The sequence below is a fragment of the Actinoplanes cyaneus genome (assembly GCF_016862095.1).
GTDB lineage: Bacteria > Actinomycetota > Actinomycetes > Mycobacteriales > Micromonosporaceae > Actinoplanes > Actinoplanes cyaneus.
In genome coordinates this window covers 55,264-108,857 of record NZ_BOMH01000038.1, presented here as the reverse complement: position 1 = coordinate 108,857, position 53,594 = coordinate 55,264, and the positions used below count along the sequence as shown (strand labels likewise).

At 70.2% G+C, this 53,594-nt stretch carries 59 protein-coding genes and 2 pseudogenes (2 of these 61 only partly in view); 32 read left to right on the top strand and 29 right to left on the bottom strand.

The genetic code is table 11. The features are described from left to right. From Acy02nite_RS25670 to Acy02nite_RS25655, 4 genes are all read left to right on the top strand, one after another. Positions 1 to 793: the 3' portion of a carbamate kinase gene (locus Acy02nite_RS25670; RefSeq protein WP_203744936.1), read on the top strand. 146 nt of this gene lie to the left of the window's left edge; only the last 793 of its 939 coding nucleotides appear in the window; the start codon falls outside the window, past its left edge; the stop codon is at positions 791 to 793. Between the two features lie 51 nt (positions 794 to 844). Next, positions 845 to 2,635 carry a GGDEF domain-containing protein gene (locus Acy02nite_RS25665; RefSeq protein WP_203744879.1) on the top strand — a complete coding sequence of 597 codons (1,791 nt, stop codon included), beginning with the start codon at positions 845 to 847 and terminating at the stop codon, positions 2,633 to 2,635. A 615-nt stretch (positions 2,636 to 3,250) separates the two neighbouring features. Next, positions 3,251 to 3,937, top strand: a complete 687-nt coding sequence (locus tag Acy02nite_RS25660) for a hypothetical protein (protein WP_203744877.1) — start codon at positions 3,251 to 3,253, stop codon at positions 3,935 to 3,937. Between the two features lie 272 nt (positions 3,938 to 4,209). Next, positions 4,210 to 4,428, top strand: a complete 219-nt coding sequence (locus Acy02nite_RS25655; protein WP_203744875.1) for a hypothetical protein — start codon at positions 4,210 to 4,212, stop codon at positions 4,426 to 4,428. Positions 4,429 to 4,490: 62 nt separating this feature from the next. Here Acy02nite_RS25655 and Acy02nite_RS25650 read toward each other — a convergent pair whose 3' ends face one another. From Acy02nite_RS25650 to Acy02nite_RS25640, 3 genes are all read right to left on the bottom strand, one after another. Next, entirely contained in the window at positions 4,491 to 4,985 is a 495-nt protein-coding gene (locus tag Acy02nite_RS25650) for a P-loop nucleotide/nucleoside kinase family protein (protein WP_203744873.1), read from the bottom strand. Between the two features lie 5 nt (positions 4,986 to 4,990). Then, positions 4,991 to 5,314 carry a cold-shock protein gene (locus Acy02nite_RS47265; protein WP_203744871.1) on the bottom strand — a complete coding sequence of 108 codons (324 nt, stop codon included), beginning with the start codon at positions 5,312 to 5,314 and terminating at the stop codon, positions 4,991 to 4,993. An 86-nt stretch (positions 5,315 to 5,400) separates the two neighbouring features. Then, positions 5,401 to 5,892 (bottom strand): hypothetical protein, encoded by a 492-nt coding sequence (locus Acy02nite_RS25640; RefSeq protein ID WP_203744869.1) that lies wholly within the window; start codon positions 5,890 to 5,892, stop codon positions 5,401 to 5,403. Between the two features lie 88 nt (positions 5,893 to 5,980). On the opposite strand from Acy02nite_RS25640, the gene Acy02nite_RS25635 reads away from it, so the two are divergent. Together Acy02nite_RS25635 and Acy02nite_RS25630 are read left to right on the top strand one after the other, a co-directional pair. Then, entirely contained in the window at positions 5,981 to 6,517 is a 537-nt protein-coding gene (locus Acy02nite_RS25635; protein ID WP_203744867.1) for an Rv1733c family protein, read from the top strand. Then, on the top strand, positions 6,504 to 7,895 hold the full coding sequence (locus tag Acy02nite_RS25630) for an MFS transporter (RefSeq protein WP_203744865.1): 1,392 nt from the start codon (positions 6,504 to 6,506) through the stop codon (positions 7,893 to 7,895). Before Acy02nite_RS25635 ends, Acy02nite_RS25630 begins: the two co-directional genes overlap by 14 nt. Here Acy02nite_RS25630 and Acy02nite_RS25625 read toward each other — a convergent pair. The 3 genes from Acy02nite_RS25625 to Acy02nite_RS25615 are packed head-to-tail and all read right to left on the bottom strand — an operon-like array spanning position 7,837 to position 9,532. Next, positions 7,837 to 8,679 (bottom strand): YihY/virulence factor BrkB family protein, encoded by an 843-nt coding sequence (locus Acy02nite_RS25625; protein ID WP_203744863.1) that lies wholly within the window; start codon positions 8,677 to 8,679, stop codon positions 7,837 to 7,839. The two genes, Acy02nite_RS25630 and Acy02nite_RS25625, sit on opposite strands and share 59 nt — an antisense overlap. Positions 8,680 to 8,714: 35 nt before the next feature. After that, positions 8,715 to 9,128 carry a DUF7144 family membrane protein gene (locus tag Acy02nite_RS25620; RefSeq protein WP_203744861.1) on the bottom strand — a complete coding sequence of 138 codons (414 nt, stop codon included), beginning with the start codon at positions 9,126 to 9,128 and terminating at the stop codon, positions 8,715 to 8,717. A gap of 14 nt (positions 9,129 to 9,142) precedes the next feature. Continuing rightward, entirely contained in the window at positions 9,143 to 9,532 is a 390-nt protein-coding gene (locus tag Acy02nite_RS25615) for a hypothetical protein (protein WP_203744860.1), read from the bottom strand. A 103-nt stretch (positions 9,533 to 9,635) separates the two neighbouring features. Between Acy02nite_RS25615 and Acy02nite_RS25610 the strand changes: the two genes are divergently transcribed. Next, complete coding sequence (locus tag Acy02nite_RS25610; RefSeq protein WP_203744858.1) at positions 9,636 to 10,178, top strand: hypothetical protein; 543 nt, start codon at positions 9,636 to 9,638, stop codon at positions 10,176 to 10,178. Between the two features lie 176 nt (positions 10,179 to 10,354). Here the strand turns inward: Acy02nite_RS25610 and Acy02nite_RS25605 are convergent, their stop codons facing one another. After that, complete coding sequence (locus Acy02nite_RS25605; protein WP_239175205.1) at positions 10,355 to 11,635, bottom strand: diacylglycerol/lipid kinase family protein; 1,281 nt, start codon at positions 11,633 to 11,635, stop codon at positions 10,355 to 10,357. Between the two features lie 173 nt (positions 11,636 to 11,808). Between Acy02nite_RS25605 and Acy02nite_RS25600 the strand changes: the two genes are divergently transcribed. Genes Acy02nite_RS25600 through Acy02nite_RS25575 form a run of 6 tightly spaced genes read left to right on the top strand, consistent with a single transcriptional unit; the run spans position 11,809 to position 14,942 of the window. Next, the gene (locus tag Acy02nite_RS25600) at positions 11,809 to 12,618 is read left to right on the top strand and encodes a M48 family metallopeptidase (RefSeq protein WP_239175204.1); all 810 of its coding nucleotides are present in this window, start codon (positions 11,809 to 11,811) and stop codon (positions 12,616 to 12,618) included. 12 nt (positions 12,619 to 12,630) lie between these two features. Continuing rightward, positions 12,631 to 12,855 carry a DUF8691 family protein gene (locus Acy02nite_RS25595; RefSeq protein WP_203744856.1) on the top strand — a complete coding sequence of 75 codons (225 nt, stop codon included), beginning with the start codon at positions 12,631 to 12,633 and terminating at the stop codon, positions 12,853 to 12,855. Then, a complete protein-coding gene (locus Acy02nite_RS25590) occupies positions 12,852 to 13,529 on the top strand; it encodes a potassium channel family protein (protein WP_203744854.1) in 678 nt (225 codons plus the stop codon). The genes Acy02nite_RS25595 and Acy02nite_RS25590 overlap by 4 nt, the downstream gene beginning before the upstream one ends. Beyond that, positions 13,526 to 13,942 carry a hypothetical protein gene (locus Acy02nite_RS25585; protein ID WP_239175203.1) on the top strand — a complete coding sequence of 139 codons (417 nt, stop codon included), beginning with the start codon at positions 13,526 to 13,528 and terminating at the stop codon, positions 13,940 to 13,942. Before Acy02nite_RS25590 ends, Acy02nite_RS25585 begins: the two co-directional genes overlap by 4 nt. Positions 13,943 to 13,955: 13 nt before the next feature. After that, complete coding sequence (locus tag Acy02nite_RS25580; RefSeq protein WP_203744852.1) at positions 13,956 to 14,411, top strand: DUF7144 family membrane protein; 456 nt, start codon at positions 13,956 to 13,958, stop codon at positions 14,409 to 14,411. A 9-nt stretch (positions 14,412 to 14,420) separates the two neighbouring features. Continuing rightward, complete coding sequence (locus tag Acy02nite_RS25575; protein WP_203744844.1) at positions 14,421 to 14,942, top strand: HdeD family acid-resistance protein; 522 nt, start codon at positions 14,421 to 14,423, stop codon at positions 14,940 to 14,942. Between the two features lie 196 nt (positions 14,943 to 15,138). Here the strand turns inward: Acy02nite_RS25575 and Acy02nite_RS25570 are convergent, their stop codons facing one another. Next, positions 15,139 to 15,714 carry a TetR/AcrR family transcriptional regulator gene (locus Acy02nite_RS25570; RefSeq protein WP_203744842.1) on the bottom strand — a complete coding sequence of 192 codons (576 nt, stop codon included), beginning with the start codon at positions 15,712 to 15,714 and terminating at the stop codon, positions 15,139 to 15,141. A 79-nt stretch (positions 15,715 to 15,793) separates the two neighbouring features. Between Acy02nite_RS25570 and Acy02nite_RS25565 the strand changes: the two genes are divergently transcribed. The 5 genes and pseudogenes from Acy02nite_RS25565 (at position 15,794) to Acy02nite_RS25545 (ending at position 20,356) form a co-directional block, all read left to right on the top strand. Beyond that, a complete protein-coding gene (locus Acy02nite_RS25565; protein WP_203744840.1) occupies positions 15,794 to 16,957 on the top strand; it encodes an FAD-dependent oxidoreductase in 1,164 nt (387 codons plus the stop codon). Further along, positions 16,954 to 17,709 carry an alpha/beta hydrolase gene (locus tag Acy02nite_RS25560; protein WP_203744838.1) on the top strand — a complete coding sequence of 252 codons (756 nt, stop codon included), beginning with the start codon at positions 16,954 to 16,956 and terminating at the stop codon, positions 17,707 to 17,709. Before Acy02nite_RS25565 ends, Acy02nite_RS25560 begins: the two co-directional genes overlap by 4 nt. 168 nt (positions 17,710 to 17,877) lie before the next feature. Beyond that, positions 17,878 to 18,115 (top strand): annotated as a pseudogene (locus tag Acy02nite_RS25555) (helix-turn-helix domain-containing protein); the annotation flags it as partial. Between the two features lie 142 nt (positions 18,116 to 18,257). Further along, on the top strand, positions 18,258 to 18,503 hold the full coding sequence (locus tag Acy02nite_RS25550) for a bacteriocin immunity protein (protein ID WP_203744940.1): 246 nt from the start codon (positions 18,258 to 18,260) through the stop codon (positions 18,501 to 18,503). Between the two features lie 581 nt (positions 18,504 to 19,084). Then, positions 19,085 to 20,356 (top strand): hypothetical protein, encoded by a 1,272-nt coding sequence (locus Acy02nite_RS25545; protein ID WP_203744836.1) that lies wholly within the window; start codon positions 19,085 to 19,087, stop codon positions 20,354 to 20,356. 127 nt (positions 20,357 to 20,483) lie between these two features. Here Acy02nite_RS25545 and Acy02nite_RS25540 read toward each other — a convergent pair whose 3' ends face one another. Continuing rightward, a complete protein-coding gene (locus tag Acy02nite_RS25540; RefSeq protein ID WP_203744834.1) occupies positions 20,484 to 21,680 on the bottom strand; it encodes an IS630 family transposase in 1,197 nt (398 codons plus the stop codon). Between the two features lie 103 nt (positions 21,681 to 21,783). Between Acy02nite_RS25540 and Acy02nite_RS25535 the strand changes: the two genes are divergently transcribed. The 3 genes from Acy02nite_RS25535 to Acy02nite_RS25525 all read left to right on the top strand — a co-directional run bounded on the left by Acy02nite_RS25535 (position 21,784) and on the right by Acy02nite_RS25525 (position 24,691). Then, positions 21,784 to 22,104, top strand: a complete 321-nt coding sequence (locus Acy02nite_RS25535; RefSeq protein ID WP_203744832.1) for a hypothetical protein — start codon at positions 21,784 to 21,786, stop codon at positions 22,102 to 22,104. Between the two features lie 650 nt (positions 22,105 to 22,754). Further along, complete coding sequence (locus Acy02nite_RS25530; RefSeq protein WP_203744830.1) at positions 22,755 to 23,363, top strand: HEAT repeat domain-containing protein; 609 nt, start codon at positions 22,755 to 22,757, stop codon at positions 23,361 to 23,363. Between the two features lie 443 nt (positions 23,364 to 23,806). Further along, positions 23,807 to 24,691 carry a tetratricopeptide repeat protein gene (locus Acy02nite_RS25525; RefSeq protein WP_203744828.1) on the top strand — a complete coding sequence of 295 codons (885 nt, stop codon included), beginning with the start codon at positions 23,807 to 23,809 and terminating at the stop codon, positions 24,689 to 24,691. A gap of 674 nt (positions 24,692 to 25,365) precedes the next feature. Here Acy02nite_RS25525 and Acy02nite_RS25520 read toward each other — a convergent pair. Further along, positions 25,366 to 26,433: an IS630 family transposase gene (locus Acy02nite_RS25520; protein WP_203744826.1), complete on the bottom strand. Its 1,068-nt coding sequence runs from the start codon at positions 26,431 to 26,433 to the stop codon at positions 25,366 to 25,368. 135 nt (positions 26,434 to 26,568) lie between these two features. Here Acy02nite_RS25520 and Acy02nite_RS25515 point away from each other — a divergent pair, with 135 nt between their 5' ends. Beyond that, positions 26,569 to 27,456: a helix-turn-helix transcriptional regulator gene (locus Acy02nite_RS25515; protein ID WP_203744824.1), complete on the top strand. Its 888-nt coding sequence runs from the start codon at positions 26,569 to 26,571 to the stop codon at positions 27,454 to 27,456. 34 nt (positions 27,457 to 27,490) lie between these two features. Next, positions 27,491 to 28,330: an SDR family oxidoreductase gene (locus tag Acy02nite_RS25510; RefSeq protein ID WP_203744822.1), complete on the top strand. Its 840-nt coding sequence runs from the start codon at positions 27,491 to 27,493 to the stop codon at positions 28,328 to 28,330. 45 nt (positions 28,331 to 28,375) lie between these two features. On the opposite strand, the gene Acy02nite_RS25505 is transcribed toward Acy02nite_RS25510, so the two are convergent. The 6 genes from Acy02nite_RS25505 to Acy02nite_RS25480 all read right to left on the bottom strand — a co-directional run bounded on the left by Acy02nite_RS25505 (position 28,376) and on the right by Acy02nite_RS25480 (position 33,795). Further along, complete coding sequence (locus tag Acy02nite_RS25505) at positions 28,376 to 28,675, bottom strand: hypothetical protein (protein WP_203744820.1); 300 nt, start codon at positions 28,673 to 28,675, stop codon at positions 28,376 to 28,378. A gap of 189 nt (positions 28,676 to 28,864) precedes the next feature. Beyond that, positions 28,865 to 30,202, bottom strand: coding sequence for a dipeptidase (locus Acy02nite_RS25500; protein ID WP_203744818.1), 1,338 nt, complete (start codon positions 30,200 to 30,202; stop codon positions 28,865 to 28,867). A 1-nt stretch (position 30,203) separates the two neighbouring features. Beyond that, a complete protein-coding gene (locus tag Acy02nite_RS25495; protein WP_203744817.1) occupies positions 30,204 to 30,608 on the bottom strand; it encodes a hypothetical protein in 405 nt (134 codons plus the stop codon). Then, complete coding sequence (gadC, locus tag Acy02nite_RS25490; RefSeq protein ID WP_203744815.1) at positions 30,605 to 32,044, bottom strand: glutamate/gamma-aminobutyrate antiporter GadC; 1,440 nt, start codon at positions 32,042 to 32,044, stop codon at positions 30,605 to 30,607. The genes Acy02nite_RS25495 and gadC overlap by 4 nt, the downstream gene beginning before the upstream one ends. Continuing rightward, entirely contained in the window at positions 32,041 to 32,535 is a 495-nt protein-coding gene (locus Acy02nite_RS25485) for a DUF2231 domain-containing protein (protein ID WP_203744813.1), read from the bottom strand. The genes gadC and Acy02nite_RS25485 overlap by 4 nt, the downstream gene beginning before the upstream one ends. 36 nt (positions 32,536 to 32,571) lie before the next feature. After that, a complete protein-coding gene (locus tag Acy02nite_RS25480; protein ID WP_203744810.1) occupies positions 32,572 to 33,795 on the bottom strand; it encodes a threonine/serine exporter family protein in 1,224 nt (407 codons plus the stop codon). 163 nt (positions 33,796 to 33,958) lie between these two features. Between Acy02nite_RS25480 and Acy02nite_RS25475 the strand changes: the two genes are divergently transcribed. Further along, positions 33,959 to 34,951, top strand: coding sequence for a hypothetical protein (locus tag Acy02nite_RS25475; protein ID WP_203744808.1), 993 nt, complete (start codon positions 33,959 to 33,961; stop codon positions 34,949 to 34,951). 6 nt (positions 34,952 to 34,957) lie between these two features. Here Acy02nite_RS25475 and Acy02nite_RS47780 read toward each other — a convergent pair. Next, positions 34,958 to 35,041, bottom strand: a pseudogene (locus tag Acy02nite_RS47780) (IS5/IS1182 family transposase); the annotation flags it as partial. A 103-nt stretch (positions 35,042 to 35,144) separates the two neighbouring features. Here Acy02nite_RS47780 and Acy02nite_RS25470 point away from each other — a divergent pair. Continuing rightward, entirely contained in the window at positions 35,145 to 35,672 is a 528-nt protein-coding gene (locus Acy02nite_RS25470; RefSeq protein WP_203744806.1) for a hypothetical protein, read from the top strand. Between the two features lie 66 nt (positions 35,673 to 35,738). Here Acy02nite_RS25470 and ppk2 read toward each other — a convergent pair whose 3' ends face one another. Continuing rightward, entirely contained in the window at positions 35,739 to 36,587 is an 849-nt protein-coding gene (ppk2, locus tag Acy02nite_RS25465; RefSeq protein WP_203744804.1) for a polyphosphate kinase 2, read from the bottom strand. A 228-nt stretch (positions 36,588 to 36,815) separates the two neighbouring features. Between ppk2 and Acy02nite_RS25460 the strand changes: the two genes are divergently transcribed. Together Acy02nite_RS25460 and Acy02nite_RS25455 are read left to right on the top strand one after the other, a co-directional pair. Further along, a complete protein-coding gene (locus tag Acy02nite_RS25460; RefSeq protein WP_203744802.1) occupies positions 36,816 to 38,339 on the top strand; it encodes an MFS transporter in 1,524 nt (507 codons plus the stop codon). After that, positions 38,336 to 39,448 carry an aminopeptidase P family protein gene (locus tag Acy02nite_RS25455; RefSeq protein WP_203744800.1) on the top strand — a complete coding sequence of 371 codons (1,113 nt, stop codon included), beginning with the start codon at positions 38,336 to 38,338 and terminating at the stop codon, positions 39,446 to 39,448. The genes Acy02nite_RS25460 and Acy02nite_RS25455 overlap by 4 nt, the downstream gene beginning before the upstream one ends. Before the next feature lie 147 nt (positions 39,449 to 39,595). Here the strand turns inward: Acy02nite_RS25455 and Acy02nite_RS25450 are convergent, their stop codons facing one another. Beyond that, complete coding sequence (locus Acy02nite_RS25450) at positions 39,596 to 40,513, bottom strand: oxidoreductase (RefSeq protein WP_203744798.1); 918 nt, start codon at positions 40,511 to 40,513, stop codon at positions 39,596 to 39,598. A gap of 130 nt (positions 40,514 to 40,643) precedes the next feature. Between Acy02nite_RS25450 and Acy02nite_RS25445 the strand changes: the two genes are divergently transcribed. Continuing rightward, positions 40,644 to 41,507: a helix-turn-helix transcriptional regulator gene (locus Acy02nite_RS25445; protein ID WP_203744797.1), complete on the top strand. Its 864-nt coding sequence runs from the start codon at positions 40,644 to 40,646 to the stop codon at positions 41,505 to 41,507. Positions 41,508 to 41,589: 82 nt separating this feature from the next. Here Acy02nite_RS25445 and Acy02nite_RS25440 read toward each other — a convergent pair whose 3' ends face one another. The 4 genes from Acy02nite_RS25440 to Acy02nite_RS25425 form a co-directional block, all read right to left on the bottom strand. After that, complete coding sequence (locus Acy02nite_RS25440; RefSeq protein ID WP_203744795.1) at positions 41,590 to 42,174, bottom strand: DoxX family membrane protein; 585 nt, start codon at positions 42,172 to 42,174, stop codon at positions 41,590 to 41,592. 149 nt (positions 42,175 to 42,323) lie between these two features. Further along, positions 42,324 to 42,521 (bottom strand): DUF1918 domain-containing protein, encoded by a 198-nt coding sequence (locus tag Acy02nite_RS25435; RefSeq protein ID WP_203744793.1) that lies wholly within the window; start codon positions 42,519 to 42,521, stop codon positions 42,324 to 42,326. After that, on the bottom strand, positions 42,518 to 43,390 hold the full coding sequence (locus Acy02nite_RS25430) for a universal stress protein (RefSeq protein WP_203744791.1): 873 nt from the start codon (positions 43,388 to 43,390) through the stop codon (positions 42,518 to 42,520). Before Acy02nite_RS25430 ends, Acy02nite_RS25435 begins: the two co-directional genes overlap by 4 nt. A gap of 192 nt (positions 43,391 to 43,582) precedes the next feature. After that, on the bottom strand, positions 43,583 to 45,556 hold the full coding sequence (locus Acy02nite_RS25425; protein WP_203744789.1) for a PAS domain S-box protein: 1,974 nt from the start codon (positions 45,554 to 45,556) through the stop codon (positions 43,583 to 43,585). A 357-nt stretch (positions 45,557 to 45,913) separates the two neighbouring features. Between Acy02nite_RS25425 and Acy02nite_RS25420 the strand changes: the two genes are divergently transcribed. Next, complete coding sequence (locus Acy02nite_RS25420) at positions 45,914 to 46,258, top strand: STAS domain-containing protein (protein ID WP_203744787.1); 345 nt, start codon at positions 45,914 to 45,916, stop codon at positions 46,256 to 46,258. Positions 46,259 to 46,427: 169 nt separating this feature from the next. Continuing rightward, positions 46,428 to 47,717: an ArsB/NhaD family transporter gene (locus Acy02nite_RS25415; RefSeq protein WP_203744785.1), complete on the top strand. Its 1,290-nt coding sequence runs from the start codon at positions 46,428 to 46,430 to the stop codon at positions 47,715 to 47,717. Here Acy02nite_RS25415 and Acy02nite_RS25410 read toward each other — a convergent pair whose 3' ends face one another. Together Acy02nite_RS25410 and Acy02nite_RS47260 are read right to left on the bottom strand one after the other, a co-directional pair. Next, complete coding sequence (locus Acy02nite_RS25410) at positions 47,718 to 48,161, bottom strand: CBS domain-containing protein (protein WP_203744783.1); 444 nt, start codon at positions 48,159 to 48,161, stop codon at positions 47,718 to 47,720. A gap of 132 nt (positions 48,162 to 48,293) precedes the next feature. Beyond that, the gene (locus Acy02nite_RS47260; RefSeq protein WP_264653334.1) at positions 48,294 to 48,428 is read right to left on the bottom strand and encodes a hypothetical protein; all 135 of its coding nucleotides are present in this window, start codon (positions 48,426 to 48,428) and stop codon (positions 48,294 to 48,296) included. Between the two features lie 399 nt (positions 48,429 to 48,827). Between Acy02nite_RS47260 and Acy02nite_RS25405 the strand changes: the two genes are divergently transcribed. After that, a complete protein-coding gene (locus Acy02nite_RS25405) occupies positions 48,828 to 50,123 on the top strand; it encodes a TolB-like translocation protein (protein WP_203744781.1) in 1,296 nt (431 codons plus the stop codon). Here Acy02nite_RS25405 and Acy02nite_RS25400 read toward each other — a convergent pair. After that, positions 50,096 to 50,638, bottom strand: coding sequence for a hypothetical protein (locus tag Acy02nite_RS25400; protein WP_203744779.1), 543 nt, complete (start codon positions 50,636 to 50,638; stop codon positions 50,096 to 50,098). The genes Acy02nite_RS25405 and Acy02nite_RS25400 overlap by 28 nt on opposite strands. Between Acy02nite_RS25400 and Acy02nite_RS25395 the strand changes: the two genes are divergently transcribed. Next, positions 50,637 to 51,611: a TIGR03885 family FMN-dependent LLM class oxidoreductase gene (locus tag Acy02nite_RS25395; protein ID WP_203744778.1), complete on the top strand. Its 975-nt coding sequence runs from the start codon at positions 50,637 to 50,639 to the stop codon at positions 51,609 to 51,611. The two genes, Acy02nite_RS25400 and Acy02nite_RS25395, sit on opposite strands and share 2 nt — an antisense overlap. 59 nt (positions 51,612 to 51,670) lie before the next feature. Here the strand turns inward: Acy02nite_RS25395 and Acy02nite_RS25390 are convergent, their stop codons facing one another. The 3 genes in view from Acy02nite_RS25390 to Acy02nite_RS25380 are tightly spaced (each overlapping or abutting the next) and all read right to left on the bottom strand, a layout consistent with a single transcriptional unit that may run on beyond the window. Next, complete coding sequence (locus Acy02nite_RS25390; protein WP_239175201.1) at positions 51,671 to 52,516, bottom strand: ABC transporter permease; 846 nt, start codon at positions 52,514 to 52,516, stop codon at positions 51,671 to 51,673. Beyond that, complete coding sequence (locus tag Acy02nite_RS25385; protein ID WP_203744776.1) at positions 52,513 to 53,448, bottom strand: ABC transporter ATP-binding protein; 936 nt, start codon at positions 53,446 to 53,448, stop codon at positions 52,513 to 52,515. Before Acy02nite_RS25385 ends, Acy02nite_RS25390 begins: the two co-directional genes overlap by 4 nt. After that, a protein-coding gene (locus Acy02nite_RS25380) for a hypothetical protein (RefSeq protein ID WP_203744774.1) crosses the window boundary here: on the bottom strand, positions 53,445 to 53,594 show its 3' portion. Its footprint extends 939 nt past the window's final position; 150 of the gene's 1,089 nt are visible here — the last part of the coding sequence; its start codon lies off the right edge, out of view; it ends in the stop codon at positions 53,445 to 53,447. Before Acy02nite_RS25380 ends, Acy02nite_RS25385 begins: the two co-directional genes overlap by 4 nt.

Here is a 53,594-nt window from a genome sequence, read left to right as displayed (position 1 = left end):
CAACGGGCCTCAGGTCGGGATGCTCGCCCTGCAGTCCGCGGCGGACGCCAGCCTGCACGTGCCGTACCCGTTCGACGTCCTCGGCGCGCAGACCCAGGGCATGATCGGTTACTGGCTGCTGCAGGCGCTGCAGAACGCGCTCCCGGGCCGGCAGGTCGCCGCGCTCCTCGACCAGACCCTGGTGTCGGCCGTCGACCCGGCGTTCACCGACCCGACCAAGTTCGTCGGGCCGGTCTATCAAGAGCAGACCGCGCGGCAGTACGCCGAGGAGCGCGGCTGGACGGTCGCCGCCGACGGCACCGGATGGCGGCGCGTCGTGCCCTCCCCGCAGCCGCAGCGCGTCGTGGAGACCCGCACGATCCGGCAGCTGCTCTTCGACCGCACGGTGGTCGTCTGCGCGGGCGGCGGTGGCATCCCGGTCGTCCGCGACGAGGACGGCCGGCTGCGCGGCGTGGAAGCGGTCGTCGACAAGGACATGGCCACCGCGGTGCTCGCCGAATCCCTCGACGCGGACGCGTTGCTGCTGCTCACCGACGTGCCCGCGGTCCTGCGCGGCTTCGGCGGCGCCGCGCCCGCGCCGATCTCCCGGGCCACCCCGGCCGAGCTGCGCCGGGAGAAGTTCCCCGCCGGGTCGATGGGGCCGAAGGTGGACGCGGTCTGCCGCTTCGTCGAACTGACCGGCGGCGTCGCCGCGATCGGCGCCCTCGACGACGCCGCGGCGATCCTGGCCGGCAAGGCCGGAACGGTCGTCACCCCCGCCGGGGACTACCCGCTCGGTCCCGGCACGAGATGATGCAACTGTCCGGCAACCGGCTCTACAACGCTGAGCTGGTCGGATGGAGAGGTGACATCTTCGAGCGGCGGGCAGCGGGCATCCGCCGGATCGCACGCCTGGGCCCTCTGGTGCGCCGTGGCGTCGGTGCCGGCGGTCTCCCACTTCCTCGTCCCGGCGTCGCACGCCGTCGCGCCGGTGGTGATGTACTGCCTGGTGGGCGTCGGCGCGGCGATCGCGATGGCGGTCGGCGTGCGGCTGCACCGGCCGGCGGCCCGGGCCGTCTGGTGGCTGCTGGCGGCCGGCCAGGTGATGTACGCCGGCGGCGACGTCGCGTACTTCGTGGCCACCAGCGGCGGTGACACCAGCTATCCCGTGCTGGCCAACGTCCTCTACCTCTCGCAGTACGTCCTTCTCGCCGCCGCGCTGGTGCTGCTCGGGCGGCGGCGCTCGCCACAGCGCAACACGGCCGCGCTGATCGACACCGCGATCCTGACGGTGGCCGCCGCGGTGCTCTGGTGGGTGTTCCTGATCCACCCGGCCGCCGCCGCGCCCGGCTTCTCCGCGCTGGACCGCGTGGGCGCCACCATCTTCCCGATCATGGACCTGTGCGTGCTCACCGTGGCGATCCGGCTGGTGCTCGGTGGCGGCGCGCGGCAGCGGTCGTACCAGCTGTTGCTGACGTTCCTCGGGCTCACGCTGCTCGCCGACACCGCGTACGGCCTGCTCAGCCTGCACGGGGTGTACGAGATCGGCGGCTGGTCCGACGTCGTGTACCTGGGCAGCTACGTCGCGCTGGGCGCCGCCGCGTTGCACCCGTCGATGCGGCAGGTCGCCGAGCCGGTGGAGGGCCGCTCCGGCGCGTCGCTGTACCGCGTCGGGCTGCTGGCGGTCGCCACCCTGATCGCTCCGGCCGTGCTGATCGTGCAGAACCTGCGTCACGCGGCAAGCTCGGACCTGGTCGTCGTCACCGCCTCGGCGGTGCTGTTCCTGCTGGTGCTCACCCGCATGGCCGGCCTCGTCTCGGCGCAGCGCCGGATCGCCACGACCGACGGCCTCACCGGCGTCCACACCCGCCGGTTCCTCTCCGAGGCGCTGCACGCCGGGCGGGAGCGGGCGGCCCGGCACGGCGGCACCTACGCGTTGCTGCTGGTGGACGTGGATCACTTCAAGCACATCAACGACACGTACGGCCACCCGGCCGGCGACCAGGTGCTCAGGGAGCTGGCCCGCCGGCTGCGGGGCGCCTGCCGTGACGTCGACGTGGTCGCCAGGTTCGGCGGCGAGGAGTTCGCGGTGCTGGTGACCGGGGAGCTCCCCGGTGGGCTGTCCGCGCTGGCGGAGCGCTTGCGGGAGCGGATCGCCGAGGCCCCGGTGGTCCTTGACGGTTGTACGGCGATCAGGGTGACCGTCTCGGTCGGCGCTGCGGCGCTGCCCGGCACGGCGTCGACGGAGGAGCTGCTCGTGGCGGCGGACGCCGCGCTGTACGAGGCGAAGCGGGGCGGGCGCAACCGGGTCGTCCTGAGCGATCCGGCGGGGCGCGCGTCCGTCGCGCCGGCCTGCGGTTCCGCGGACTGGCTGGACCGGCAGATCCAGCAGTGGGCCACGATGGTGGGTGAGGAGCTGCGCCGCCGCGGGGGTGACCTGGGTGTGCCCGCCGGCCTGGTGATCGGGGTCTGCGCTGCCTGGGCCGTCATGCGGGTTGCGGGACCCGGGCGGGCGGCGCTCACCGTTGAGCAGGCGCGAGCCGAGCTGCTGCGCTGCCGTGGGGTGCAGTTCCACCCGTACGTCGTGGACGAGTTCCTCGCGCTGGAGAGCGCCGGCGTGATCGGCACGTCGGAGCTCGTGGTGGTGCCCGGATAGCGCCGGCGAGGTCTCGGCTTGTGCGGCGATTCGACGCCGATGCGTCAGTGGTTCGTCGCGTCGTACGGGGTGCTGTAGCCCCGTTGGTGCTCCGGAGCAACTCAGCATGCCGAAGCGGCAACTGCCACACGGCACCGCATGACGCTCAGCGACGGCAGTCGGCTCGGAGACGGACCCGACGAGTACACGGATCTGCCGATGAGAGCGCGCCGCGTTCCGGCCGGGCATTCAGCGTCCTGAAACGGCGTGCGAGAGCCGTGAATGCCAGCCGGTCGCGCGGGGCAGGCGGGTGGTCCGGCCAGCAGCGAGCGTCGAGCCCTCGGCTGGTTCTCATGGGCGTTATCCGGGTCGGATAACGCCCATGAAAACCAGCCGGGACCTCACGCCGACGCGACGTACTCAACTGCCGCCGACAACGCACTCCGCTCCGGGCAGATCAATCACTATGCGTGGTGAGTCTGCCAAGAGTAAGCCAAAGCCCATCGACCTGGCGCTCAACAAGTGGCGGTGGCCATCGATGTGACGGCGACCCGGGCTTGCTGGTACCGGCCACGATGGTCTTCTCGGACGCGCGGGCTGGTGGGACGCCGAGGAGAACCTGAACACGGGGGTGTCATGAGGACGGATGTCGTGGTGCTGATGGAGTCGATGAGGCGCCTGGACGTACCGGCGCTCGCCGTGACCACCGGTGGCCCGGAGGTCGAATGGGTGGAGCTGCCGGTGGTGGGCGACGGTTCGATCAGGTCGTTGTTCTCGCGCCTGCCGGGCTTGCGGCTGCGGGTGCCGCTGGATCCGCGGAGCGCCCAGCGTGCCCGGCGTTTCCTCTGGCACCGGGCAGGGAAGCTCGTCGTCTCCCTCGTGGTGTGCGCCGCCCTGTTCGCCGGCTTCTTCGCGGCGCCGACCGGGCCGCGCCGACTGCTGATCGCCCTCGTCATCGTTGCCGTGCTGGCCGTCCTTCTCGTGCCGGCGATCAACGGCGCGCTGCCCCGGCAGACGCCGCGCCGGGCCGGGCCGGCCGTCGTGTGTCTGCCGGACGTTCTCGCCGAGGTCGCCGAGCAGTGGGCGGCCCGGAACCCCGGGGTGATCTCCCTGCACGTGCGGGCGCCCCTGCGGCATTCCCGGCGTTTCTACCTCACCTGGTCGGCGATCCTGGCCGGCGCCGGGATAGCCCTCGGTCTGCTGGCGATGAGTCTGGGGTGGGGATCCGTCGGATTCCCCATGATGGTGCTGTTGTTCTGCGCCAACCGGGTCGCGGCGAAACTGTTGCCGCCCGCCTACGTCCGGGCGGTGACCAGCACCTAGCGTGCGTCTCCGGATGCCGCGGATGGCGGGGTTGTTACATGGACGGCACGTTCTGTCCGACGTCCAACCGTACGAGGTAGCCGGCGAACTTCAGGGCACCCTGGTCGGGTGTCGACCCGTCGGCGGCCCGGATCGCTTCGAGAGTGCCGGATCCGGCAACGGGAGCGAATTGAGCCTCCGCCTCGTCGGGCAGCGGGGCATACCGACCCGTGGCTACATCGAAGTCGAGATCCCGGACATCGCGTCGCCCCAGTTGACCACAGGGTTCCGCGGTGATTCATCTGCTCGTCGTTTCCCCGGTCGGGCAGTCCTTTCTGCTCGCCGGGGATGGCGTAGTGCCCGACGAGGCCTATGTCGAGGTGCCGGTTATGGACGGGTTGGTGCGGTTCACCGGCGACGTCGTCCTGGAGGTAGATCGCGCGTGGGAGCTGATACAAGCCTTCCTTCGAAGCGGGCAGGCCGACGCGCTCAGCGAGTGGCAGGCTCTCTGAGCCCTCCTCGGCACCGCCGCCGACCACCGGGTTCGGGAGCAACCCCGGTGATTGACGTTTGGCTATGGCTGGATGATCTCTTCGCCTTCGTTGTGAGGAGGCTCGAACCGGGCGATGAAGTCGTCGAGCATGTGGGCGGTGACGGCGAGGGCGTTGGCGTCGCCGCGGTGGTTGCGTTCGGTCAGGCGGCGTAGCAGTTCATCGCGGTCGACCCGGAAGTACAGCAGCCGCCAGCGGCCACCGGCGTGGTCCACGAGGCGTTTGTAGTCCTCACGTTCGTCGCGGCGCCAGAGGCCGTAGTCGAGTACGACGCTGTATCCGGTCTGGATGAGCTCGACCATGCGGTGGCGGGTGTATTCGACGACGGGTCGTTCCCGGGCGGGGTATTCGTGCTCGGGGTAGTCGATGCCGTGGCGGCCGTGCCGGGCGAAGACTTCCTCGTCGACCGAAAGCCGGGTGACGCCGGATGCTTCGAGGGTCTTGGCGAGGGTGGTCTTGCCGGAGCCGGTCAGCCCGGCCAGCAGATAGACGATGGGTTTGTCCGGTGACGCGGGCATTCGGTCTACGGGGCTGCTTCGTCCGAGTGAGACGCATCGAACGTCAGCGTCAGCATGCTGTGGTAGGCCGCCGAGCTGCCGCCTCGAGTCCGAGGCTTGTCGGGCGGCTCGACGTCATCCGTCCACACCTTCACGGCCCGGTAGGCGAAGCCGTCCTGGCTCGCCGCCTCGTAACGGAACGAGACATGCTGCCCGCTCGCCAGCTCCCGGTAGCCATCCATGGCGATGGCGGAGAAGTGCACCCAGCACCCGCCCGGCACATCCGGGCCGTCGATGACGCCCCAACCCTCGTCGGCGTGGAAGAGTCGCACTGAACCAACACTCGTCATCGGCCCAGTGTGCACAACTACCGGTGCGCGCTTGCGGCTGGCGTTCAGCATCGACGCGAGGACGGCGGCGGGGGTGGACGGCGAGCTCAGTGCAGCAGGGTCTTGAGAAGGATCAGGGCCACCCCGAACGCGCCGGCGACCAGGGTGGAGACGACCCGCTCGCCGTTCGACAGGCGGCCTCCGGCGCCGATGCGCCAGCCGGCCAGGCACAGCAGCAGGGTGCTGCACGACAGGGAGACGATCTCGGCGGTGAGCATCGCGGCGCCGGCGGCGCGGGCCGCGATCAGCGCCAGCAGCGGCAGCAGTGACGCGGTGACGATCTCCCAGCCGCTGGTCAACTGCTCGCGCACCACGTGCCAGGCCGGCCGATGGCCCTCGTGGATGCGTTCCGCGACGATCCGGGCGTAGCGTTCCGCGATCCAGTACACGGTCAGCGTGACCAGGACGGCCAGCACCTCCCGCCATGCCGCGACCGCGTGCGCCGTCACCAGGACGGCCGCCCCCACGATGATGCCGTAGATGCCCGAGGCGGTGGCCTCCTCGGTCTCATGGGTGAGCCGGATGCGCGTACGTGCCATGGGGTGAAGCCTCACCGAGGCGCCGGCCCGGACCCTCACCCTGCCGGGATGATTCGGGGAACCGTCGCCGCCGGACACCCTCAACCCCATGTTCAGGCGACGGGAGCGCAACCTGCTGCGCCGCACCTCGGACCGGTTCGAGAGTCTGCTCGTGTTCCTGCTGGTCCTCACGTTCCTGGCCGGGGCGCCGCTGCTGGCCTGGGAGGCCGGGCAGGCCGGTTACCGGTCGGATCTGCGGGCCCAGCAGTGGGAGCGCGAGCATCTGTTCCCGGTGGACGCGGTGCTGCTGGAGAACGCCACGACCGACATCGCGAAGGCACGGTGGAAGGCCCCGGACGGAAAGCCGGTGGAGGGGCTCGTGCAGACCACCGCCGGGGATCCGGCGGGAACCCGGGTGCCCATCTGGGTCGACCGGCCAGGAGTCCTGCAGTCACCACCGGCCGGGCACAGCCCGGTCGGGCAGGCCGTGATGATCGGGGTGGCGGTGGCGTTGTGCCTGGCCGCCGGATTCACGGGGCTGTACCGGATCGTCCGCGCCGTCCTCGACCGGCGGCGGGATCGTGCCTGGGCACGGGAATGGCTCGAGGTCGGCCCGAGATGGAGTCGCGACAGTGGACGCTACTGACAAGAAGAGCGCGCTGCGGCGCGCGCTGATCCCGTTCGCGCTGGCGCAGTTCATCTGCAGCTTCGCCGGCTCGAACATGAACGTGATGATCAACGACATCAGCGAGGACCTGAACACGACGGTCGCGGGGGTGCAACTGGCCATCACGATCTTCCTGCTGGTGATGGCCGCGCTGATGATCCCCGGCGGGAAGCTGACCGACCGGATCGGCCGTAAGCGCTGCCTGACCCTCGGCCTGCTGGTGTACGCGGCCGGCGCCCTGATCAGCGCGGCAGCCCCCGGGCTCGGCGTACTGATCGTGGGCAACTCGATCCTGGAGGGCATCGGCACGGCGATGCTGATCCCGCCCGTCTACATCCTGACCACGCTGCTGTTCACCGGCGTGGCCTCGCGGGCCAAGGCGTTCGGCGCGATCAGCGCGTTCGGCGGGATCGGCGCCGCGACCGGGCCGCTGATCGGCGGGTTCATCACCACCGCGATCAGCTGGCGGGCGTCGTTCGTGTTCCAGGCGGCGATGGTGCTGCTGATCGCGGTGCTCAGCCGCCGCTGGGTGCAGGACCCGCTGCCGCCGGACCCGACCCGGCCGACCGATCCGGGTGGCGCCGTGCTGTCCGCGCTCGGGCTGGTCCTGGTCGTCTCCGGGATCCTGACCGCCGACGACAACCTGTGGCTGATGCTGGGCCTGCTGGTGGCCGGCGCCGCGGTGCTGGTCTGGTTCTTCGCCTCCGTGCGGGCCAAGGAGCGGGCCGGCCGGTCGCCGCTGCTGTCCACGGCGCTGTTCCGCAACCGCGCGTCGAACCTGGGCATGATCACCCAGGCCGCCCAATGGCTGATGCTGATGGGCACGTCCTTCGTCGTCGCGGCGTACCTGCAGGTGGAACGCGGCTACAACGCGATCGAGACGGGGGTGGTGTTCAGTGCGACGACGGCCGGGCTGTTGCTCTCCTCGTTCGCCGCGGAACGGTTCGCCCGGCGTCGCGCGCAGCGCACCCTGATCGTGGGTGGCTTCGTGATCACCGTGGTCGGCACCGTGCTGCTGCTGACGCTGATCTACGCGTCCGACTCGGTGTGGGCGTTCATCCCCGGCCTGTTCGTGATGGGTTTCGGGCTGGGCGGCATGCTGACCCCGTCGGTGAACGTGGTGCAGTCGGCGTTCGGCGAGGACCTGCAGGGCGAGATCTCCGGGCTGTCCCGCAGCGTCTCCAACCTGGGCTCCGCGCTGGGCGGCGCGATCGCCGGCACGATCCTGGTCGCCGGTCTGGGTACCCGGCCCGGGACGGCGTACGCGCTGGCCATGGGCGCGGTCGCGGTGGCCGGGGCTATCGGCCTGGTGGCGGCGTGGTTCCTGCCGCAGCGGACCGCTCCTGTTCCCGGGTGAGCAGCGCGTAGGCGCGCAGGTCGGCCGGCCCCGGGCGGGTGTTGTCCAGCGCCCGGGGCCACAACCTGCCCCACCGCACGGCGGCCACCTCGGCGGCCAGCACCAGCACGTTGCTGAGCAGGTAGAGCAGGGTGAAGATCGCCGCCACGGTGGCGAAGCCGCCGTAGATCGGCCCGGCCCGTGCGATCAGGCCGGGCAGCACCGACGAGCCCAGTTCCAGCAGCAGGGTCACGGCGGCCGCCCCGATCAGCCCGGCCGGCCAGAGCGCCCGCAGCGGCGCCGGGCGGTCCAGCAGCAGCCGGGCGACGAGCAGCAGGATCGTGAACGCGACGACGAACGCGCCGATCGCGGGCAGCAGGGCCGCGGCCACCACCCCGGTGAGCAGCACCGCGAGCCCGGCCAGCACGCGCAGCCCCCAGGAGAGCACGCCGGAGCGCCGCGAGTGCGGGACCGCGGCCACGTGGTTGAGCGTTGTATAGACCGACATCACCACACCGGAGGCGGTGTACGCGAGCCCGGCCAGCCCGATCACCAGGGCGGCCGAGGGGGCCGGCAGGGCGGCGATCGCGGCGTCCACATCCGCGCGCAGCGCCGCCGGCACGATGGCCCCGACCACCTCCTGCCGCAACTGCGGCCGGGTGGTCAGGGCCCGGGACACCACCGCCACGCCCAGCAGCAGGGCCGGGAACAGACTGAGGAACCCGTAGTACGTGATCAGCGCGGCCTCCCGTGGCCCGCCGTCGTCGAGATACTTGCGCGCCACGGCCCAGAGGAACCCGGGCACGCGGCATCGTCGCTGCCAGTCGTCGAGCCGGCGGATCACTTACCGTACGCGCCGGCGAGCTCGTCGCCGTGCACCACGACCGCCCACGCGATCAGCAGGGACAGCGCGATCCCGATCACCGACCAGACCGGGTAGATGCCCAGGAACACGAAGTTGATCACCGCAGCCAGGACGGCGAGCCCGACCGTCACCGAACGGGCCCAGCTCAGGTTGCGGATCAGGCAGGGCCCGGTCGCCAGCGCGAGCGCTCCCACCGCGATGTGGATCCACCCGACCGCGGTCAGCGGCAGGTCGGTCAGCAGGTCGGCGCGGTCACCGGCGATGAACTCCGGCCGCAGCAGCGCGATGAGTCCCACGCTCAGGTGCAGCGCGCCCAGCAGGACCAGCAGGACCCCGCCGAAGAGCACCCAGGCGATCCAGCCGGTGGCCCGGCTCTCCTCGATCTCCATGGCCCGACTTCCTCTCAGCAGGTCGACAACATGGCGTTGTGCAGGGTGTTCGCGGTGGTGCGCACGTCGCCGACCGAGGCCCGTACGGCGGCCAGGTTGGTGACGTCCGGGTTGTCCTTCGCCACGCGCAGCGAGGTCGCGAGCTGGTCGGTCGCGACCCGGAGGGCGTCGGCCTCGACGCTGAACTGGGTCTTCGCGTCCGCGTAGAGCTGGTTCAGCCCGGTGCGGAGCTGTGACAGGTACGGCCGCAGGGCGGACAGCCCGCTCGCCGACACGTTCACGTCACGGATGTGGTCCACGGTGTTCTGCACCGAGTCCCAGCTGTCGCAGACCGCCGGCCGGGCGGCCTCCGCGGACGTGCAGCCGGCCAGCAGCAGGACGAGAGCGATCAGGAAACGCTTCATGGCGCCAGCGTCGCTCGCCCGTGGTGGCCGGTCCTCACCCGTGCCGGATGAGGCGGTTGCCGCACCCCTCGACCCAGGATCGGGGAGACGAAAGGGGTAGCAGATGGCCATCGGACCCGTCCAGTTGATCGTGCTCGGCTTCCGGCACCCGGACTTCCACGGCGAGGTGATCGCCGAGCTGGAACGCCTGCGGCAGAGCGACACGGTACGTGTGATCGACGCGCTCGCCGTCTACAAGGACGAGAAGGGCGCGATGGAGGTGGAGCACCTGAGCAACCTGACCCGGGAGGAGGCGGTCGAGCTGGGCAGCAAGATCGGCGCTCTGGTCGGCCTGGGCATCGAGGGGGAGACCGGCATGGAGGCCGGCGCCGCGCTCGGTGCGGCGGCCGCCGACGCCGCGGGCAAGGTCGCGGTCTTCGAGGACGCACAGGCCTGGGACGTGCTCGCGGAGATCCCGGATGACAGCGCGGCAGCGCTCATCCTGATCGAGCACCACTGGGCGGTGCCGCTGCGCGACGCGATCGCGCGGGCCGGCGGGCGACGTCTCGGCGACGGCTTCATCAGCCCGTTCGACCTGATCGACATCGGGCTGCTCAACGCCGAAGAGGCCAAGCAGCTGCACGACCTGGAAACCGCCGGAGCCTGAGGAAGGAAGCCACCATGTTCGGATCACGCAGGGTCGCCCGTCGCACCGGGCGCCGCACCGCTCGCCGCGTCACCCGGCGCGTCGGCCGCCGCTAGAGCAAGGCCGCCGCTGGAGCAGGACTGCCATACCCGGCCGGTCCCGCCGAACACCGCACATCGCGCCTTTGACGTCGGTCGTCAAGGGCGCGATGCCCGTGCGCCGGTCGGCCTCGCCAGCCGCCACAGCCTTCTTCCGTCCAGGTGCGGGGGCGAGGCCGGGACGCCGGGGCGCTGCCGGGGGACACGGACCCGCAGAGCTCCGGGACGGATTCTGAGGCGTACGGGCGTGGGCAGCAGCAGAGCCTCGCCGTCCACACCGGCCGCGACCGCAGGCTCGTCCGCGTCCACGACCGCCTCCCGGGCGGTGGCGCCGGTCACCCCGCGCCGGCCGATCAGCGCGACCGCGTCCCACGCACCGCGGACCGTCACCGCGACCACGCCCAGCTCGCCGCGATCCAGGCGCGGGCGCCGGCCGGTGTCCACCCGGTAGGCGTTGTTGCTGATCAGGATGGCCTGCGAGCCGGTCACCGTGACCCGGTCCGTGGTAAGACGCAGCGACGGACCACCGGTCAGCGCCTCCGGCAGCAGGTCGAGGGCGGTGCCGAGCTTGGCGTCGCGATACTGCGGGCTGCGTACGACGGCCGCGTACGCGCCGAACGACGCGTTGTTCACGAACGTCCGGTCGCCCACCATCCCGAGGTCGATCCGCAACTCCTCGCCGTCGGTGAGCGCCTCCAGGCAGGCCGCCGGGTCGTCCCGGTCCAGCCCGAGATCCAGCGCGAAGTGGTTGCGGGTGCCGGCGGAGACGACCAGGAACGGCAGGCCGTGCTCGGCGGCGATCCCGGCGACCAGGGCCTGGGTGCCGTCCCCGCCGGCCACCCCGAGCAGGTCGGCGCCGTCCCGGACGGCCTGCCGGGCGACCGCTGCCACGTCCACCGCGGGACCGTCCACCAGGTACACCCGCGCGCCCAGGGCCGTTGCCCGTTCGACGAGCCGGAACCGGCCGACCTTCCCGCCGCCGGAGCGCGGATTCATGATCAGGAACGGTCGCGCCGGGGCCGGGGTCCGGAACACCACCGGCGCCGCCGGGATCGTCAGGGCGCGCCGCCCGGCGGCCACCGCGCCGGCCCAGAGCAGGCCGAACAGGACGACGACCCAGATCAGGTGCGCGCGGGCGTAGAGCACGGCGACCACGCCCGGCGCCAGCACGACGACGCCGCCGGCGATCCAGCGCGGCACGCCCCGATGCGTCAGGAACCACCACGCCGCGGCCAGCGTGACAGCGCTGCCCAGCGCCGCGGTCAGCAGCAACGCGAGGCTGGCGGCCAGTCCCGCGACGATCAGAACCAGCACGGTCGCGACGGCGGCCGCGGCGAACGCGAGCCGGGCCAGCCACGGTCGTCCCTCGACTGTCTGCACGGTGCCTCCTGCGTACGTACGGGATCGGGTTGGTGTTTCGGTCGTGGAAAGCCTCCCCGCAGGCGGTATCCACCGGCCTCACTCCGGCGGGATGAGGTGGCGCGGCGGGCGCGCGGGGATCGTCGGCGGCGAACCGCGGCGTCCCGGACCGCGGGCGGGGGAAGGAGGAGACCGTGTCGAAACGGTTGCGGCACCCTGCCGAGATGCCGTTCTACGTGTTCATGGTGGTGCTCAACCTGGTGATCATCTGGCTGATCCTGCAGGCCGCGATCACCCTGCCCTACCTGCCGGAGCGGGTGGTGGACTCCGGCTGGGGCACCGCCGTGCGCTCCGCGGTCATCGGACTGCTGCTGCTGGTGCCGATCCTGGTGATCGTCCGCGAGACGCAGCGCGCGGCGGTGCGCGGCACCGCGGTCGAGCTGAGCCCGCACCAGTACGGCGACCTCTACAAGACCGCCGACGACTTCGCGCACCGGCTCGGGCTGCCCCGCCGGCCGACGCTCTACCTGACCAACGGCAACGGCGCGCTGAACGCGTTCGCCGCGCAGGCCACCGGCCACGACTACGTGGTGCTCTCCAACGAGCTGTTCGTGAACCTGCAGCAGAACAACCGGGAGGGACTGAGGTTCATTCTCGGTCACGAGCTCGGGCACATCCGGCTGCACCACGTCTCGCTCTGGTACCAGCTGTCCATCGCCTACTCGGAGCGGATCCCGGTGCTCGGGCCGACCCTGTCCCGGCTGCGGGAGTACTCCTGCGACCGGCACGGCGCGCACCTGTGCCCGTCCGGCGCGTCCGGTCTGGTCCTGCTCGCCTCGGGCCGGCACACCGAGCACACCACCGACGTGGCGCAACTGATCCGGCAGGGCCAGGCGCTGCGCGGGTTCTGGGTGGAGCTCGCCCAGCTGCCGCAGTCGCATCCGTTCACCGTGCGGCGCATCGAGCGGCTGTTCCGGCTCGGCCTGCTGCAGGCCGTGGACTAGGAGGTGAACCCGATGCCGGACGCGACATACCAGGTCCGTGTGTCCGGGGTGATCCCGGACGAACTTCTCGCCGAGCTGCGAGATCTGACCGTCAGCGTGGAGCCGCCGGAGACGGTGCTGCACGGCAGCCTGCCCGACCAGTCCGCGGTGGTCGGCCTGATCTCCCGGATCCACGGGCTCGGCCTGCGCCTGATCGAGGTCCGCCGCCTGCCGGCGGGCGACGACCAGCAGAAATGAGACCGCGATTCGGGTACGGCATGGTGCTGTTCCTGATCGTGAGCACCTACGTGCTGGCGATCCTCGCGGAACGCCGGTGGGCGGTGACCGTGCTGCTCACCGTGCAGACCGTCACCGTGTGGCAGTCGCTGCGGGTGGCACACGCCCGCCCCGGGCTGCGGCTGGCCGGCGGGATCGTGTTCGTGCTCGCCCTGACTGCGGCCGTCGTCACCGCCGTGGCCGACACCCGGGTGCTGACGGCGGCCGCCTTCTGCGCGGCCGCCGCGCTGTACCTGCTCGCCCCGATGGCGATCGTGCGTGACCTGAGCCGCCGCAATCGCGTCGACGCGCAGGCGATGCTCGGGGCGCTCGCCGCGTACCTGCTGATCGGGATGGCGTTCGGCTTCGCGTACGAGTGCGTGGCCCAGCTGCAACCCGGGCCGCTCTTCGGTGACCGGGGTGACCCGCTGCTGGCCGAGGCGCTGTTCTTCAGCTTCGTCACGGTGACCACGACCGGTTACGGCGATCTCGTCCCGGCCGGGAACCCGGCCCAGACGATCGCCGTCGTCGAGGCGCTCACCGGCCAGCTGTTCCTGGTCACCGCGGTGGCCAAGGTCGTCGAGAACTGGCGTCCCCGGAACTGGAACCGAGGGTCATCCATCGAGGATGACGCGAGCCCGCGGGAGGTCCGATGAGCATGGTGGTGCTTCTCCTCCTGGTGCTGGTCGTGATCTGCGCGACCGGCCGGGAGCGGCGGACCCGGCGGGCGTTCGCCGAGGACGGACCGACGTTCCGGTGCCGGGTGCGGTCCCGGCGCCGGTGGTCCCGATGGATGCTGGCCCGCTGGACCGGCGAGCTGCTGGTGATCCGCCGCGGCCCGGTGTTCGACCGGATCCGGCGGCTGCCGGGCGTCGTGCTGGCCGACGGCGTCGTCCGCCGGCACGTGCACGGCCGGCGCCTGATCGTGGTCCGGGTCGGCATCGGCGGCGGCGCGGTGATCGAGGTGGCAGCGGACGGCCTGGACCGCGCGGAACTGGTCGGCCCGTACGTGGCGGCCGCGTTCAGCGGTCTGGCGGCGGCGCCGGTGCGGCGCCGCCACGAGAACTGAAGGGAAACCCGACATGTCCGAGACACAGCAGAGGAAGACGTACGGCGAAGAGGAGCCCTACATTCCGCCGGGAGCCGGGCGGGAACCCACCGCCTGGGTCGGCGCGGTCGTGTTCGCCGGCGTGATGCTGCTGCTCAGCGGCGGCTTCCAAGCCATCGAAGGGCTCGTCGCCCTGTTCAAGGACGACTACTACGTGAGCACCAGCAGCGGCCTCGTGCTGACCTTCGACTACACCGGCTGGGGCTGGACCCACCTGCTGCTCGGGATCCTCGCGGTGCTCACCGGCATCGGCGTGTTCCTCGGGCAGATGTGGGCGCGGGTGGCCGGCATCATCGTCGCGGTGCTCAGCGCGTTCGCCAACATGATGTTCCTGCCCGCCTACCCGGTCTGGTGCACCATCGTGATCGCCACCGACGTCCTGGTCATCTACGCCCTCGCCGCGCACGGCCGCGAGGTCCGCTACCGCTAGGGGGCATCCATGAGTCGCATTTCCGGCTGGGCCAGCCTCGCGGCCGGCGTGTTCGCCCTGATCCTCGGGATCCTCGCGTTCGCCTGGCCGTCGGCCACCCTCCAGGTCGTCGGCGTCCTGTTCGGTCTCAACCTGCTGATCCTCGGCGTGGTCCGGGCCGGCCAGTTCCTGTTCACCGCGGACGCCCCGGTCACCGGCCGGATCATCGGCGTGATCTTCGGCGTCCTGGTCGGCCTGCTCGGCATCCTCTGCCTGCGCAACGTGGCCGGCTCGCTCAAGTTGTTGCTGGTCATCGTCGCGCTCGGCTGGCTCCTGGACGGTCTCGCCGAGATCTTCACCTCGGTCGGCTCGTCGGGCGGCGGCTGGCGGATCGCCCTCGGCCTGATCGCGGTCCTGGCCTCGGTCGCGATCCTGGTCTGGCCCGGCCTCGGCCTGGCGACGTTCATCCTGTTCGGCGCCACGACGCTGTGCTTCGTCGGGATCGGCGGCATCATCGTCGGCATCGCCGGGCTCCGCTCCCGGCCCGCTTGATCCGTTCACCCCCGCGCCGCCCGGGCTCCGCGCCCGGGCGGCGCCTTACTGCCCCGATCCCGTGGTACGCCGATCCGCCCGGCGTCCATGCGGGCGAACACGGTCAGATGTCCGCCGGCATCGACAACGGCGATTGACGGCGGGATGCCGCTGCGACACGCTCGGGAACGACCGCTCGTGGCGAGCGACTCCCTCGTCATAGCTGCCAGCCCTGCTCGAGCAGGTCGAAGAGCCGGTCGACGGCGGCACGCCGGTCTGGGCGACCGGCGGCGAGCGCGGGGATCTCGAGGACGAACCGGGCCAGGCTCACGCACGCCAGGTCGTCCGGCTCCGCGCCGGTCTCGGCCGCGATGGCGGCGGCCAGGGCGTCGGTGTGCCGGGCCCACATGCGCTCGGAGTACTGCCGCAGCGCGGGAGTGGAGTTGACCAGGTCGGTGAACTCCGACAGGCGCGGGTCGGTGGCGATCGGAAGCCACGACGCCAGCACGTGATCGCGGAGAGCGGCGATGACGCCGCGGCCCGGCGGTCGTTCCCGCACGACTGCCACCAGCCGCGCCTCCTTGTCCGCTTCCTGGTCGAACACCAGGGCTTCCTTGCCCGGGAAGTGCATGAACAGCGTGCTCGTGGACACGTCGGCGGCGTCGGCGACGTCACGCACGCTCACCTTGTCGTAGCCCCGGTCGAGGAACAGGCGCAGCGCCGCGTCGGCGATCGCCTGGCGGGTGGCCGCTCTCTTGCGTTCGCGGCGGCCGGGGGCTGGCGGAGTGGACATGACCATACCGTACTTGATCCGAACCGGTCCGACAATAGACTGATTGCATAATCGGAACGGTTCTGATTTTATGAGGGGCATGAGATCACCAGCACCGAGCTCTGCCCGGATCAGCATCATCGGCGCCGGCCCTGGCGGGCTGACCTGCGCGCGCATCCTTCAGCGGCACGGCCTCCAGGTCACCGTGTACGACGCCGAATCCGGCCCGCACGCCCGCAATCAGGGCGGCACCCTCGACCTGCACGCCGACAACGGCCAGATCGCACTGCGCGAGGCAGGCCTGCTCGACGAGTTCTTCCGGCTGTCCCGGCCGGAAGGGCAGGAGATGCGGCAACTCGACACCGCCGGGAACCTGCTGATGCACCAGGTGCCGGACGCGGGGGACCGGTTCAAGCCCGAGATCGACCGCGGTCAGCTGCGCGACCTTCTGCTCGATTCCGTACGGCCGGGAACGGTCGAATGGAGTCGTGCCCTGGAGTCCGTCGGCGGCCCGGCGGAAGGTCCCCGGCAGCTGCACTTCGCGGACGGCACCGTCGTCGAGACCGACCTGGTGATCGGCGCGGACGGCGCGTTCTCCCGGGTACGGCCGGCAGTGTCCGACGCTGTCCCGCAGTATGCCGGCGCGACCTTCCTGGAGGCGTGGTTCGACGAGGTCGAGACCCGGCACGCCGACCTGTCCGATCTGGTCGGGCAGGGCAGCGCCACCGCCACCGACGGCGACCGCGCCGTCTTCGCCCAGCGCAACAGCGGTGGGCACATCCGCGTCTACATCATCCAGCGGGCACCGATCGACTGGATCCGCGCGGCCGGACTCGCCCCCGGCGACACCGCGGCGATCCGGGCACACCTGCTCAACCAGTTCGCCGCCTGGTCACCACGGATGCTGCGGATGATCACCGAGAACGACGGCCCGTACGTCGACCGCCCGCTGTTCGTGCTCCCGGTGCCGCACACCTGGGCGCCGGTGCCGACGGTGACGCTGCTCGGGGACGCCGCGCACCTGATGCCACCGCTGGGCGTCGGAGTCAACCTGGCCATGCTCGACGCCAGTGATCTCGCGCTGGCACTTGCCGGTTCCGCCACGGTGGACGCCGCCCTCCGGGCGTACGAGCAGATCATGCTGCCCCGATCCGTCGAGCTGGCCCGCGCACTCGAGGGCGGCGCCGAGATGCTGCTCGCCGTCGACGATCCCGACGGCGAGGACCGGTTCCACGCCTTCGCGGAGCGCGGGGACGCCCGATGACCCTGACCCACTTCGCCGACGAGACGTACGGCGCGGGCCTGCGGCTCGACGTGTACCGGCCGGCCGGAGACGAGACCCGGCCCGCGGTGCTGTACGTGCACGGCGGTGGCTGGGGACGCGGCGACCGGACAACCGACGTGGACGAACGGGTCCGGCCGCTGGCCGAGGAGGGGTTCGTCGTGGCAGCGCTGGACTACCGCCTCCTTCCGGAGCATCACTTCCCGACACCGGTCGACGACGTCGTCGCGGCGGCGGCCCACCTGCGGGCCGGCGCGCGGCGGTTCGGCCTCGACCCGGATGCGCTGGGCGTCTGGGGATCATCGGCGGGGGCCAGCTTGGGAACACTGGCCGCTCTGCGCTCCCCAGGACTGTTCCAAGCTCTGGTCCACTACTGCGGACCGGTGGACTTCGTCGCCTCGGCCAGCCGCAGCCCGATGGAGAGCATGCTGCTGGGCGGCCCGATCGAAAGCGCCTACCTCGGTGGTGACGGCGAGGACTACCTCGACCGGGCGAGGGCGGCGAGCCCGCTGACCTACGCCGGCGCGCCGGCACCGCCGAGCCTGATCGTGCACGGCGACCGCGACCGGATCACCAGCGTCGGCGAGGCCAGGGCGCTGCACGACCGGCTGTCACGCGCCGGGAACGAGTCGACCCTGATGACGGTGGCCGGTGCCGGTCACGACGATCCACGGTTCAACGGCCCGCTCGTCCGCGCGGCCACGACCGGCTTCTTCCGGGCCGCTCTGAGCTGAGCCGGCCGCCACGAGGACGTGCTGAAATGCCGTCCCACGCATAGTGCGCCTTTCCAACCTGATCTTGCAGGTCAGCGCGGGTTGGGCGGGGGTGGTGATCGATGAGGGCGAGGCTCCGGGGAGGACAGCAGATCGACCAAACCCCGATGCCCGACCGGAAGCCTCGCCATGCTGTCCTACCCTGCCACGATCTCCTTGTCCGGCCGGGCCCTGAACCACCCGGCCGCGCGCATCCGCGGCTGACCCGGGCCGTCAGGCCCTGCTCGCCTTCGTCCACCTACGCAACGGCGACACCTACACCCGCCTCGCCGCCGGCTTCGAGATCGGGATCGTTACCGCCTGGCGCTACGTGCAGGAAGCGATCGCCCTTCTCAGCTCGGCCGCCGGTGACCTCACCAGCGCGCTGCGTGACCAGCCCAGCGGTTCACTCACATCGGCGCGAGCGCGCACCGTCCAGCGCCTCGCAGCCGTGACGGTGGCGGCGACGAACGGATCGCGGCAGATGAACACGTCGTCCTGGCTGGGTTCGGAGCGGCTACCGTGTGCAGGTGACAGAGGGTCCGCCACAGCAAAACCGCTCACTGGACGACGCGGAACGCCGACGGGCAATGGAAATGATCCGTCGCGTTCGAGATCCCCAAATTCCTGACGAAGCCGCCAGCGCGCTCCTCGATGACCTCTCGAAGCTGCTGGTGTATCCCAGAGTCAGCGATCTCCTCTTCTGGCGTACGCCCGAACTCACCGACGAGGAAGTCATCGCTGAAGCATTGCAATATCATCCTTTCGTCGGCTGAACAGCCTGGAGTCACCCGGAATCGATCCTGATCAGCCACCGCGGTCGAGCCGAGCGCCCGGCCGGCGCAACCATAACGAAATTCCGCCGGACACACTCAACTCGGCGCGAGCGTGCGCCAGCCAACTTTGGTCGGCGTGACCCTGCGTGAGGGCCCTTCGTCAGTGCGCCGCGAGCTCGGCAGCAGATTTAGTGCGACGGCGCGGATCATGCGGCACCGTTCCCACATGAGTTGCGCTCAGTCACTGCCGACTCGAGCCAGGTCCGGGTCGGCGCGAAGGTCCGCCTGAACGCCTCGGTGGTCAGCGTCGAGAAGGTGGACGGCGATGGGGTGCAGGGCCCTTCGACTTCACCGTGGGGATGGACGGATCGCCGAAGCCGGTCTGCTGGCGCGGCCGATCTCCCGGCTCTATGCCCGACTGCGGCGCCGGATCCCGCAACTGAGCCGCCCCTGCCGAACGGCGGCCGGTCGCTCCTAGGCGGTGACCACCAGGTCGGGAAGCGGCCCCATTGCTTCGCTCCGGGGGTGCACATCTAATGGGATCCATGCTTCGTGATGCTGGGCGCCGGCTGAGAGGTGCCGTGTTCAACGAGAACATCGATCTCTACGTCATGGCGGTGGCCGCTCTCGTATTCACGATCCTCGGCGCGACGGGTCTCACCAGTACCACCACGCTGATCTCTATGACCCTGGCGGTCCTCACCGGCTTGGCCGTTTCACAGATCAAGACTCGCCGCTACGTCGCCCAGGTGGCGGCAAGCCCTCGCGCCAACCCTTCCGCGCTGTTGCGTACCGACTTCCCCGACGATCTCACGCGGCGCCGTGAGGCGGCCTCCGATCTGCTGTACGTGGGGATCGCGATGGGTCGCACAACGCAGACCTCGGCGGAGGCGTTCCACCACATCCTGACTCGCGGAGGACGGATACGTGTCCTACTGATCGACCCGACCGACGACGCCGTGGTGGCCGAGGCGTTCCGCCGCCGTCGCCGCCCCGCGGACCCCGAGCGGCTGCGATCAACGGTGCTGGCCTCGCTGACCTCTCTGGCCGAACTGGATGTCGGCGCGGCCGGATCGATCGAGGTGCGCGTGTCCCGGTACGTCCCAGCTGTGGGGATCAGCGCCACCGACACTGGTGCGAAGGACGGCCTCGTGGTGGCGCAGCTGTACGAGTACCGCGCCCAGGGGGAGCCGGCACCCATCTTCCAGCTCGCTGCTACGGACGGCTATTGGTACCGGCACTTCCTCGACGAGGCGGAGCGGATGTGGGCCGACGGCGTGCCTTGGCCCCTGCCGGTGGACGAGCGCGCCGGGCGTTCGCCCCGGCCGGTGTTCGCGCAGTCCTTCGGAGAGCCGGTGACCGAGGCCATGGCGCGGTCCCGCCACACGTTGATCACCGGTGCTGCCCGCAACACGCTGCTGACGAGCCAGTACGGTCTGTTCGAGCGAAGGCTCTCGGAGGGAGCCGAGCTACGGTTTCTCCTGCTGGATCCAGCGTCGGCCGCGGTGGCGGTGGCGGCTGAGCGGTACTACGTGCATCGGGCGCCTGACGCGCTCCGTATGCGGATTGAGCATTCGCTGCGATTGCTGGCGGAGTTGAGCCGAGCCGCCGGTGGGCGGTTACGGGTACGCCTCACGGCCTATCCCCTCGCGGCCGGCCTTATCGCCACCGGGAGCCAGCCTGACGTGACCGGCACTGAGTTGCTCTTCGTCGAGTACTTTACCTATCAGGCGCCGGGCGAGCCGAAGTTTGTGCTCACTCGCGACGACGGCTGGGCGTTCGACAACTTTCTCGGTGAGGCCGAGGCCTTGTGGGCGGGCGCCCTGGAAGTCGATCTAGGCCGCGTTTCATAACGCTTGGTAGTGATGGGTGGGAAGGGGGCCGGGCCCGTCAACCGCGCACCGACGAGCCTGGGCGGCTAACGGCTGATGTCCTTGCCAGCGTCACACTAAGTGGTCCAAGTCGTAAATCCTTCTGGGGTTATGCGGCCAGGGCCAGTGCGGCAGGCTGGTGATCGCAGCTGGCGGGTTGCTGGAGGTTCTGCTCTTTCTGTTCGTGTCGCTCGATCCGGGCCATCAGGTCCTCGAGGTCGGCCGGGGTGAACTTCCATCTGAAGGGCCGGGCGGTCGCGTTGTAGCGCTGCTCGAAGGCGGTGATTCGGTCTTCGACCTGGTCAAGGCTGGTGAAGTCGTTGGGCGTCAGGACCTTGCGCTGCACGATCGAGAAGTAGATCTCGATCTGGTTCGTCCACGAGGCGTGGACCGGCGTGTGGATCATGACCGCGTTCGGGAACCGCGCCGTGAGCCGGTCGGCCGCGGCCTGACCACGGTGTGAGGAGCCGTTGTCGACCACCCAGAACACCCGCTTTGCGCAGGCATACGGTTCTTGAGTCATGACCTGCTCGACCAAGGTCATGAACGGAGCGATGCCGGTCTTCGCGTTGCGGTGAGAGAAGACCCGGGCCTGGTGGACGTCGTAGGCAGCCAGATAGGTCAGGGCGCCTTTGCGCTGGTATTCGTGGTTGACCCGCATCATCCGGGCGACACCGGGCGCGAGGGTCGGGTGGCAGCGGCAGCGGGCCTGGATGCTGGTCTTCTCGTCGCTGGAGATCACGTACTCGTCCGGTCCGAGTGGGACGCCGTCGAACGTGCGAGCGTAGAGGCCGAGTACGCGGGCGGCTTTGACGGCGAACTGCGGGTCGCGGATGAAGATCCAGGACTGGTGCTGCCAGGGCTTGATCGTGTCGTCGGCCAGGATCCGGCGGATCGTGGACGCCGAGATCGAGGTGGCGATCCCACGGCCGACGGCGGTGGCGGCCAGCTCCGGAGCGCTCCATTTCGCGAGGGGGACCTCGGTCTCGGCCGGTAGCTGACAGGCCAGGGCTTTGACCTCGGCGACCTGCACCGGCGTGAATCGGGGCGGCCTTCCCGGCCGGCGCCGGTCGGCCAGGCCGGGCAGACCCTGATCGGCGAACCGACCACGCCAGCGGCGCACGGTGTCGACGCTCACCCGGTGCCGGCCGGCAATCACATTGTTGGAATCCCCACGGGCGGCATCGCAGACGATCCGGGCACGGATGACCTGCTGGTAGCCGGCGGTATGGGAGTGCGCCAGAACGTCGAGCCGTCGCTGCTCGGCGGTGGTCAGAATGATGGGGCGGGCAGACAGGACGGGCAACCGGGAGCCTCGACAGACATCGATCATGTTCGGGGTCCGCCGAGACTGCCGGGTACTGGTGCCGCTACCGGGTACCGACACGCCGGACGGCAGGATGTGACCCATGCCTGTGATTCCCGCGTCCACCAAGATCTCGCTGGTGCAGCGGCTGTGTGATCACGCCAAACAGTGCTGGCCGCAGCTGGCCACGGTCCACGTGCGCTACCACGGCCAGTTCGCCTACGTCACTGGCGAGCTGACCAGCGGCGAGCAGATCCCACTGATGCGACTGCGCTACAGCGGATCCGCGCACCGCTGGGGCACCGCGATCTATGTCGGCAGCACGAACAGCTACGAAAGCCAGGTCTGGTTCAGCGGCACCACCGAAGAAGCCTTCGACCTCGTCTGCGACATCCACATCGGCACGATTACGCCCGAACCGTAAACCCACCCGTCACCCGTCAACCCCCGACGGATTTACGGCTTGGACCACTAAGTGCGCTCGGATCGCGGCATGAGAGTGAACCGCAAATAGCCAGCGGCTCACTCGGGCCTGCAACAGCTGCGATACTCCTACGAGGCGTTGTGACGTTCAGTCGAAACGCGGCTACCGCGCGCGCAAGACGTCGTCCGTACGGCGACGTTGCCTAACGCAGGCGTTCGGCAGCGGCCGCGTCAACCGCAATCGTGGTAATGGGCGGCGGACTGTAGGTCTCGACGCGGCGAACTACTGCAGTCGTGATGTCTACCCCGTCTACGGCGAGAGGCACTTCGTCACCCACGCATAGCTCGCCTCCCTCTAGGGTGCCGGAAGCCCGGACCAATGGCTTTACCGATAACGCCGTTAGGCCCTATGGTGCGAGTCGCGCAATGCGTGGATTTTTAGGCCCTACCGCCAGTGAGCACGTCGACCGAACGGTCCGCGGCAACAGCATCCCGCCAGAATCCGAATCTGCCGATGTGCGCGCACGGGTCTTGCTGGTAACTCCGAACGCTGCCGTCGGGTCGGCGTGCGATCGCGCGGATGGCATGATCGCCGTGAACGCTCACCTGTAGCGACGATCCCTTGTCAGAGCATTCGGGAGGGGGGTCCAAATGACGCTTGACGAGGTATTTCGTCAAGTCAAGACCCTAGACGGTGACGCGTGGCCGTCCGTGCGTCAGCTGGCCATGAGCGGAGACCGCTCGCTGATCCCGCCCGTCCAGGCCGCACTGGAACGGTATCTCGATGAGGAGGACTGGTACGGCCGGGATTTCATGGTCTACATCCTGGCCGGCCTTCGCGGGGTTGCTGCGTTCCCGCTGCTGCTGCGCGCCTTCGCCCGTCCCATGCGGGGTAACGACCTCGACAATATCTGCGCATGGCTGGCCGCAATCATGGAGACGGACCCGGCGGCGTGCCGTCCCACCATTCTATCGTTCATTGCCACCGGCCATCGTGACCTGCGCAGTGCCGGGCTGTGGGCCCTCGGCCATATCATCCAGTCCGGCGACGTGGAACTGCTGCAGCAGGCGCTGGCCGACCCCGACCCAAAGATCCGTCAAGATGCGCTTGGCGCGCTGTCGAGCCTCAAGAGTGACCGACGCGCCTACGAGTTGGTGCTGTCCATCCTGCACGACCCGGACGCTTCGACCCGGCGATCTGCGGTACTGCATCTGCGCTGGTTCGCTGCTGCGGCCGCCATCGAGCACTGGCACGGCTGATCCAGGATCCTGACGTGAGCATCCGGTCAGCGCTGGGCGAGACGATCGGTAACTTGGCTGTCGGCACCGATCGCTCGGCGATGGCAACCGATGCCCTGCTGTCGTTTGCTTGCCGACACCGCGCCGCAGGTACGCACCGGAGCAGCGCGCGGTCTCGGCGTGTTGGGAGCGCCCACCTACGCGCTCGGCCGGAGTGCACGGCCGCGCTCGGAATGCGGCAGAACAGGGCGTTCGAACGGGATGCGCTCCCTCATGCCGTAAGGTGCGCGGATGGCATCGGAAGTGCACAAGTTGCTAGTGCCTCGTCTTTGAACGTTGGCCGTGTAATCCGGCGGTTCTGAGGCTGTTTCGGGCAGGCTGTTCCTCTCGCTGTTGTGTGGGAGGTGGTGCCGGGTGGGCCGACGGTTGTGTGACGCAGATCCGTTCTGTGAGGAGGAGTGCTAGTGAACGATGCGTCGGCTGAATGGAACACCTTCCCGCTCGATGTCACGGCTGTAGATATTCTGATGCGTGGGAGGTCTGCGCTTGATGGTGGAGACGTCGTGGCGGCTGCGAACTGGTTCATCTATGCGGAGCGGCTGGGTGCCGCTGAGGCCGGCAGCGCCCTTCGCGCGACCATTCCACTTCTTGAAGACGCGGTAAGTGGCGGCGATGCGGCTGCTGCTGCTGCGCTTGCGGGCGTGCTGTTGAATCTGAATGAGTGTGATCGGCGTATCGCTGACTTGTTCCGCCAGGCGGATCTTGCTGGAGTGCCGGAAGGGCGGCGAGGGCTCGGCTATGTGCTGGCGACGGGTTTGGGCGTTGAGAAGGATATAGCGCAAGCGAATAAGTGGTACCTGTCTGCTGCGAATTCTGGGGATGGTTACGCTGCCTACAACCTGGCTCTGAATTTCTTCAATGGAGCTGGTGTCATCAGGAATGCGAAACAGTACATGCATTGGCTGACGGTCGCGGCCGAGCGTGGAGTACCAGAAGCGTGCGCCCGTCTCGGGGATGCGCTCACCGCACAGAGGCACTACGATAAGGCCGTGGTTTGGCTTGAACTTGCCGCCAGGCGCGGGCAGGTGCAGGCGATGTCTGTGCTGGCGGATAGATATCGTGACGGACTAGGTGTCTCGGTAGATTTGATACAAGCAGTTCGATGGTATTTGTGCATGCTTGATCATGGCCGAGGAGATGGTGTGCATGAAGCGCTGGCTCTCGCTTCTTCCATGACTGCGCAGCAGTTGCGGGAAGCAGGCCGACTATCGGGTCATGAATCGGATGCTGAGCTGTTGATTCAGCACCAATCTTCGAATGGGTCTCGTGGTGACGATCTCGGATCGTAGTGTAATGGTCGGCTGACTGATCGCCGCTAATATCGATCACGTCGGTGCTATTGAGCCTAAGATTAATTCATGTGATGCTGCGGGATCGGCACCGTGGCTGGCACAGGGTCAGTTGTGAGGTGCTGGCGTGAAACCCGCTCCCGGCCGGAACCGGAAGCGGGCTATCACCTCGTACGAGAATCAGGCTTTGCGAAAGAAGTGGCAACTCGACTGCAGTTCGCGATGCGAGGCGAGCTGAAGAGGTTCTCTTCATAGGGTCGATCCCATTTGAGGCGATGAGGCCCGTGCGACGTAGGAAGTGAATTACTTTGAGGAGACGAGTCTCCGTTCGAGGCAGGCGGGAGTTGAGATGCCGGCGCTAAGTGAACACATGAATGTCTACACCACGGCAATAGCAGTCCTGGAGGCTAAAGGATTCTACATCTGGTACAACAGGAAGCAAGATAGCTTCTGTGCTCAGCGGGATGGCTGGGATTTTTGGGCAGATAATCCAATTTCCCTTCTCGGTCTCGTGGCAATATTTGAATATAAAAATCCGAGCGAATTCACGCATCGCTGGTGGGAAACTACCGGTAGTATTCGATACCCAGACGTTCCTGAGACTGCGCCCGAGTACACGGCGGTATACGATAAACCGAGATGCGAAAGCGAGGATAAATGGGGCTAGTGCCTCGTCATGCGGCCTTGAAGGGGTAATCCGGGTGGCGGATCTTGGACTTGGTGGCGTATCCGGTTTTCGGGCGGGCGCGCTGGTTGTGCCAGCGGATGTAGTCACCGATCGCGCTGTCTTGCTCGGCATGTGAGCGGTGGTCGGTGCCGTTGAGGGCGAAGTAACGCAGGGCGGCGAACTCAGCCTCGATCCAGTTCAGCCAGGAACTGTAGGTCGGCAGGAAGACCAGCTCGACCTGGTTGGCCTGGCACCAGGCCCGGACGGTGGGATGCTTGTGCGGGGAGAAGTTGTCCAGGATCAGATGCAGCCTCTGGCCTGGCCAGCGGCGGCGCAGGCTCTTGAGGAAGTCGAGGAACTCGCCGGAGCGTTTCCGGTCCCGGATCCGGTAGTGGATCTTGCCGGTGGCCAGGTCGAGGCTGGCGATCATGTGCCGGACACCGTGCTCGCGGTGGTAGGTCGCCCGGAGCCGGACCGGCTTGCCCCGCGGTCTCCACGCTTTGCCCGGCCGGGGCTGCAGATTCAGCGGCCCGAACTCGTCGACGCAGACGACCCGCCCGCCGGCCGGCGGCCGATCGTAGAGCTCGAGGATCGCTCGCATCTTGGCGGTGAAGTCCGGGTCGTTGCTGGCCTTCCACGTCTTCGACGTCTGCCAGGTGACGCCGCGTTCGCGCAGGATCCGCCGGACAGTCTCGATGCTGATTGTGCTGACCTGGCCGGTGGCGATCAGGTAGTCACGCAGCTTGGACAGTGACCAGCCCGAGAACGGCTGGCCGAGGAATCGGGGGTCACACCGGGCGATCACGCAGATCCAGTCGCGGGCCTGCTCACTGATCTTGTTCGGTGTGCCCTCTCTCCATTTTGGGTCCAGCGCGTCGAACCCCCGCTCGTTGAACGCGTGGATCACGTCACGCACGTAGTCCTCGGTGGCCTTGAGCAGGTACGCGATGTCGGGCACCGGCTGGCCCTGGCCGGACATCAGCACCACGATCGAGCGGCGTAGCTTGACCGGGTTCTTCGCAGTCCGCTTCGCCCCTACGGCAAGTACCTGCGTTGGGAGCTGGAAAGGCGGCAACGACGCGCGCGCGGCCCTTTACGGTTGACGGCTTCGCCGCTTGCGTGAGGGAGTCCCTGCTGGCGGAGAGGTACTGCGAGGGGGGTCCTGACAGGGTCTGTTAGACGGGCAAAACGGGCGCGTACGGTCGGATGCATGGCCGACAAACAGCAGATCCGGGCCGATATCCGGGAATTCCTGACCACGCGGCGGGCGCGCATCACGCCTGAGCGGGCCGGGCTGCGGGTGTACGGCGGCAGCCGCCGCGTCGCCGGTCTGCGCCGTGAGGAAGTCGCCACGCTGGCCGGGATCAGCGCCGAGTACTACACCCGCCTGGAACGCGGTAACGTCGCCGGTGCGTCCGAGAGTGTCCTCGACGGCATTGCCCAGGCGTTGCAGTTGTCCGAGGACGAGCGGACCCATCTGTACGACCTCGTGCAGGTCGCCGGCAGCAGCCGGCCCGCGGCCCGGCGCCGGCCGACGCAGGTGCGGGTCCGCCCGGCCGTGCAGCGGATCATGGACGCGCTGGTGCTGACCCCGGCGTTCGTCGTCGACTCGCGGCTGGACATCCTGGCCGCCAACGAGCTCGGGCGGGCCCTGTACGCGCCGATCCTGGCCGACCCGGTGCAGCCGTCGAACCACGCCCGGTTCCTGTTCCTCGACCGTCATGCCGGGGACTTCTGGCGGGACTGGAACCAGGCCGCCGACGACGCGGTCGCGCTGCTGCGCGGTTCGGCGGGCCGGGACCCGTACGACGAGCGTCTGTCGAATTTGATCGGGCAGTTGTCGACGCGCAGTGATGACTTCCGGGTCCGCTGGGCCTCGCATGACGTGCGCGCGCACCTGACCGGCGCCAAGCGCATCCATCACCCGGAGGTCGGCGACCTCGAGCTGCCGTTCGAGTCGATGCCGCTGCCGTCCGACCCCGGTCAGAACCTGGTCGTGTACAGCGCCGAGCCCGGCTCACCGTCGCACGCCTCGCTGCAGATCCTGGCCAGCTGGGCCGCCCGTCCCCGTGCGGAACAGCCGGAACCAGGTTGGTGAGCCCGAACCCACCTACTTCTGAGAAGGAAGCATCATGACCACCGAAGTCACTGTCGTCATCGGCGCCGGCTCCATGGGCCAGGCCATCGCCCGCCGCATCGGCGTCGGCCAGACGATCCTGCTCGCCGACATCAACGAGGACAACGCCAAGGCCACCGCCACCGCCCTGACCGGCGCCGGCTACCGGACCAGCACCGCCAAGGTCGACGTCTCCTCGCAGGTTTCCGTCCGCGAGCTGGCCGACGCCGCCGCCCGGCTCGGCGCCGTCACGCACGTCGTGCACACCGCCGGGCTCTCCCCGGGGCAGGCGTCCCCGGAAGCGATCATCGCCGTCGACCTGGTCGGCACCGCGCACGTCCTGGACGAGTTCGCCCGGGTCATCGCGCCCGGCGGGTCCGGCATCGTCATCTCCAGCCAGGCCGGTTACATGATCCCGCCGTTGCCGCACGAGCAGAACGAGGCCTTGGCCCGTACGCCTGCCGGTGAGCTCGCCGCGCTGCCGTTCCTGCAGCCGGACACCATCGTCAACTCCGGGATCGCGTACGCCGTGGCCAAGCGCGCCAACACGCTGCGGACCCAAGCGGCGGCCGTGACCTGGGGCGATCGTGGCGCCCGGGTCAACTCGCTGAGCCCCGGCATCATCATGACCCCGCTCGCGCTCGACGAGCTGAACTCCCCGGCGGGCGCCCTTTACCAGGAGATGATCAAAGCGTCGGCGTCCGGGCGGGTCGGCACCCCGGACGAGATCGGGACCGTCGCCGCGTTCCTGATGGGCCGCGACGGCTCCTTCATCACCGGCTCCGACCTGCTCATCGACGGCGGTGTCATCGCCTCCATCGCCGCCGGGCGCTTCCAGGTCCGGGTCGGGGGCTGACCGCCGCGGCGTCACGCGACGCGGTTCTCAGCCAGGCCGCGTACGTCAATGGTCGCGTTCTGTGGTGCCGAGGAGCTGTTCTCGCTGGTCGAGCGCCGTCTGCCGGTCGTCGAGCATCGCCTCCCGCTTCCCCTGCTCCTCGTCACGGCGGTCGGCGGTCTCGGCGCGCCGGTCCAGTGCGTCGTCACGCGAGTTCAGGTCCTCAACGCGGCGCTGCGCGTCGTCGGACTCGTCGGTGTGCTGCTGTTGCTGCTGCCGCAGGTCGGCCTGGCGTTCGTCACTGAGCTTGCGCAGCCTCTGCAGCGAGGCCGCCATTTCACTGGTGCGCTGGAAGTCTTCGGGCATGGATTCACTGTGCGCCGTGACGGATGTGCTGCGGGGCGATAACGCTGTACGCGGCTCTCGCATCACCCCCGCCCGGCCGGGGCCGCGTTGGCATAAGTCCGCGAGGTGCCGAATGCTCGGCGCGACATGATCGGACGTGGACGGGCCCGGCGCCTCGGTGGAGGCGCCGGGCCCGTTGCCGCGGGGCCGCTATCCGCGGTAGCGCTGGAGGAACAGGGCCTCGGCGTGGGCGAGGTTCGCGATCTCGGACGGGTCCACGCTCTCGTTCGGCGCGTGGATCAGGGCGAGCGGTTCCTCCACCCCCATCAGGATGATCTCCGCCGACGGGTAGGTCTGCGCGAACACGTTGCACAGCGGGATCGAGCCGCCCTGGCCCAGCGTCGTCATCTCCCGGCCGTACGCCTCGTGCATCGCGGAGGCGAGCGCCCGGTAGGCGGGCCCACCGGTGTGCGCCTCGAACGGCTGCCCGAGCGCTTCCGTGACCGCCGAGACCCGGACTCCCCACGGCGCGGCCGCGTGCAGGTGGGCGATCAGCGCGTCCTGGGCCTTGACCGCGTCCGTTCCGGGTGGCACCCGCAGGTTCAGCCGTGCCCGGGCGTGCGGCTGGATGGCCGCGGCCGAGCCGACCACAGGCGGGCAGTCGATGCCGAGGACGGTCACCGCGGGCCGGGCCCAGAGCATGTCGGACACCGATCCGCCGCCGATCGTCCGGGCCCCGCCGACGAGCCCGGCATCGGAGTGGAACTGCGCCGCCGGATACGGCTCGCCGAGCCACGTCTGGTCGTTGTCCAGCCCGGTGATCGTGGTGTTCCCGGCCCGGTCCCGCAGCGACGACAGCATCTGGATGAGCGCCGCGAGCGCGTCCGGTGCGGCCCCGCCGAACATCCCGGAGTGCAACTCGCCGCCGAGCGCCGACACCTCGACCACCACGTTGACCAGGCCGCGCAGCGACACCGTGGCGGCCGGCGCCCCGACCGCCGCGTTCCCGGTGTCGCAGACCAGGATCGCGTCCGCCCGCAGGAGTTCCGGGTTGCGGGTCACGAAGTCCTCGAGGCCGCCCGTGCCCTGCTCCTCGGAACCCTCCACGATCAACTTCAGATTGACCGGTACGTCGTCACCCAGCGCCCGCAGAGCGGTCAGGTGCATGACGATGTTGCCTTTGCAGTCCGCCGCGCCACGCCCGTACCAGCGTCCGTCGACCGGGGTGAGCTGGAACGGCGGCGTCCGCCAGGCCTTCTCGTCGAGCGGCGGCTGCACGTCGTAGTGCGCGTAGAGGAGCACCGTCGGTGCGGACGGGTCGGCTCCACGGCGTACGCCGAAGACCGCCTTGCTGCCGTCGGCCGTGGGGTGCAGGCCCAGGTCGGTGAAGCCGGCCTGGGCGAAGTTGTCCACGATCCAGTTCGCCGCCCGGTCACACTCGGCCGGCGGGAACTGCCGCGGGTCGGCGACCGAGCGGATCGCGACCAGGTCGGCCAGGTCGGCGCGGGCGCGGGGCATCAACTCGTCGATGTGGGCACGCAGGTCCATGTCAGGCGTCCTTCAGGTCGTCGATCAGGTCCTGGAAGGCGTCCGCGTACTGCGGGCAGTAGACCTTCATGATGATGAGCTGGCCCTGCAGGATCTTGTTGTCGACGAGCACCGGCCGCTGTCCGGGGCCGGCCGCGCCGTTCGTGATCATCCCGTAGAGCGTGCCGCGCCGGAGCGCGTCGTCCGGGTCGGCGCAGATCGCGCCGCCGTCGTCACCGAGCACCCGGACGATGGAGTCCTTGTAGGGCACCCGCAGGCCGGCGCTCGACAACGCGGTCTGCAGCTGCTGGGCCTTGACGTTCGCCTGCTCGGTCTCCTTCTTGCCGTGGTAGGAGAACAGGGCGACGCCGGCGAGCAGCAGGAGCACGAAGGCGACGACCCCGTAGACGATCCGGTCGCTTTTCATGCCGTCACCTCCGTCTCGGTCTTCCACGAGGGTTTGCGCAGCCGGTAGAAGAGGTACGGGACGAGCAGCCCCAGCCCGAGCGCGCCACCGGCGACGATCGCCAGGTAGACGCCGACGTTGCCGCCGCCGAACTGCGACGACGGGACGAAACCGATCAGCAGCGCGGCGAGCGAGGCGGCGAAACCGACACCGCACAGGGCGGTCAGCATCGGGGCCTTGTAACCGCGCGGGTGGTCAGGCTGGTTGCGGCGCAGTCGCACGGCGGCCACGAACATCAGCAGGTACATGATGAGGTAGACCTGCGTGGTGATCACCGAGAAGATCCAGTACACGCTGGACACGTCCGGGATGAAGGCGTATGCCAGCGCGATCACGGTGGTGACCAGACCCTGGACGACCAGGATGTTCTGCTGGACGCCGTGCTTGTTGAGCCGCTGCAGGAACGGCGGCAGGTAACCCTCGGTCCGCGAGATCAGCAGCAGCCCGCGCGACGGCCCGGCGAGCCAGGTGAGCATGCCGCCCAGCGACGCGGCGACCAGCATGACGCCGAGGATCGGGGTGAGCCACTGGGAGTCGAACGCGGCGAACACCGCGTCGAAGGCCTGCATCACGCCGGCGGTCAGGGACAGCTCCTCGGCCGGCACGATCCAGCTGATGGCCAGCGCCGGCAGGATGAAGATGAGCAGCACCAGGCCCATGGACAGGAACATCGCCCGCGGGAACTCCCGGCCGGGCTTGCGCAGTGAGGAGACGTGCACGGCGTTCATCTCCATGCCGGAGTACGACAGGAAGTTGTTGACGATCAGCACCAGGCTGGACAGCCCGGCCCAGGCCGGCAGCAGGTTGCTCGCGGTCATCGGCGCGGCGGACTCGTTGCCCTGTCCCAGGAACGCGATGCCCAGGATCACCAGCAGCGCGCCGGGGACCAGGGTGCCGATGATCAGGCCGCCACTGGCCAGGCCGGCGACGCCGCTGGTGCCGCGCGAGGAGACCCAGACACCGGCCCAGTAACAGACCATGATCACGATGGCGGTCCAGAGGCCGCTGGAGGCGAGGTCCGGGTTGATCACGTAGGCGAGGGTGCTCGCCACGAAGCCCAGCAGGCTGGGGTAGTAGAAGATGGTCATGGCGAACTGGCACCACACCGCGAGGAACCCCATCGGCTTCGACAGTCCCTGGCTGACCCAGTTGTAGACGCCGCCGTTCCAGCCGGACGCCAGCTCCGCCGAGACCAGCGCGGTCGGCAGCAGGAACACGATGGCCGGCACGAGGTAGAGGAAGATGCTGGCCAAGCCGTAGACCGCCATGGTGGGCGACGGGCGCAGACTGGCCACCGAGCTGGTGGTCATCAGCGCCAGAGCCACCCACGAGAGGTACTTCACCACTGGCACGGGTTTCGGCGGTGAGGTCGCCTGGTCTTCCGCCTCTGCGCTCACGTCGCCTCCCTTCGGGTAGTCGAGAACTCGGCGGAATCATCGGCAGACGTGGATTCCGGTCGTCTCATCCCGGGAGAATGGTTCGGGTCCAACCGGCCGCCGAACCAGGAGCCGGCGGCAGCCATCGTCAGGCCGAGCAGCTCCAGCAGCAGCAGGCCCGGGTCCGCGACGCGAGCCGCCCCACGGACCCGGATCAGGACCAGCACCGCGAAGAAGATCAGCACGCCCATGTCCAGCAACAGGATGAGGAAGCGGCCCTTCGCGGCGGCCGGTTGCCCGGTCGCTCCGGCGTCCAGGGCGCCGGCGACCGCGGCCAGCACACCTCCGGCAAGGCCGGCGATCAGGTTCCAGTACGCCAGGGTGCCGATGATCGCGGGCGCCCCGAGCAGCGTCGCCAGATCGAGGATGATCGCCACCGCGAAGAGTCCGAGCGGGAACATCAACAGCAACGGCTGAACCGCGTTGCCGCCGATACTGAGCCGGTTCTGCATGGTTACCCAGAGTGCTTTTCACCACGATCAAGGACGTCATCCCGTACGGATGAACCGCCCCAGCGCCCGGTAGATCGGGTGCCCGCACAGCACCCCGAGTGCGATCGACACCATCGAGGCGGTCGCGCCGATCAGGTCCTCGACGCCGCGCACGGTGTCCTGACCCAGATACTCGGTCATCCCGATCAGGGTCAGCGCGCCCGGCACCAGCAGCCAGAACCCGGGCAGGAAGGAGACCAGCGCCGGTGGCCCGGACGGCAGCCGCTCCACCAGGCAGGCCACGACGGTCAGCACCAGCGCGCCGACGAAGCCGCTCAGATAGCCGCCGAGCACCAGGTTGCCCAGGTACTGGCTGATCCATCCGGAGTAGAGCACCAGCAGCAGCCAGCCCAGCGAGCGTCGCGGAGCGGCGAACAGCAGATAGGTGCCGCTGACGACGACGAGCGGGCCCAGCCAGGGTGCCCACCAGCCGACCGTGTTCGGGGCAAGGTCGTCCGCCGCCGGCGTCGGCACGCCCACGAGGTGGGCGGCACCGATGATGCCGAACGCCAGCAGCAGCAACTGCAGCGCGCCGGCGACCAGCCGGCTCGAGCCGGTGATCATCTCGTACGCGGAGAGCTCGACGACGCCCATCGTCAGCATCGCCCCCGGCAGGAACGTCACCAGCGGCGCCACCATCGCCCGCAGGTCGGCGTCGGCCCAGCCGCCACCGGCCAGGAGAAACGTGATCCCGGAGACCGTGAACGCGGCGATCACCGGCATGATCATCTGCGCGCTGGCCCATCGTGCGCCGGCCAGGCGCATCAGCCCCACCACGACCCCGAAGAGCACGGCGAGCAGAACGTCGGCCCAGGTCGGGGCCAGGATCAGGCACAGGCCGCCGATCATGATGGCGTGGCCCAGGGTGCGGGTCGCCGCGCCGAACCGCGGTGGCATGCCGACCGCGGCAAGAACCTGCTCGATGCCGGCGGCCGGAGTGAGCGCCGCCCGCTCGGCGTCGCGCAGGACGTCGTACACCAGAGCGGTCTGATCCAGCCGCAACCCGCCGCGGAGCTGGCGGGTCGGCTCCAGCGTGGCCGGCTGCCCCGGTTCCAGGGAGACCACCAGGTACGTCGGCAGGACGCTGACCCGGGTGTGCGGCGCGCCGTAGGCGGCCGCGACCTTCAGCAGGCGCTCCTCGATCCGGTTGACCGCCTCCCCGGCGGCGGTCAGCGCGCTGCCCAGGTAGAGCAGGAACTGTCGCAGCTCTCGCTCGTCCATGCCGAGGAAGGTAGGCGGACCCGGTGGCCCGGCGATTCATCCGGCGCGAGCGATGCTCCATCGGCCCGGGCACCGAGAGGCTTGCCGCAGCGACAACCGAGGAGCGCGCCCGTGCGCCGGCGATTCGCCCGGCACCCCCGGTCGCCTCAGGAGTGGGGTATCGATGAGAATCTTGCACCGGCGGCGCCCGGCGGCGATGCTCCTGGTCGCGGCCGTGCTGATGACCGCCCCGGTTGCCTGCAGCGGGGAGGGGACGCCCAAGGCGCTGCCGTCCGACCGGCCGTCCGCCGAGCGCACCGTGGACCGGACCACCCCGCCCGATGCCGACGGCGACGAGACCACGTCGCGGCCGGAGCCGACGAACACCCGGACGACCCGGACCACCGATCCGACCAAGACCAAGGAGCCGACGAAGGAACCGACCAAGGAGCCTACGAAGGAGCCGACCAGGGAACCTACGAAGGAGCCCACCAAGGAGCCTACGAAGGAACCGACGAAGGAGCCTGTCAATGCGGCGACGTCGACGCCGGTGGCGGTGCCGGTCGCGGAGCAGGACGACAGCGTCCTCGGGGTCTGGGGATGGCTGCTCCTGATCGGCCTGCTCACCGCCCTGGTGGCGCTGCTGCTGACGAACCGCAACCGTAAGACCGGCGCGTGGGACAGCGAGGCGCGCGGCCTGGCGGGGGAGACCCGTACCGTCCTCGGCACCCGGCTCCCCGCGATCCTGACCACGCTCGACGCCGGGCAGCGCGCCCTGGCCTGGCCGCCGGTCCGCGACGACCTGACCTCCCTGGAGACCCGCTGGGCAGCCCTGCTGGAGACGGCGCCGGACGGCGAACGGCAGAACTACGCTAGCCAGCCCGCCACGATCCTGCGCGACCTGGTCGACGCCGTCGACGCGGAGAACGACGCGCTCGCCGCCGGCCGCGAATGGCGGCTGCTGCGCCCCCGGCTCGACGCGATCATCGCGGCCCTCACCGCGGCCCTGGAACCGGCCACCACCGCCGTCCCGGCCGGCCCGCCGCCGCCGCCCGCCGGCATGGACAGCCCGCCGCCCGCCGGCACGGAAGGCCCGCCTCCGCCCGCCGGCACGGACGGGCCGCCTCCCGCGGGCGGGCCGCGCGTCAACGAGTACGGCGAGCCGGACGATTACTGAGCCTTTTCACCCTGCGTAGCGATTCGCTTCGACGTCGTGCAGGACGAGGATTGCCTGCACGATTGCGGTCGCTCGGCGCGGGCGGCTGCGAAACTGCGACCCGCGGTCGGTCTGCGGCACGCAGTCGGTTCGTCACCGACGCTGACGGGAATGCGTGTTATGTCCGAGCCGTCTTCGTTTATAGACTCGGGGGATGGGTGAATCGGTGTCCGTGCCGAGCCGCGATCTAGCATTCCCCGTTTTCGATGTTGTTTCTGCGAGGTTCGGGGCGCCTGGCTGGGGCGGGTGGGTAGAGGCGGATGGTGCGATCTTCGCCGTGGCTCGGGTGCGCGGTGGCGCTCCGGACAAGGAAGGGCCGGATGGCTCCCGGCAAGGGGTCACCGTCTGGTCTTTCGCGCCGGACTCCGTGTCGGAAGACTATTCGGGACCAGCTCACCAGGCTGTTCTGGCATTCGCGCGCAAATACGCGGAAGGTCACAGCATTTCGGTGCGGCAGTCCGCTGAGCGGCTTATCGGCTCGGCGTCGTCCGGCGGAGTGGTTGTCCCGATTGTGGTGAATGGCGGTCCGGCGGTCGGCAGGTTGCTCGAGGTAGAAGGTCTCGGGTCGGTGATCTCGTGTGCCGAACCCACTCACGCTTTCGCCGCGGCATTCTTCCTGGCTGACCCGGTACTGCAGTTCGAGCGAGTCGTTGCCCTCAACCCGTTACGTGGGCCGGCCTGAAGAACTGGTGATCCCGCCTCGGCAACGCGTCGCCCGTGGCATGATCCGCGCCCTCGGGAAGAGGGGTCAGAAGGGGGTCGGGACGTGTCGGACCGGGAGGTCGGGCTGGGTGTAGCCGTCCGGCTTCTGGCGCTTGGGCAGGGTCACGTCCTGGTGCGGCAGCGGCTGGTAGGGCACGCTGGCGAGCAGGTGGGAGATGATGTTGAGGCGGCCGCGCTTCTTGTCGTCGGTGTTCGCGGTGTACCAGGGCGCCCAGGAGGTGTCCGTGGCGTGGAACATCTCGTCGCGGGCGCGGGAGTAGTCGTACCAGCGGCTGTAGGACTTGAGGTCCAGGCCGGAGAGTTTCCAGACCTTCCGCGGATCGTCGATCCGGTTCTGCAGGCGGCGGGTCTGCTCGTCGGGGCTGACCTCCAGCCAGTACTTGAGCAGGATCACGCCGGAGTCGACGATGGCGCGCTCGACCTCCGGAGTGGCCCGCAAGAACTGGTCGGCCTGCTCGTCGGTGCAGTAACCCATCACGCGTTCGACGCCGGCCCGGTTGTACCAGCTGCGGTCGAAGACGACGACCTCGCCGGCGGCCGGCAGGTGCGGCAGGTATCGCTGGATGTACATCTGGGAGCGTTCGCGATCGGTGGGGGCCGGCAGCGCGACGACGCGGAATACGCGGGGGCTGACGCGTTCCGTGATCGCCTTGATCGTGCCGCCCTTGCCCGCGGTGTCCCGGCCCTCGAACAGGATGCAGACCTTGGCGCCGGTCGACTTGACCCACTCCTGCATGGCGACGAGCTCGCCGTGCAGGCGGCGCAACTCCCGCTGGTACTTCTTCTCCGTGAGCCGGGCCCCGTCCACGTCCTTCTCCGCCACCAGCAGCTGCCCGTCCTGGCGGACCTTCCGGTCGTTCCTGCGCTTGGTCATGGTGCTTCTCGCTCTCGTAGGGGCCTGATTCGCCGAGTACGGGTCTCCGCAAGGACGGTGGCGGACCGGGGTCTGCCTGCGCATCCTCCAGCGGTGATGAAGAGCCCAGCGGCCGTACGGGACGGGACGGGCGGAGCCGAGCGATTCATCCGGTGCGAGCGATGCCGGTCCCGCCCGCCGCGGCGAAGCTGACCCCATCGAGAACCTCTCGGCCCGGGGGAGCGGCGGATGGCAGCGACGGACTCACCGATGCGAGCAAGCGGCGTAAACCGCCCGGCCGGCACGGGGGTGCTGCTGGCGGCGTGCGTGTCCGCGCTGGTGGTGAACGCCAACACCTCGGCGGTGACCATCCTGCTCCCGGCCATCAGCCAGGATGTCGGCGCGTCGGTCGACACCCTGCAGTGGGCGGTGACCGGTTACATGCTGGTCGGCGCGGCGGTGATCGTCACCTCGGGCGCGCTCGGCGACGTCTTCGGCCGGCGCCGGATCTTCCTGTCCGGACTGGTGCTGTTCGTGCTCTCCTGCGCGCTGATCGCGCTGTCGTCGGGGGCCGCCGGGGTGATCGCCGGCCGGATGATCCAGGGCGCGGCAGGCTCGACCATCCTGGCGTGCGGGATGAGCCTCCTCTCGGTCGCCTCGGCCGGAACCGGCCAGCTGCGCGCGATCACCCTGTGGGGTGCGGCCTCGGCGGTCGGCGCCGCCGCCGGCCCCCTGATCGGCGGGATCCTGGCCGGCTCCACCGGCTGGCAGGGACTGTTCTGGATCGACGCGGCGATCGCGGCGCTGTGCGTGCCGCTGACCTGGTCGACAGTGCGGGAGTCCCGGGACCCGGACCGGCCCCGGGAGATCGACGTGCTCGGCTCGGTGCTGGTCGCTGTCGCGCTGGTGCCGCTGGTCCTCGCGCTCAGCGAAGGCGGGGGCTGGGGCTGGCTGTCCGCGCCGACCATCATCTGCCTGGGCCTGTCGGTGTTCGGCGGTATCGGATTCGTCCTCGCCGAGCGGCACGCCACCGCGCCGCTGGTCGACTTGCAGCTGCTGCGCAACCGGGTGCTCGTCGGGTCGGCCACCGCGATCCTGCTCGTGGCCGGCGTGATCAACGCGCTGATGTACCTGCTCAGCCTCTACTTCCAGGACCCGGCCGGGTTCGGGATGACCGCGCTGCAGGCCGGCCTGGCCACGCTGCCCGCCGCCGCCGCGATGATCGCCATCACCCCGGTGATCACGCCCCTGGCCGTCCGGATCGGTCCCCGGTACGCCGTCGCCATCGGATTCGGGCTGGCCGCGGCCGGCTGTGCCACGCTGGCGTTCGTCGAACCGTCCTGGGAGTACACCGCGTTCGTGCTGCCGCTGATCGTGCTCTCGGTCGGCCTCGGCCTGGCCAACGGTCCCGCCTCGTCGGCGTCCACCTCGGCCGTCGACCCGGAACAGACCGGCCAGGCGTCCGGCATCTCGAACATGGCGCGGTACGTGGGCGGCTCCCTGGCGGTTGCCGCCGCCGGGACCGTCTCCACCGCGATCAGCGGCGGACGGGCCGACACCGGAGCGCCGGCCGCCGACGCGCTCGCCGCCGGACTGGCCGGCGCCGCGGTCCTGCTGGCGCTGATGTCGGCCGGCGGTGTCGCGCTGGCGCTGCTGCTGCGACACCAGCGGACCGAGCCGGCCACCGCCGTGCACCTGGCCGCGGCGGCCGCGGCCACCAGCCACACCATTCCGACCCGGCCGCTGCCGGCCACCTCCGGAGGACCCCGATGATTTCGTTCACCAGCAAGGACTTCGCCCAGCGGATGGAGCGCGCGGTCGCACAGGCGGCCGAGGCGGGCCTGCGCGGACTGCTCGTCACCCCCGGGCCCGATCTGACCTACTTCACCGGCTACCGCCCGACCGCGATCACCGAACGCCTCACCATGCTGGTGCTAGACGCCGACCACGACCCACGGCTGATCGTCCCGCTGCTGGAACGCCCGGACGCCGCCGAGTCGGCCGGCGCGGCAGCGGTCACCATCAGCGCCTGGGCGGACGGCACCGACCCGTACCCGGCGGCGGCCCGGCTGCTCGATCCGACCGGCCGCTACGCGATCTCCGACTCGGCGTGGGCGATGCACCTGCTCGGGCTGCAACAGGTGCTGCCCGGCGCGTCGTACGCCTCGATGACCGAGACGATGCCGATGCTGCGCGCGGTCAAGGACGCCGACGAGGTGGACCGGCTGGCCGCCGCCGCGGCGGCCGCCGACGCGGCGTACCGGGAAATCATCGGGATCCGGTTCGCGGGTCGCACCGAACGGGCGGTCGGTGCCGAGCTGGCGCATCTGCTGCAGGAGCACGGGCACTCACAGGTCGACTTCACCGTCGTCGGCTCCGGGCCGAACGGGGCGAATCCGCACCACGAGATGGGTGACCGAGTGATCCGGGACGGCGACATGGTGGTCCTGGACTTCGGCGGGCTCAAGGACGGCTACGGCTCGGACACCACCCGCACCGTGCACGTCGGGCCGCCGACTCCGGTCGAGAAGGAGGTCTTCGAGGTGGTCCGCCAGGCGCAGCAGGCCGCCTTCGAAGCGGTCCGCCCGGGCGTACCCTGCCAGGAGATCGACCGGGCCGCGCGGCGGGTGATCGACGAGGCCGGGTACGCGGAACGCTTCATCCACCGCACCGGGCACGGGATCGGGCTGACCACGCACGAGCCGCCCTACATCGTGGAGGGCGAGAAGCAGACCCTGATGCCCGGCATGTGCTTCTCCATCGAACCCGGCATCTACCTGCCCGGCCGGTTCGGGGTGCGCATCGAGGACATCGTCACGGTCACCGACGACGGCGGCCGGCGCCTCAACAACACCAGCCACGACCTGCAGATCGTCGCCTGACCCACCGCCTTTTCCCGCAAGACGCGCCACGGCCGATGGGGGTCGCCCGGGGCGTGCGGGCGCCGGCCGGTTGCGTTCGTCACCCCGGCCGGCGCCCCCCGAACGTTCTCGTGCGCTCCTGCCGAACCGGCCGGAACGGATGCCCGGTCAGGGGCGGGCTTCCAGGTAGGTGACGCCGGTCAACTCCTCGGCCGCCGCCCAGAGCCGCTTGCCGGCGGCCGGGTCGGCGGCCTCCCGGCTGAGCCGGGCCTCGGTGACCCGGCCCCGCGTCTCCCACAACCCGGCCGGGCCGAAGAACTGGCCGCCCCGCACCCCGGGGTCGGTCGCGGCGCGCAACTGTGGCAGCGCGCCCTGCTCCACCGGCTGGGTGGCCACCAGGCCGAGCCGCGCGATCAGCCGGCCGGCCCGGCCACGATGCTCCCAGGCGCGGGGAGTGAGGTTGGTGCGGGTCAGGCCCGGATGGGCCAGGGCGCTGACGACCGGCGACCCGGCGGCTCGCAGCCGGCGGTCCAGTTCGACGCCGAAGATCGTGGTGGCGAGCTTGGACCGGCCGTACGCGGCAGCGGCCCGGTAGTCACGCTCGAACATCAGGTCGCCGAAGTCCAGACGCGCGGTCTTGTGGGTGATCGAGCTGAGGTTGACCACCCGGGCGTTCCGGGCCGCGGCCAGGTTGCCGAGCAGCAGACCGGTCAGCGCGAAATGGCCCAGCAGGTTGGTGGCCAGTTGCAGCTCGAAGCCGTCGGCGGAGGTGCGGCGCGGGCCCAGCAGCACCACGCCGGCGTTGTTGACCAGCAGGTCGATCACCGGATGATCGGCGGCCAGCTTCGCCGCGAAGGCCCGCACGGACGCCAGGCGGGCCAGGTCCAGCTCCCGCACCTCGACGTCACCGCCGATCCGGCGGGCGGCCTCCCGGCCCGCGCCGGTGTCACGGACGGCCAGTACGACGCGGGCGCCGTGGCGGGCCAGCTCGGTGGCGGTGACCAGACCCAGGCCTGAGTTCGCGCCCGTCACCACGGCGACCCGGCCGTGCTGGTCGGGGATGCGGTCGGCGGTCCACGCTGTCATCTGCTTGCTCCTCGCGGTCGGTGCGGTAGGCCGTCGACGCTAGGAGCAATCCGGGCCGGCTCCCTCGTTCCCGGCTGCCTAGGTCCGCGAGACCTACCTTCGCCGCCGCGGGCCGCGGCACACTTGCGGCATGAACAGCCCCAATCCGTACGCGCGTGAGCTCGGCGACTTCCTGCGCGCCCGGCGCGGTCAGCTGCGCCCCCACGACGTCGGCCTGGAACCGGGCGGCCGGCGCAAGGTCACCGGGCTGCGGCGCGAGGAGCTGGCCCTGCTGGCCGGGTTGAGCACCGACTACTACCAGCGGATGGAACAGGGCCGGGACGTCCGACCGTCCGACGCCGTCCTGGACGCGGTCGCCGCCGCGCTCGGCCTCGACGACGAGGAACACCGTCACCTGGTCACCCTGGCCCACGCCGCGCGCCGGCCGGCGCCCGCCCGGGTGGACCGTGAGCCGGAACGGGTCCCGGACGGCACGCGGCGGCTGCTGCGGGTGATGGACACGCCGGCGGTCGTACTGGGCCGGCATCTCGATCTTCTCGACTGGAACCCGATGGCCGAGGCGCTGCTCGGCGACCCGGGCGGCTACCCGCCCGACCGGCTCAACATGCTCCTGCTGATCTTCGACGACACGCTGACCGGCGACCGCGGCTGCCCGGACTGGGAGCGGCAGGCCCTGGACTACATCGGCATGATGCGCGCCGCCGTGGCCACCGACCCCGTCCACCCGCGCGCCACCGCGATCATCGGCGAGCTGAGCATCCGCAGCGCCGAGTTCCGGCGGCTGTGGGCCCGGCACGACGTACGCGAATCGGTCAGTGGCTCCAAGACCTTCCGGGCGCCCGAGGTGGGCACCATCGTCCTGGACTGGGACACCTACCCGCTGCCCGGCAATCCCGGCCCGGTTATGCTGGTCTTCACCGCCGAACCCGGCAGCGCCGACGCGGACCGGTTGCGGCTCCTGGCGTCCCTGCACGCGACGCGGGTCACCGGCTGAGCGGGGCCGGCACCCCGGTCGCCCCGGGCAGCCAGAAAAGCCCGGCCGATGATCCGGCCGGGCTTTCGTGGCTGCAAGCGGGTCAGCTGAGCCAGGGGTGCTTCTGGACGAAGGGCAGCCTGCCCCAGGCCCGGCCGAGGCCCCAGGTGTGACCCGCGTGGGTGGCGGCGAGCACGATGGCGCCGATGGCGTAGATGACGTGGTAGTCGGTGATCGGGTTGGTGGAGCCGCTGGGCTCGCCGGTGCTGGTGTGCTGGGCGAGCGGCCATTCGGCGGCCCACATCATGGCCATCATGACGGTGGTGGCCGCGGCGGCGACGCGCATGCCGATGCCGAGGATCAGGGCCACACCGATGCCGAGCAGGCCGAGCATGAACGCCCAGTCGGCCCACGGGTCGCCGGCGATGCTGTGGAAGAAGTCCTGGAACGGGCCGACCTCGACGGCGGACAGGAAACCCTTCGTGGGTGATCCGCCGTTGACCCAGGCCCGGGCCGACGGGGTCGCGTAGCCGAATCCGAAGGTCTTGTCCAGGAACGCCCACAGGAAGACGAACCCGGTGGAGATCCGCAGCACGGCGAGGGCACGGGCGGCGGTCGTGGTGAGTACGGAGCCGGGCGCCTCGACGTGCTCGAGGTGCGCCGCGTGGCTCCGGCCGATGGTGGTCATCGTTCCTCCTCAATCTGTCTCTGCCTTGACTCTGCTCCCGTACGGTCCGCGGCACCCGGGCCGAGACACCCGACCGGCCGGGACCAAAGTCCCGTTCACGCTCCCCGCGTGCGGGCGCTCGTACCTCGGGCGCGAACGTCCGCCCCCGGTCACGCCCGGTCGTGAGCCGGTTCGACGTGGGCTGACCGGCCCGGGAACAGCAGGGTCTCGTGGCCGTTGTCCAGCCAGCGCACCCGATACGGCGGATGCCCGTCGGCCCGCCCCACCGCGGTGACGACGCCGACCCGGCACCGGCCGTCCACCCGGGCCGACTCGATGACGAGCCGGTCCCCGGGCCGGGCCCTCACGACGCACCTGCTGTCGCGCCGGGCTCGTGCACGATCGCGATCGGGCATCGGGTGTGGCGCAGCAGGTGCCGGCTCACCGAGCCGAACACCATCCCGCGTACGGCGTCCCGGCCGCGGCTGCCTACCACCAACAGTTGGGTGTCCTCGGCGAACGACGCCAGAACTCGCGCCGGGTCGCCACGGACGGCTTCCGCCGCGAGGTCCAGGTCGGGGAACTCGTCGCGGATCCGGTTCACCAGGGCGTCGAACGGTTCGCGTTCGGTGGCGGTCACCGTGCGCGCCGCCAGGGTTGCCCCCGGGCGGGTGGCCGGCCAGGTCCGGACGACCCGTAGCGCGACCTTGCGTCCGGCGGCCTGTTCGGCGGCGAACCGCAGGACAGCGGCCGCGGCCGGGGAGCCGTCGATGCCGGCGACCACGGGCGCGGTGTCCGGGATGTTGCCGCGGATCACCACGACGGGGCACTGCGCGTGCGCGCCGACCGCCGCGCCGACGGAGCCGAGCAGGCCGGCCAGCGCATGATGGTCGCGGCTGCCGAGCACGATCATGCCCGCCTGCTCCGATCGGCGGGCCAGCGCAGTCGAGGGCAGTGCCTGGATGGTGGTGGCAGTGACGGTGACCAGCGGATATGCCTCCCGCGCCGCGGCGACGGCCTTGTCGAGCATGCCGACGATGACCTCGTCGACGTAGCTGGCGGGCCGCAGCGCCGGCGACGGCACCATGCTGGCGGCGGGGGCCCAGACCGGCCACTCGTCCGCGTACACCAGTTCGGCCGGTGTGCCTGTGCGGTTCGCCTCGTCCAGCGCCCAGTCCAGGGCGGCCTGAGCGGCGGGCGACCCGTCGAAGCCGATGACGATCTTCTGCTCGCGCATGATGACGGGTCCTCCTCTCCGACGGCCGGCCCGGGACCACCTCCGCGATTCCGGTAGCCGGTCGTCTCCTCCTCGCATCACACGCCTGCGGCTTTCGCCCGGACAGGGCATTAGGTCCTGTCCGGGGCGGGACGCTTGTCCGGTGGGACCTCCGGACCTACTGGCCGCGAGGAGCGAAGGTAGGAGCTGACGTCAGGTGAGGACGCCGCTGATGCAGGTCAGCAGGTCGGCTTCCAGGAACGGCTTGCTGATCAGCGCGGCGTCCGGGTGGAGGGCGTGCTCGCCGGTGACGAACGGCTCGGCGTAGCCGGACATGTAGACCACGCGGATCCCGGGGCGCGCCGCGACCATCTGTTCGGCCAGTTGCTGCCCGTGCATGTACGGCATGATCACGTCGGTGAGCAGCAGGTCGATGTCGTCCTCGGAGTCCTCGGCCACCTTGAGTGCCTCCGGCCCGGTCGCGGCGGTCAGCACCCGGTAGCCGTTGCGGGTGAGGATCCGCTGGGTCACCGCGCGGAGCGCGTCCTCGTCCTCCACCACGAGGATGGTCCCTTGACCGTGGTGCCGCACCTGCTGCGACTTCGGGCCGGGCGCCGCCGGAGGTTCGTCGGTCTCGGGGAACAGCAGGGTGAAAGCGGTGCCGGCGCCCGGCACGGAGTCGATGGTGACGAAGCCACCGGCCTGCGTGACGATGCCGAAGACGGTGGCCAGGCCCAATCCGGTGCCTTCACCCGCCGCCTTGGTGGTGAAGAACGGCTCGAAGACGTGGGCGAGCACCTCGTCGGGGATGCCGGTGCCGGTGTCGGCGATCCGGACCCGGGCGTACCGGCCCGGCGGTGGTCCGGTGGTGGCAGCGCAGGTCTCCGCGATCTCGTGGTTGCCGGTGTGCACCGTCAGGGTTCCGCCGTCGGGCATGGCGTCACGGGCGTTGACCGCGAGGTTCATCAGCACCTGTTCGATCTGCCCAGGGTCCGCCAGCACGGGACACAGGGGTGACTCGTGTTCGACGTGCAGCTGGATGTGTTCGCCGAGGGTGCGTCGCAGCAGCTGCTCCACCTCGCCGATGACAGCGTTGAGGTCGAGCACCCGCGGCCGGATGACCTCCCGGCGGCTGAACGCGAGGAGCTGGTGGGTCAGCTCGGTCGCGCGTTTGCCGGCTCGCAACACCTGGTGCAGGTCGCTCGCGGCCTGCGGCCAGTCACCCTGCGGGTCCCGGGCGGCGGCCGCCTGTGCCTGCTCGATGACGAAGGTGGTGTAGTTCAGCATCACGGCCAGGATGTTGTTGAAGTCGTGGGCCACACCACCGGCGAGCTGGCCGAGGCTTTCCAGCCGGCGGGCCTGGTGCAGCTGTGCCTCCAGACGTTCCCGTTCGGCGGCGGCGGCCAGTCGCTGTGCCTCGGCTTCGAGCCGCAGGCGCTGTGCCTGCGCCTCGATGCGGTCGGTCACGTCGCGGATAGCGGCCGAGACGATCAGCCCGTCCTCGGTCTGCAGCGCCGACAGGCTGATCTCGGCAGGGAACTCACGGCCGTCCTTGTGCCGTGCCCGCAGCAGACCGCCGGCGCCCATCGGCCGAGGCCGGGGATCGTGGAAGTAGCGCAGCCGCAGCTCGGGATGGTCGGCCCGGGCGGCGTCGGGCACCAGGATCTCGATCGCCTGCCCCAGCAACTCGTCCCGGCCGTAGCCGAACAGGCGCTCGGTCGCCGCGTTGATCAACGTGATGCGGCCATCGGTCGTCACGCCCACCATCGCATCGGGCGCGGCCTCCAGCAGGTCCCGGAACTGTGCTTCGCGCCGCAGCCTGTCGGTCACATCGCGCACCGCCGCGACGACCAGCTGGAGCTGACCCGTGTCGATCGACGACAACGAGATCTCGGCGGGAAACTCGCGGCCGTCCTTGCGCCGGCCGGCGAGGGTCGCGCCGGCGCCCATCGGACGTGGCCGCGGGTCGGCCAGGTAGTCCTGACGGTGCCTCGAGTGCATGGCGCGGAAACGGTCGGGCAGCAGGATCTCGATGGGCCTGCCGACGAGCTCGCTCTGCTGGTATCCGAAGAGTTCGACTGTCCGGACGTTGGCCAGGACGATCCGGCCGTCGGTTCCCACCCCGATGATGGAGTCCGGCGCTGCCTCCAGCAACCCGACCAGCACGGCATCGGAGAGTTCAACCATCGAAACTCCAGTCGGCTTCTCTGCACAGGTCTGCCCCTCGTCACGAGTGCGGCTCCGGGCGCTGCCGCACAGCCGGTGGGGGCGCGACACAATCCTCCCCCTGAAGCCCCGGACCCGTTTCCGGTATCGGGAAATGCGGGTAGGCGCCGCCGCCGACCGGCTCCCGCGCCCGGACCAGATCACCCGTACGTCAGCGCGGCAGCACCGTCACGATTCCGCCGTCCAGTGTCGGGGAATACCGCCAAGTGGCGGTGCGGACCGCAGCAGATGACCGGCGAAAGGGTGGTGAGTGCGACGATGACCGTCGTTTCTGGTGTGGACCGGGATGAAGCCCAAGAAGCGGCAGACGATCAGGTCGTGGTTCATGCGTTCAGCGGCGGGTCGCTGATCCGGATCACCGGTGACCTCGACCTGTCGACGGCGGCGCGGCTGCGGGCGACGTTCGAGACGGCGCTGGCGAGCGACCCGTGGATCATCGTGGACCTGAGCCGTGCCGGGGTGACGGATTCGGTGGGCCTCGGTGTTCTGGTGGCGGCCCGCCACGGGGCACGGCGGCGTGGCGGTGACGTTCTGCTGGCGGCCGCGCCACCGTTCCTCGTGTCGTTCCTGCAGGCCGCACGGCTCGGCGGGGTCTTCACGATGTTCGACACCGTGCCGCAGGCCATGACGGCCACGCTCAGCCGGGGGACAGGGCCGCGATGAGGCGGACGCGCCGCGAGACGGGCTGTCGATCCGCTGGGCCGGGGCGACCCAGCTCTGCTGAACCGCAGGCCAGGGTCGTGAATCGCGGGGGCTGATAGGTTGATCTCAGGTGTGCCGGGAAGTCTGGTCGGCAGCGATGACGGCTGTCCGGATCCAGGAGAGGCACACCATGACCACGCTTTCCTGGATCGCTGTCGCGGTGTTCACCATGGCGTACGTGCTGATCGCCACCGAGAAGATCAACCGGGTGGCGGTCGCGCTGGGCGGCGCGTCGATCATGCTGGCGCTCGGCGCCACCGACGCGGAGCACGCGTTCTTCTCCGAGGAAGCGGGCATCGACTGGAACGTAATCTTCCTGCTGCTGGGGATGATGCTGATCGTCGGGGTGCTGAAACACACCGGCCTGTTCGAGTACGTGGCGATCTGGTCGGCGAAGAAGGCCCGCGGCCGCCCGTTCCCGATCATGGTGATCCTGCTGGTCGTCACCGGGGTGGTGTCGGCGGCCCTGGACAACGTGACCACGGTGCTGCTGGTCGCTCCGGTGACCCTGCTGGTCTGCGAGCGGCTCGGGGTGCCACCGGTGCCGTTCCTGATCGCCGAGGTCCTCGCGTCGAACATCGGTGGCACGGCCACCCTGGTCGGTGATCCGCCGAACATCATCATCGCCAGCCGCTCCGGGCTGACCTTCAACGACTTCCTCAGCGTGCTGGCGCCGTTCGTGCTGGTCGTGCTCATCGTGCTGGTGCTGCTGTGCCGGATCATGTTCAGGAAGGCTTTCCGGTACGACGCGGAGCGGGTCAAGCAGGTGATGGCGTTGCGGGAGTCCGACGCGATCCGGGACCCGCGGCTGGTGGTGATCAGCCTGGTGGTGCTGGGCGCGGTACTGGTCGCGTTCGGCCTGCACACGGTGCTGCACCTGGAGCCGTCGGTGGTGGCGCTGCTCGGCGGCCTGCTGCTGCTCGCGCTGTCGCGGCTGGACGCGACCGAGGTGGCCAAGGACGTCGAGTGGCCGACGCTGGTGTTCTTCGCGGGCCTGTTCGTCATGGTCGGTGGCCTGGTCGAGACCGGGGTGATCGACACCCTGGCCCGGTCGGCGACCGGCGCGGTCGAGGGCAAGCTGTGGCCGGCCACCATGCTGATGCTGTGGGCCTCGGCCGGCCTGTCGGCGATCGTCGACAACATCCCGTACGTGGCGACGATGAGCCCGATCGTCAGCGAACTCGTCAATGCCGAGGGCGGTCTCGGCAAGGCGCAGGTGCTGTGGTGGGCTCTCGCCATCGGCGCCGACCTGGGCGGGAATGCCACAGCGGTCGGCGCGTCGGCGAACGTGGTGGTGCTCGGCATCGCCGAACGAGCCGGTCACCGGATCAGTTTCTGGGGCTTCACCAAGTACGGGCTGGTCGTGACCGTGATCTCGGTGGCGCTGGCCGTCCCGTACCTCTGGCTGCGGTTCTTCTGATCAGAGCAGCACCCGGTCGAGCAGCCCGTCGAGGGTGATCGCGCCGGTCATCACCCGCTCCTTGTCGACGACGGCGACCAGGGGGACACCCGAGCGGGCCATCAGCGACGCGACCTCCAGCAGTGTCGCGTCGGCACTGACGGCGGGCAGCTCCGGGCGATTCTTCGGCAGCAGGTCGGCGACGGTGCGCTCACCGATGCCGGACAGGATGACGTCGGCGGCGGCCTCGTCGATCACCCGGGCCAGGGCCGGATCGTCCTGACAGTACGACGGGAGCGCCATCCGCAGGACCTGCGTGCCGGCCAGCACGGTCAACGGCCGGCCTTTCGCGTCGACCACGATGAGGCCGGGCAGGTCCTGCGCGGCGAGCACGCGGGCCGCTTCCCGGGCCGGCATGGTCTCGACCACGGTGCTCATCGACACCGCTACGTCCGCTGCGCGCATGGCCCGACGATACGCCCGGTCAGCTCGGGCAGGTGTGACCGCACGGGACCGTCGGCATGATCCATCGACGGCCGGCTCCCTGCGGCGATGCGGTATGTTGTGTGCCGGAGTGCCGGGAAGCCTGGTCGGCGATCATTTCTTGCTGACCTTCTCCGGGAGCCCGTTGTGCTGACACACCTGTTGTTCGCTGCCGCTCTCGCCGGCTTTGGCGATCGCTGTCGTGACGGTTCCCGCCTGGCGGCCGTTCCACGGCTCGCGAACCACCACGAACGGCAGGCGAGCGGTCGGCTTCGCGCGGCAGCACGCCGAGGGGGACACCCGCCGGAACTGGCTGCGCGCCGTGCCACACCAGGCCGGCCTCCCCGGTTCACCGATAGCCCAGCCGGGTCGCCCCCTCCAGCACGGTCTCCCGCGTCGCGGCGCTCACGGTGCCCCGGTCAGCGCCCGCGACATCGTCGCCATCGGGACACCCGCTTCCCGCGCGGCGTCCTGCACGGTGGTGCGTGCCAACGCTGATCCCCGTTCCCGGCCCGCGCACCCCGCCCGCAGCGCCGCTCCCGACGTGACGGTGGTGTCGTGGGGGAACTGGCGCGGGACCTCACCAATACGTGCCAGAGGGGTCCTGACCTGCGAAGATGATGTTGGTCGATGGTTAGCGTCGTGGCCATGCGTACCTCGTTGAGAACATGCGCCTTTGTGGCCGCCGCGGGGGCAGCCACGCTATTCATCACGTCTGCGCCCGCCGTCGCGGCGAGTTCGGGCTCCACTGCTCTGGTCGACGTCGCCGCCGACGGAACGCCGGGAAACGGCCTGGTCAGCTACACCGACATCTCCGCTGACGGCCGCTATGTCGCGTTCGTGTCGGAGGCGGACAACCTCGTGCCGGGTGATGCCGACAATGTCGCCGATGTCTTCGTCCGGGACACGGTCGGCGGCACGACCACCCTGGTCAGCGGCGCCCCGGGCGGTCAGCCGGCCAACGGGCGCGCCCACTGGGGTGTCGCGATCTCCGGCAACGGCCGGTACGTGGCGTTCACCTCGATGGCGTCCAACCTGATCGCCGGCGACACCAACAACCGGCCCGACATCTTCGTGCACGATCGCCAGACCGGGGTGACCACCCGGGAGAACGTCTTCACCGGTGGCCGCCAGGTCTCGGGGCCCAGCTTCTTCGGCACGATCTCCGACAACGGCCGCCACGTCGAGTTCCTGATAGGCGGAGGCGCCGACACCGACGACGAGGGAGTGCCGGTGGCCATGCAGACGGCGTTCGTCCACGATCGCCAGACGGGTCGCACCACGAGAGTCGGCCGGCCCGTCGGCGGCGGCCCCGGCCTGATCATGCTGGACGCCACCGTCTCGGGCAACGGCAAGCGGGTCGTCTTCACCGGCTGGGGCGACTGGCTGGGCGACGGCACGACCGGCGCCGGCGTCTACGTCTACGACCTGGCATCCCGGGTCACTGTCCGGGCGACCCGCCTGAGCGTCGGAAGTGCGGCCGGCACCAGCATCAGCCGGGACGGTGGCCGCGTGGGCTGGCACAGCGAGGACCGGCACGTGCCGGCCGACACCAACAGCCTGTCCGACGTCTACGTCCACGATCTGATCACCGAGGGGACCACTCTGGTGAGCGCCGGCCGAAGCGGCTCGGCCTCCGGCGGCGGCGCGGGCCGGCTGACCCGCGGCGGCCGTTACGTGGTGTTCTCCTCGACGGCCACGGACCTGGTCGCGAGCGACGCCAACGGATCGGTTGCCGACGTGTTCGTACGGGACCTGAACACCGGCCGGACGACCGCCGCCAGCGTGACCGCGACCGGCGCGACCGGCAACGGCGACAGTTCCAGCCCGGTCGCCTCGGCCGACGGCAGCCGCGTCGCGTTCCTGTCCAGGGCGACGGACCTCGGCGTCGATCCGGGCCACGGCCGCCCGCATCTCTATCTGCACTGCCTGCGCAACTGCTGACCCGCCCGTCCACAAGGCCGGCCGCCCCCGCTCCCGCGAGGCCGCGGCCGGCCGATCATGACGGTGGTGACGTGCCGCGCCACGGCCTCGCGCAGCGGGACCCGCCCGGCGAGCAGGACGTCCCACCGGCCGGTGTCCTCCTCGCCGCGGGTGATCCGAGTGGTCGCCAGGATCACCCCGGCGCCGAGCAGCACCGCGGTGAATGTGCCGACCCGCCACACCGTGAACCCGCCCGCGGTGTCCAGCCCCATCGGTGCGCCGAACAGGGTGCGGATGGCCGGGCCCCGGCGCCGCACCGAGCCCGGCGGTGACCGGTGACAGCGGCATCGCGGCGCCCGGGCCACGGCGGCGACGTCCACCCCGAACACCTCGGCCCGCCCGGCGGTCGGCCGGGCCGGGCCAGGCAACCACTGGTCGACGCGGATCGCCGGGAGCCGGGCGGCGTAGTGCGGCTGGTCAGGCCTCGGGGGTGGGTTTGGTTGCGGGAGTGCGGGCCGGGGTAACGCCGTACGCATGACGGAGTACGGAATCCATGCCTCTCATGAGCAGATCCCGCCCGCCGACCTGCTCGCCGCCGTGATCGCGGCCGAACAGCACGGCTTCGAGGCCGCGATGTGCTCCGACCACTTCTCGCCGTGGAGCAGCCGGCAGGGCGAGTCCGCTTTCGCCTGGTCGTGGCTCGGCGCGGCGCTGCAGGCCACGAACCTCTCGTTCGGTGTCGTCAACGCGCCGGGCCAGCGTTACCACCCGGCGATCATCGCGCAGGCGATCGGGACCCTCGGCGCCATGTTCCCGGGGCGGTTCTGGGCGGCGCTGGGCAGCGGGGAGTACAGCAACGAGCACATCACCGGGCAGCCGTGGCCGCGCAAGGAGGTGCGCGAGGCGCGGCTGCTGGAGTCGGTGGAGGTCATCCGCGGGCTGCTGGCCGGCGACGAGGTCACCCGGGACGGTCTGATCACGGTGGACCGGGCCCGGTTGTGGACCCGGCCGGCCGAGGCGCCGCCGCTGATCGGGGCCGCGGTGAGCACCAAGACCGCCGCCTGGTGCGCGGGGTGGGCCGACGGGCTGGTCACCGTCAACGCGCCGGTCGAGCAGTTGCGGGCGATGATCGAGGCGTACCGGGGCGCGGGTGGCCGTGGGCCGGTCTGCCTGCAGGTGCATCTGAGCTGGGCGCCGACCGAGGACGAGGCCGAGGCGATCGCGCACGACCAGTGGCGCAGCAACGTCTTCCGGCCGCCGGTCTGCTGGGATCTCGAGACGGTCGAGCAGTTCGACGTGGTCAGCGAGAACGTGACGGTGGAACAGGTCCGTCAGGTGGTCAACGTGTCGGCCGACCTGGAGGCGCACACCGAGAAGCTTCGTGAGTACGCGTCGCTCGGCTTCGACCGTATCTACCTGCATCACGTCGGGCAGGATCTGATGCCGTTCATCGAGGCGTTCGGCGAGAAGGTGCTGCCGGATCTGCGTCAGACCGGCCCGCAGGCGTAGCTTCACCGGCGACCGGCGCACTTCACGGTGCGCCGGTCGCCGTCATGCCGTCGGCGACGTCACAGGTCGCGACGCTGGAAGGCGAGAGCGGCCAGCATCAGGGCCAGGCCCGTCCACAGCGCGGCCCAGACGACGTACGCCGTGGTCAGGCCGGTCTGGCTCAGGAACGGCGGGGCGTCGAACCGCGGGCCGAGCTGGGCCGGGATGGTGGCGTCCTGCAACGCGTACATGGCGCCGTGCCAGAGACCGTCGGTGGGCAGCAGCACCCGGGACACGGTGCCGACCCGGGCCACACTCTCGTTGCCGAGCGAGTGCCCGACCATCCCGACCACCCCGGCGATCCAGGTGGCGCCGAACAGGCCGACCGCGGTGATCCCGGAGGCCATCGGGGAGATCACCGCCGACAGCAGCAGACCCAGGGTGAGCAGGGCGACCGCCTGAGCGGCGAGGAACACCAGGCCGGTGAACGGGCTGGGCGGCCAGTAGCCGATCGTCGCGTACACGATCAGCAGTTGCGCGAAGCCGGCGACCGCGACGAACCCGCCGGCGAACCCGACCAGGCCCAGCCACTTGCCGAGCAGCACCGCGAAGCGGGGCACCGGCCGCGCGAGCAGCGCGAGCGCCACCCCGGACTCGGCCTCCCCGGCGAGGGTCGGCCCGGCCAGGAACGCGCTGCCGAGCGCGGCGATCAGGCTCAGCCCGAACATCACCAGGTTCAGGATCACCGAGGCGACGACCTTCGACTCGCCGCTGGTGAAGTCGCCGAACTCGGCCTCGATGCGGGAGAACCCCCAGGCGCTCAGGCCCAGCAACACCACGGTCAGCAACGCCAGCGACCGCAGAACGCGCCGCCTCGCGGCCTCCCGCAGGGTGAGGGCGGCCATCGTCAGAACGGTCCTGATCACCGCCGGTCACCATCCGATTCTCCGGTACGCAGGATGTCCAGCAACCTTTCCTCCAAGGTGATCCGTCCCGGTTCCACGGCGTGCACCCGGACACCGAGCTCAACCAGGTCACGGACCAGATCGGGGACCGTCTCCGGCTTGGTGTCGGCGGGCAGCCCCACCACGTACGCGTCGCCCTCGCGCGTCACCTGCCCGGCCGCCGCCAAGCGACGCTGCGCGGCCGGCCCCACGTCGTCGAGGCGCAGCCGCAGCTCGCTCTGCCCGAGCAGCTCGGCCAGGGTGCCGGCGGCCGCGACCCGCCCCTTGTCGAGGATGACGACCCGGTCGCAGACCCGCTCCACCTCGCCGATCAGGTGCGAGTTGAGCAGCACCGCGATCCCGCGCTCCTTCAGCGACAGCACCAGGTCGCGCACGTCGGCGCGGCCGAGCGGGTCGAGAGCGCTGGTCGGCTCGTCGAGGATCACCAGGTCGGGGCGGGCGACGAGCGCGACGGCCAGGCCCAGCCGCTGCTGCATGCCCTTGGAGAACCCACCCACCCGGTCATCCGTACGGTCGGCGAGCCCGACCTGGCCGAGGCGTTCACGCTGCTCGGCGTCGGGGACCGCGACGCCGGCCAGCCGCACGTGCAGCGCCAGCACCTCGGCCGCGGTCAGCCACGGCTGGTACCGGAACAGCTCGGGCAGGTAACCGACCCGGGCCCGGGCACCCGGTTCGCTGCCGGGCCGGCCCAGCAGCATGATCTCGCCGGCGTCGGGGCGGACCAGGCCGAGCAACATCTTGATGACGGTGGTCTTGCCGGCGCCGTTCGGGCCGAGCAGGGCGAGGACCTCGCCGCGGTTGACGGTGAACGAGACCCCGTCGACCGCGACCTGCCGCCGGTAGCGTTTGCGCAGGCCGGAGGCCCACACGGCGGCGGAAGCAGGGACGGTCATCGGCCCTGCCCCAGGGTGCGGGCGACGTCGAGGACCTCGTCGGTGCCGAGCGAGCCGGCGACCGCGTTGATCAGGCCGTCACGGACCCAGAAGACGCCGCTGAACGCCCCGTCGCGGGAGCTGAGCACCAGCGCGGGCGCGCCGTT

Excerpts from the sequence above, each read along its gene's own strand:
- Acy02nite_RS25660 (WP_203744877.1), top strand. The coding sequence starts at position 3,251 with ATGAGGACGGATGTCGTGGTGCTGATGGAGTCGATGAGGCGCCTGGAC.
- Acy02nite_RS25650 (WP_203744873.1), bottom strand. The coding sequence starts at position 4,985 with ATGCCCGCGTCACCGGACAAACCCATCGTCTATCTGCTGGCCGGGCTG.
- Acy02nite_RS47265 (WP_203744871.1), bottom strand. The coding sequence starts at position 5,314 with ATGACGAGTGTTGGTTCAGTGCGACTCTTCCACGCCGACGAGGGTTGG.
- Acy02nite_RS25640 (WP_203744869.1), bottom strand. The coding sequence starts at position 5,892 with ATGGCACGTACGCGCATCCGGCTCACCCATGAGACCGAGGAGGCCACC.
- Acy02nite_RS25635 (WP_203744867.1), top strand. The coding sequence starts at position 5,981 with ATGTTCAGGCGACGGGAGCGCAACCTGCTGCGCCGCACCTCGGACCGG.
- Acy02nite_RS25620 (WP_203744861.1), bottom strand. The coding sequence starts at position 9,128 with ATGGAGATCGAGGAGAGCCGGGCCACCGGCTGGATCGCCTGGGTGCTC.
- Acy02nite_RS25615 (WP_203744860.1), bottom strand. The coding sequence starts at position 9,532 with ATGAAGCGTTTCCTGATCGCTCTCGTCCTGCTGCTGGCCGGCTGCACG.
- Acy02nite_RS25610 (WP_203744858.1), top strand. The coding sequence starts at position 9,636 with ATGGCCATCGGACCCGTCCAGTTGATCGTGCTCGGCTTCCGGCACCCG.
- Acy02nite_RS25595 (WP_203744856.1), top strand. The coding sequence starts at position 12,631 with ATGCCGGACGCGACATACCAGGTCCGTGTGTCCGGGGTGATCCCGGAC.
- Acy02nite_RS25590 (WP_203744854.1), top strand. The coding sequence starts at position 12,852 with ATGAGACCGCGATTCGGGTACGGCATGGTGCTGTTCCTGATCGTGAGC.
- Acy02nite_RS25585 (WP_239175203.1), top strand. The coding sequence starts at position 13,526 with ATGAGCATGGTGGTGCTTCTCCTCCTGGTGCTGGTCGTGATCTGCGCG.
- Acy02nite_RS25580 (WP_203744852.1), top strand. The coding sequence starts at position 13,956 with ATGTCCGAGACACAGCAGAGGAAGACGTACGGCGAAGAGGAGCCCTAC.
- Acy02nite_RS25575 (WP_203744844.1), top strand. The coding sequence starts at position 14,421 with ATGAGTCGCATTTCCGGCTGGGCCAGCCTCGCGGCCGGCGTGTTCGCC.
- Acy02nite_RS25570 (WP_203744842.1), bottom strand. The coding sequence starts at position 15,714 with ATGTCCACTCCGCCAGCCCCCGGCCGCCGCGAACGCAAGAGAGCGGCC.
- Acy02nite_RS25565 (WP_203744840.1), top strand. The coding sequence starts at position 15,794 with ATGAGATCACCAGCACCGAGCTCTGCCCGGATCAGCATCATCGGCGCC.
- Acy02nite_RS25560 (WP_203744838.1), top strand. The coding sequence starts at position 16,954 with ATGACCCTGACCCACTTCGCCGACGAGACGTACGGCGCGGGCCTGCGG.
- Acy02nite_RS25535 (WP_203744832.1), top strand. The coding sequence starts at position 21,784 with ATGCCTGTGATTCCCGCGTCCACCAAGATCTCGCTGGTGCAGCGGCTG.
- Acy02nite_RS25530 (WP_203744830.1), top strand. The coding sequence starts at position 22,755 with ATGACGCTTGACGAGGTATTTCGTCAAGTCAAGACCCTAGACGGTGAC.
- Acy02nite_RS25515 (WP_203744824.1), top strand. The coding sequence starts at position 26,569 with ATGGCCGACAAACAGCAGATCCGGGCCGATATCCGGGAATTCCTGACC.
- Acy02nite_RS25510 (WP_203744822.1), top strand. The coding sequence starts at position 27,491 with ATGACCACCGAAGTCACTGTCGTCATCGGCGCCGGCTCCATGGGCCAG.
- Acy02nite_RS25505 (WP_203744820.1), bottom strand. The coding sequence starts at position 28,675 with ATGCCCGAAGACTTCCAGCGCACCAGTGAAATGGCGGCCTCGCTGCAG.
- Acy02nite_RS25500 (WP_203744818.1), bottom strand. The coding sequence starts at position 30,202 with ATGGACCTGCGTGCCCACATCGACGAGTTGATGCCCCGCGCCCGCGCC.
- Acy02nite_RS25495 (WP_203744817.1), bottom strand. The coding sequence starts at position 30,608 with ATGAAAAGCGACCGGATCGTCTACGGGGTCGTCGCCTTCGTGCTCCTG.
- Acy02nite_RS25485 (WP_203744813.1), bottom strand. The coding sequence starts at position 32,535 with ATGCAGAACCGGCTCAGTATCGGCGGCAACGCGGTTCAGCCGTTGCTG.
- Acy02nite_RS25480 (WP_203744810.1), bottom strand. The coding sequence starts at position 33,795 with ATGGACGAGCGAGAGCTGCGACAGTTCCTGCTCTACCTGGGCAGCGCG.
- Acy02nite_RS25475 (WP_203744808.1), top strand. The coding sequence starts at position 33,959 with ATGAGAATCTTGCACCGGCGGCGCCCGGCGGCGATGCTCCTGGTCGCG.
- Acy02nite_RS25470 (WP_203744806.1), top strand. The coding sequence starts at position 35,145 with ATGGGTGAATCGGTGTCCGTGCCGAGCCGCGATCTAGCATTCCCCGTT.
- ppk2 (WP_203744804.1), bottom strand. The coding sequence starts at position 36,587 with ATGACCAAGCGCAGGAACGACCGGAAGGTCCGCCAGGACGGGCAGCTG.
- Acy02nite_RS25460 (WP_203744802.1), top strand. The coding sequence starts at position 36,816 with ATGGCAGCGACGGACTCACCGATGCGAGCAAGCGGCGTAAACCGCCCG.
- Acy02nite_RS25455 (WP_203744800.1), top strand. The coding sequence starts at position 38,336 with ATGATTTCGTTCACCAGCAAGGACTTCGCCCAGCGGATGGAGCGCGCG.
- Acy02nite_RS25450 (WP_203744798.1), bottom strand. The coding sequence starts at position 40,513 with ATGACAGCGTGGACCGCCGACCGCATCCCCGACCAGCACGGCCGGGTC.
- Acy02nite_RS25445 (WP_203744797.1), top strand. The coding sequence starts at position 40,644 with ATGAACAGCCCCAATCCGTACGCGCGTGAGCTCGGCGACTTCCTGCGC.
- Acy02nite_RS25440 (WP_203744795.1), bottom strand. The coding sequence starts at position 42,174 with ATGACCACCATCGGCCGGAGCCACGCGGCGCACCTCGAGCACGTCGAG.
- Acy02nite_RS25430 (WP_203744791.1), bottom strand. The coding sequence starts at position 43,390 with ATGCGCGAGCAGAAGATCGTCATCGGCTTCGACGGGTCGCCCGCCGCT.
- Acy02nite_RS25425 (WP_203744789.1), bottom strand. The coding sequence starts at position 45,556 with ATGGTTGAACTCTCCGATGCCGTGCTGGTCGGGTTGCTGGAGGCAGCG.
- Acy02nite_RS25415 (WP_203744785.1), top strand. The coding sequence starts at position 46,428 with ATGACCACGCTTTCCTGGATCGCTGTCGCGGTGTTCACCATGGCGTAC.
- Acy02nite_RS25410 (WP_203744783.1), bottom strand. The coding sequence starts at position 48,161 with ATGCGCGCAGCGGACGTAGCGGTGTCGATGAGCACCGTGGTCGAGACC.
- Acy02nite_RS25405 (WP_203744781.1), top strand. The coding sequence starts at position 48,828 with ATGCGTACCTCGTTGAGAACATGCGCCTTTGTGGCCGCCGCGGGGGCA.
- Acy02nite_RS25395 (WP_203744778.1), top strand. The coding sequence starts at position 50,637 with ATGACGGAGTACGGAATCCATGCCTCTCATGAGCAGATCCCGCCCGCC.
- Acy02nite_RS25400 (WP_203744779.1), bottom strand. The coding sequence starts at position 50,638 with ATGCGTACGGCGTTACCCCGGCCCGCACTCCCGCAACCAAACCCACCC.
- Acy02nite_RS25385 (WP_203744776.1), bottom strand. The coding sequence starts at position 53,448 with ATGACCGTCCCTGCTTCCGCCGCCGTGTGGGCCTCCGGCCTGCGCAAA.